At 70.2% G+C, this 57,671-nt stretch carries 42 protein-coding genes (1 of these 42 running past the window's edge); 19 read left to right on the top strand and 23 right to left on the bottom strand.

Translation table 11 applies throughout. The annotated features are described in order from the left end of the window. On the top strand, nt 1-1,061 hold the final stretch of the coding sequence (glyS, locus tag MKK63_RS01390) for a glycine--tRNA ligase subunit beta (RefSeq protein WP_243997999.1). It extends 1,189 nt beyond the left edge of the window; 1,061 of the gene's 2,250 nt are visible here — the last part of the coding sequence; its start codon lies off the left edge, out of view; its stop codon occupies nt 1,059-1,061. 561 nt (nt 1,062-1,622) lie between these two features. Here glyS and MKK63_RS01385 read toward each other — a convergent pair. Together MKK63_RS01385 and MKK63_RS01380 are read right to left on the bottom strand one after the other, a co-directional pair. After that, nucleotides 1,623-2,297, bottom strand: a complete 675-nt coding sequence (locus tag MKK63_RS01385) for an aldolase (protein WP_243997997.1) — start codon at nt 2,295-2,297, stop codon at nt 1,623-1,625. Then, nucleotides 2,294-3,301 (bottom strand): LacI family DNA-binding transcriptional regulator, encoded by a 1,008-nt coding sequence (locus tag MKK63_RS01380; protein WP_243997995.1) that lies wholly within the window; start codon nt 3,299-3,301, stop codon nt 2,294-2,296. Before MKK63_RS01380 ends, MKK63_RS01385 begins: the two co-directional genes overlap by 4 nt. A gap of 378 nt (nt 3,302-3,679) precedes the next feature. On the opposite strand from MKK63_RS01380, the gene MKK63_RS01375 reads away from it, so the two are divergent. The 5 genes from MKK63_RS01375 (at nt 3,680) to denD (ending at nt 9,328) form a co-directional block, all read left to right on the top strand. Continuing rightward, nucleotides 3,680-5,002: an MFS transporter gene (locus MKK63_RS01375; RefSeq protein WP_243997993.1), complete on the top strand. Its 1,323-nt coding sequence runs from the start codon at nt 3,680-3,682 to the stop codon at nt 5,000-5,002. A 184-nt stretch (nt 5,003-5,186) separates the two neighbouring features. Next, a complete protein-coding gene (gene ltnD / locus MKK63_RS01370) occupies nt 5,187-6,095 on the top strand; it encodes an L-threonate dehydrogenase (RefSeq protein ID WP_243997992.1) in 909 nt (302 codons plus the stop codon). 29 nt (nt 6,096-6,124) lie between these two features. Next, the gene (gene otnI, locus MKK63_RS01365; protein WP_243997990.1) at nt 6,125-6,907 is read left to right on the top strand and encodes a 2-oxo-tetronate isomerase; all 783 of its coding nucleotides are present in this window, start codon (nt 6,125-6,127) and stop codon (nt 6,905-6,907) included. Then, nucleotides 6,904-8,178, top strand: a complete 1,275-nt coding sequence (otnK, locus tag MKK63_RS01360; protein WP_243997988.1) for a 3-oxo-tetronate kinase — start codon at nt 6,904-6,906, stop codon at nt 8,176-8,178. Before otnI ends, otnK begins: the two co-directional genes overlap by 4 nt. 172 nt (nt 8,179-8,350) lie before the next feature. Further along, complete coding sequence (gene denD / locus MKK63_RS01355; RefSeq protein WP_243997986.1) at nt 8,351-9,328, top strand: D-erythronate dehydrogenase; 978 nt, start codon at nt 8,351-8,353, stop codon at nt 9,326-9,328. 28 nt (nt 9,329-9,356) lie between these two features. Here the strand turns inward: denD and rlmN are convergent, their stop codons facing one another. Beyond that, nucleotides 9,357-10,631, bottom strand: a complete 1,275-nt coding sequence (rlmN, locus tag MKK63_RS01350; protein WP_243997984.1) for a 23S rRNA (adenine(2503)-C(2))-methyltransferase RlmN — start codon at nt 10,629-10,631, stop codon at nt 9,357-9,359. A 98-nt stretch (nt 10,632-10,729) separates the two neighbouring features. On the opposite strand from rlmN, the gene MKK63_RS01345 reads away from it, so the two are divergent. Further along, entirely contained in the window at nt 10,730-11,386 is a 657-nt protein-coding gene (locus MKK63_RS01345; protein WP_243997982.1) for a class I SAM-dependent methyltransferase, read from the top strand. 153 nt (nt 11,387-11,539) lie between these two features. On the opposite strand, the gene grxD is transcribed toward MKK63_RS01345, so the two are convergent. The 6 genes from grxD to recQ all read right to left on the bottom strand — a co-directional run bounded on the left by grxD (nt 11,540) and on the right by recQ (nt 18,771). Beyond that, nucleotides 11,540-11,878: a Grx4 family monothiol glutaredoxin gene (grxD, locus tag MKK63_RS01340; protein WP_243997980.1), complete on the bottom strand. Its 339-nt coding sequence runs from the start codon at nt 11,876-11,878 to the stop codon at nt 11,540-11,542. 14 nt (nt 11,879-11,892) lie between these two features. Next, a complete protein-coding gene (locus MKK63_RS01335; RefSeq protein WP_279574450.1) occupies nt 11,893-12,768 on the bottom strand; it encodes a DUF29 family protein in 876 nt (291 codons plus the stop codon). Nucleotides 12,769-12,791: 23 nt separating this feature from the next. After that, on the bottom strand, nt 12,792-13,028 hold the full coding sequence (locus MKK63_RS01330; RefSeq protein ID WP_007568343.1) for a BolA family protein: 237 nt from the start codon (nt 13,026-13,028) through the stop codon (nt 12,792-12,794). 23 nt (nt 13,029-13,051) lie between these two features. Further along, nucleotides 13,052-15,277, bottom strand: coding sequence for a phosphoribosylformylglycinamidine synthase subunit PurL (purL, locus tag MKK63_RS01325; protein WP_243997976.1), 2,226 nt, complete (start codon nt 15,275-15,277; stop codon nt 13,052-13,054). A 309-nt stretch (nt 15,278-15,586) separates the two neighbouring features. After that, nucleotides 15,587-16,747: a hydrolase gene (locus MKK63_RS01320; RefSeq protein WP_243997974.1), complete on the bottom strand. Its 1,161-nt coding sequence runs from the start codon at nt 16,745-16,747 to the stop codon at nt 15,587-15,589. A 182-nt stretch (nt 16,748-16,929) separates the two neighbouring features. Beyond that, nucleotides 16,930-18,771, bottom strand: a complete 1,842-nt coding sequence (recQ, locus tag MKK63_RS01315) for a DNA helicase RecQ (RefSeq protein ID WP_243997972.1) — start codon at nt 18,769-18,771, stop codon at nt 16,930-16,932. An 81-nt stretch (nt 18,772-18,852) separates the two neighbouring features. Here recQ and MKK63_RS31875 point away from each other — a divergent pair, with 81 nt between their 5' ends. From MKK63_RS31875 to MKK63_RS01305, 3 genes are read left to right on the top strand one after another with little or no spacing between them, the layout of a single operon-like run. Then, on the top strand, nt 18,853-18,960 hold the full coding sequence (locus MKK63_RS31875) for a type II toxin-antitoxin system VapB family antitoxin (RefSeq protein ID WP_313901732.1): 108 nt from the start codon (nt 18,853-18,855) through the stop codon (nt 18,958-18,960). Further along, on the top strand, nt 18,961-19,092 hold the full coding sequence (locus MKK63_RS31870; RefSeq protein WP_313901731.1) for a hypothetical protein: 132 nt from the start codon (nt 18,961-18,963) through the stop codon (nt 19,090-19,092). Further along, nucleotides 19,092-19,505, top strand: coding sequence for a type II toxin-antitoxin system VapC family toxin (locus MKK63_RS01305; RefSeq protein ID WP_243997970.1), 414 nt, complete (start codon nt 19,092-19,094; stop codon nt 19,503-19,505). The genes MKK63_RS31870 and MKK63_RS01305 overlap by 1 nt, the downstream gene beginning before the upstream one ends. A gap of 42 nt (nt 19,506-19,547) precedes the next feature. Here the strand turns inward: MKK63_RS01305 and MKK63_RS01300 are convergent, their stop codons facing one another. The 3 genes from MKK63_RS01300 to MKK63_RS01290 all read right to left on the bottom strand — a co-directional run bounded on the left by MKK63_RS01300 (nt 19,548) and on the right by MKK63_RS01290 (nt 26,139). Continuing rightward, nucleotides 19,548-24,842: an alpha-2-macroglobulin family protein gene (locus MKK63_RS01300; protein ID WP_243997968.1), complete on the bottom strand. Its 5,295-nt coding sequence runs from the start codon at nt 24,840-24,842 to the stop codon at nt 19,548-19,550. A 120-nt stretch (nt 24,843-24,962) separates the two neighbouring features. Further along, nucleotides 24,963-25,262 (bottom strand): antibiotic biosynthesis monooxygenase family protein, encoded by a 300-nt coding sequence (locus tag MKK63_RS01295; protein ID WP_243997966.1) that lies wholly within the window; start codon nt 25,260-25,262, stop codon nt 24,963-24,965. 16 nt (nt 25,263-25,278) lie between these two features. Continuing rightward, complete coding sequence (locus MKK63_RS01290) at nt 25,279-26,139, bottom strand: Kdo hydroxylase family protein (protein ID WP_243997964.1); 861 nt, start codon at nt 26,137-26,139, stop codon at nt 25,279-25,281. A gap of 197 nt (nt 26,140-26,336) precedes the next feature. Here MKK63_RS01290 and MKK63_RS01285 point away from each other — a divergent pair, with 197 nt between their 5' ends. Further along, nucleotides 26,337-26,786 (top strand): RNA polymerase subunit sigma-70, encoded by a 450-nt coding sequence (locus tag MKK63_RS01285; RefSeq protein WP_243997963.1) that lies wholly within the window; start codon nt 26,337-26,339, stop codon nt 26,784-26,786. Nucleotides 26,787-26,982: 196 nt separating this feature from the next. Here MKK63_RS01285 and MKK63_RS01280 read toward each other — a convergent pair whose 3' ends face one another. After that, on the bottom strand, nt 26,983-27,984 hold the full coding sequence (locus MKK63_RS01280) for a GNAT family N-acetyltransferase (protein WP_243997961.1): 1,002 nt from the start codon (nt 27,982-27,984) through the stop codon (nt 26,983-26,985). Between the two features lie 144 nt (nt 27,985-28,128). After that, nucleotides 28,129-28,611, bottom strand: coding sequence for an Hsp20 family protein (locus MKK63_RS01275; protein ID WP_243997959.1), 483 nt, complete (start codon nt 28,609-28,611; stop codon nt 28,129-28,131). 184 nt (nt 28,612-28,795) lie between these two features. Between MKK63_RS01275 and MKK63_RS01270 the strand changes: the two genes are divergently transcribed. Next, a complete protein-coding gene (locus MKK63_RS01270) occupies nt 28,796-29,827 on the top strand; it encodes an alpha/beta fold hydrolase (protein ID WP_243997957.1) in 1,032 nt (343 codons plus the stop codon). A gap of 135 nt (nt 29,828-29,962) precedes the next feature. On the opposite strand, the gene MKK63_RS01265 is transcribed toward MKK63_RS01270, so the two are convergent. From MKK63_RS01265 to MKK63_RS01250, 4 genes are all read right to left on the bottom strand, one after another. After that, a complete protein-coding gene (locus tag MKK63_RS01265; protein WP_243997955.1) occupies nt 29,963-30,487 on the bottom strand; it encodes a SixA phosphatase family protein in 525 nt (174 codons plus the stop codon). A 75-nt stretch (nt 30,488-30,562) separates the two neighbouring features. After that, complete coding sequence (locus MKK63_RS01260) at nt 30,563-31,414, bottom strand: AAA family ATPase (RefSeq protein WP_243997953.1); 852 nt, start codon at nt 31,412-31,414, stop codon at nt 30,563-30,565. A gap of 246 nt (nt 31,415-31,660) precedes the next feature. Continuing rightward, nucleotides 31,661-32,305, bottom strand: a complete 645-nt coding sequence (locus tag MKK63_RS01255; RefSeq protein ID WP_243997951.1) for a hypothetical protein — start codon at nt 32,303-32,305, stop codon at nt 31,661-31,663. Beyond that, entirely contained in the window at nt 32,302-33,561 is a 1,260-nt protein-coding gene (locus MKK63_RS01250; RefSeq protein WP_243997949.1) for an ATPase, read from the bottom strand. Before MKK63_RS01250 ends, MKK63_RS01255 begins: the two co-directional genes overlap by 4 nt. A gap of 287 nt (nt 33,562-33,848) precedes the next feature. On the opposite strand from MKK63_RS01250, the gene MKK63_RS01245 reads away from it, so the two are divergent. After that, entirely contained in the window at nt 33,849-35,714 is a 1,866-nt protein-coding gene (locus MKK63_RS01245) for a cation:proton antiporter (RefSeq protein WP_243997947.1), read from the top strand. 714 nt (nt 35,715-36,428) lie between these two features. Continuing rightward, nucleotides 36,429-37,481: a helix-turn-helix domain-containing protein gene (locus tag MKK63_RS01240; protein WP_243997945.1), complete on the top strand. Its 1,053-nt coding sequence runs from the start codon at nt 36,429-36,431 to the stop codon at nt 37,479-37,481. Between the two features lie 30 nt (nt 37,482-37,511). On the opposite strand, the gene MKK63_RS01235 is transcribed toward MKK63_RS01240, so the two are convergent. Next, nucleotides 37,512-37,919: a hypothetical protein gene (locus MKK63_RS01235; RefSeq protein ID WP_243997943.1), complete on the bottom strand. Its 408-nt coding sequence runs from the start codon at nt 37,917-37,919 to the stop codon at nt 37,512-37,514. Between the two features lie 335 nt (nt 37,920-38,254). On the opposite strand from MKK63_RS01235, the gene MKK63_RS01230 reads away from it, so the two are divergent. Beyond that, nucleotides 38,255-39,430 carry a vWA domain-containing protein gene (locus MKK63_RS01230; protein ID WP_243997941.1) on the top strand — a complete coding sequence of 392 codons (1,176 nt, stop codon included), beginning with the start codon at nt 38,255-38,257 and terminating at the stop codon, nt 39,428-39,430. 915 nt (nt 39,431-40,345) lie between these two features. On the opposite strand, the gene MKK63_RS01225 is transcribed toward MKK63_RS01230, so the two are convergent. Further along, a complete protein-coding gene (locus MKK63_RS01225; protein ID WP_243997939.1) occupies nt 40,346-40,666 on the bottom strand; it encodes a 2Fe-2S iron-sulfur cluster-binding protein in 321 nt (106 codons plus the stop codon). 175 nt (nt 40,667-40,841) lie between these two features. Further along, nucleotides 40,842-41,177 carry an Hpt domain-containing protein gene (locus tag MKK63_RS01220; RefSeq protein WP_243998038.1) on the bottom strand — a complete coding sequence of 112 codons (336 nt, stop codon included), beginning with the start codon at nt 41,175-41,177 and terminating at the stop codon, nt 40,842-40,844. Between the two features lie 321 nt (nt 41,178-41,498). Here MKK63_RS01220 and MKK63_RS01215 point away from each other — a divergent pair, with 321 nt between their 5' ends. Next, entirely contained in the window at nt 41,499-48,797 is a 7,299-nt protein-coding gene (locus MKK63_RS01215) for a hypothetical protein (RefSeq protein ID WP_243997937.1), read from the top strand. Nucleotides 48,798-50,039: 1,242 nt separating this feature from the next. On the opposite strand, the gene MKK63_RS01210 is transcribed toward MKK63_RS01215, so the two are convergent. Next, nucleotides 50,040-51,683 (bottom strand): GMC family oxidoreductase, encoded by a 1,644-nt coding sequence (locus MKK63_RS01210; RefSeq protein WP_243997935.1) that lies wholly within the window; start codon nt 51,681-51,683, stop codon nt 50,040-50,042. A gap of 195 nt (nt 51,684-51,878) precedes the next feature. Here MKK63_RS01210 and MKK63_RS01205 point away from each other — a divergent pair, with 195 nt between their 5' ends. The 3 genes from MKK63_RS01205 (at nt 51,879) to gluQRS (ending at nt 55,146) form a co-directional block, all read left to right on the top strand. Then, on the top strand, nt 51,879-53,909 hold the full coding sequence (locus MKK63_RS01205; RefSeq protein ID WP_243997933.1) for a PAS domain-containing hybrid sensor histidine kinase/response regulator: 2,031 nt from the start codon (nt 51,879-51,881) through the stop codon (nt 53,907-53,909). A gap of 95 nt (nt 53,910-54,004) precedes the next feature. Beyond that, nucleotides 54,005-54,286: a hypothetical protein gene (locus MKK63_RS01200; RefSeq protein WP_243997931.1), complete on the top strand. Its 282-nt coding sequence runs from the start codon at nt 54,005-54,007 to the stop codon at nt 54,284-54,286. After that, the gene (gene gluQRS, locus MKK63_RS01195) at nt 54,283-55,146 is read left to right on the top strand and encodes a tRNA glutamyl-Q(34) synthetase GluQRS (protein WP_243997929.1); all 864 of its coding nucleotides are present in this window, start codon (nt 54,283-54,285) and stop codon (nt 55,144-55,146) included. Before MKK63_RS01200 ends, gluQRS begins: the two co-directional genes overlap by 4 nt. A gap of 15 nt (nt 55,147-55,161) precedes the next feature. Here gluQRS and MKK63_RS01190 read toward each other — a convergent pair whose 3' ends face one another. Beyond that, nucleotides 55,162-57,189 carry a M23 family metallopeptidase gene (locus tag MKK63_RS01190; protein WP_243997927.1) on the bottom strand — a complete coding sequence of 676 codons (2,028 nt, stop codon included), beginning with the start codon at nt 57,187-57,189 and terminating at the stop codon, nt 55,162-55,164. Nucleotides 57,190-57,671: the final 482 nt, after the last annotated feature.

Here is a 57,671-nt window from a genome sequence, read left to right as displayed (position 1 = left end):
CCAAGGCCGACCTCGTCACCGAGATGGTCGGCGAGTTCCCCGAGTTGCAGGGGCTGATGGGGCGCAAGTATGCGACGCTTCAGGGCGAGCATCCGAGCGTCTGCGCGGCCATTGAGGAGCATTACAAGCCGGTCGGCCCCTCCGACCGGGTGCCGAGCGATCCGGTGTCCGTCGCGGTGGCGCTGGCCGACAAGTTCGATACGCTGGTTGGTTTTTGGGTGATCGAGGAGAAGCCGACCGGGAGCAAGGACCCGTTCGCGCTGCGGCGGGCGGCGCTAGGGGTGACTCGATTGATTCTGGAAAATAGTATTAGAATTAATATTCTGGAAACGCTGCATATATCGGGCGAGATGTATCTTGATCGCCGCGCCCTCTCTGACCTCAGAAGGGTCGAAAAGCAGGCGCAAGAATTTGGCATTCAAGGTTTTGGTGCGGCGGATGCGGAACGTAACTTGCGCGCTCTGGAGAAGCAAAACGAATTTGGCGCCGATAGGGCAGGAGATTTCATCGCCAAATTGGTCGCAATGGAAATCGATCTTCTCGCCTTTTTCGCCGACCGCCTCAAAGTCTACCTCCGCGATCAGGGCGCTCGCCACGATCTGATCGACGCCGTCTTCGCCCTGCCCGGTCAGGACGATCTGCTGATGGTGGTCCGCCGGGTCGAGGCCCTCGGGCAATTCCTCGACACCGAGGACGGAAAAAACCTGCTCGCGGGCTACAAGCGCGCGGCCAACATCCTGCGGATCGAGGAGAAGAAGGATAACCGCGCCTACGACGCCGCACCCGACGCCGCCCTCGCGGCAGCGGGCGAGTCGGCCGAGCGGGCGCTGGCCGAGGCCCTGGCCAAGGTGCGGGAGACCGCCTCGGCGGCCGTCGCGCGCGAGGATTTTTCAGGCGCCATGCAGGCGCTCTCGACGCTCCGCGCGCCGGTGGACGCGTTCTTCCAGGACGTGACCGTCAACGCCCCCGATCCGAAACTGCGCGAGAACCGTCTGCTGCTGCTCAACGCCCTCCGCGCCGCGACGCGGGAGGTGGCGGAGTTCGCGAAGATCGAGGGGTGAAACGCGCCGCTCTCCCTCCCCCCTCTGTGGGCTTGCGGATTCACGGATCGGCATCGGCCATATGGCCTCAAGACAGGGCGCGGGTCCCCTCTCCCGTGCGGGAGAGGTCTGCTTTCGCAGAAGGCCGGGTGAGGGATGAGAACTGTCCGGACGAGGCGCGCCGTGAACGCGCGTCGATGGCGTGCCTCGTCCTGAGCCTCCTCGTCCCTCACCCCAACCCTCTCCCGCACGGGAGAGGGGGCTCTCGCGCTCGGCCGATGGCATCGGTGTCCAAGCCAGATGTGTGCATCCGGTAGCCTCTGCGGGGGAGGGTGGCCCCCGAAGGGGGTCGGGCCGGGACGTAGTCCCGCAAGAAGGGAGCGACGGTGCAGAAATCAGCGCGCTGCTCACCGCCGCCATGCCCCTTCCGGAAGCCGGGTTCCCCTCTCCCGACCCGGCCTGACGGCCGGCCCACCCTCCCCCGCAGAGGGGGGAGGGAGAGATGCGGCGCCGTTCGTGCCTATTTTCCGACCGAGATGTGTGAATCCGCAAGCCCGCAGAGGGGCGAGGGAGACGCGCGCCTTATCCGTGATCGTGAGGCCCGTCGGGCTCCGGCAGGGTCAGCCCGAAATGGCTCACCAGATCGGCCACCTGCCCGGGGCTGAGCTGCCGCGGATTGAGGTTGCGCAGGAGCAAATACAGCTTGGCGGTCTCCTCCAGCTCCTCGGTGGCGAAGACCGCGCCCTCCAGGCTGTCGCCGGCCACCACCGGGCCGTGATTGGCGAGCAGAACCGAACTGTACTTCCCCGCTAGGCCCCGGATCGCGTCCGCCACCGCCGGGTCGCCGGGGCGGTAATAGGGCACGAGCGCCGTACCGCCGGTGCGCATCAGGTAGTAGGGCGTCAGCGGCGGCAGCACCTGCCGTGGGTCGATCTCCGGCAGCATCGAGACCGCGACCGCGTGGGTCGAGTGCAGGTGGACGATGGCCTTTGCCTCGCTCCGGCTCTCGTAGAGCGCGCTGTGCAGCGGGATTTCTTTCGTCGGTTTGTCCCCTGAGATCAGGCGGCCGTCCTGATCCAGCCGGGAGATCCGCGCCGGGTCGAGGAAGCCGAGCGAGGCGTTGGTCGGCGTCACCAGCCAGCCGCCGTCGGGCAGGCGCAGCGAGATGTTGCCCGACGAGCCCGGCGTCAGGCCGCGCTCGAACAGCGAGCGGCCGTAGCGGCAGATATCCTCACGCAGCCGGCTCTCGTCGCTCATGCGGTCGCTCCCTCGATCAGCTCGAACCCGAGATCGATTGTTTTCGGACCTGCGCTCGTCAGGCAGGCGGCGGCTTGCCGGCCGATCTCCAGGCGCGGCGTGCGCACCGTCGACAGGGGCTGGGGCATCGCGGCCGCGAAGTCGAGCCCGTTGAAGCCGAACAGCGCCAGCCGTCCAGGAACCGCCAACCCCGCCGCCAGACAGGCGAAATAGCCGCCGAGCGCCATGTCGTCGTTTGAGAAGTAGACCGCGTCGAGGTCGGAAACGCGCGTCAGCAGCGCCTCCAGCCCCGCCCGGCCCGCGGCCGGCGAGGACGGCCCCGGCCGGATTTCCTTGTCGGAGAGCGCCAGACCCGCCTCCCCCAGGGCGTGCTCGAACCCGGCCAGGCGCTTGCCCGCGCGCAGGTCGACGCGCAGGTCGTGGCCGAGATAGGCGATCCGCCGGTAGCCCCGCGTGATGAGGTGCCGGGCGCTCGCTGCCCCCACGGCCCGGTTGGAGAAGCCGACGACCGCGTCGATCCCCGCCCCGTCCGTGTCGATCATCTCGACCACGCGCACGCCGCTCGCCTGTGCCAGGGCGACGGTCCCGGGATTGTGCTCCAGCCCGGTGAGCAGCAGCGCCGCCGGGCGCCAGGACAGGAGCGCGGCAACCAGCGCCTCCTCCCGGTCCGGATCGTAATCGCTGACCCCGATCACGCAGGGGATGCCCTCGGCGTCGAGCGCCGATGTCAGCCCGCGCAGCAGATCGGGGAAGACCACGTTGGCCAGCGACGGGATGACCACGCCGACGAGCCGCGCGCTCGCCCCCTGCCCGGCCAGGCTGCCGGCCAGCCGGTTCGGCACGTAGCCCAGGCGGGCGACGGCTTCGGCCACCCGCTCGCCGGCGCGCTTGGAATAGGAGCCGTGATTGCGCAGGACCCGCGAGACCGTGCTCTCGCCGACGCCCGCCGTGCGGGCGACATCGGTGAGGGTCACGAGCCGCCCCGGCAGCTGGGTTTCGTCCATGGCCCCGCTTCTCCCGGCGCGGTTTTCTTATGCGATGACAGCGCCCATTGGCCGGACGGATCCGGTCGGGCGCCGGCCCCTCCCCCGAGCGGGCTTCGATGTTCACACAACTGCGCCGACACTCTCCCCTCCCCGCAAGGGGGAGGGAAAAGCGCTTTCTCCTGAGAGCTTTCAGCCTCGGAGCGAGACGTGTGAATTCGTAAGCCCCCAAGGGAGGGAGGGCGCGTCGCGACACCTGACATAGCGGCGTGCATTATTTCGCACAACCGGATTGGCAGCGCTGCCAAACTGCGATATCGCTCCGCGCAACGTCGTCGTCGAGCGGCGAAGACCACTATTCGTCCGGACGCGGGATCGTACGGATCAGGGAGAACGCCCATGCCGGTCCAAGCCGCCCCGCTGGGGGGTGCTACCGCACAAGCGGACGACAAGACCTTCGCCGACCGCACCTACGCGAAGGTGTTCTGGCGCCTCGTGCCGTTCCTGATGCTCTGCTACGTGGTGGCGTATCTCGACCGGGTGAATGTCGGCTTCGCCAAGCTCCAGATGTCCCAGGAGCTCAAGTTCTCCGAGACGGTCTATGGGCTGGGCGCCGGGATCTTCTTCCTCGGCTATTTCCTGTTCGAGGTGCCCTCGAACGTGATCCTGCACCGGGTCGGCGCCCGGGTCTGGATCGCCCGGATCATGATCACCTGGGGGATCATCTCCGGCGCCTTCGTGTTCGTGAACTCCGCGTGGAGCTTCTACGGGATGCGCTTCCTGCTCGGGCTGGCCGAAGCCGGTTTCTATCCGGGGGTGATCCTCTACACGACCGCGTGGTTCCCCGCCCATCGCCGGGCCAAGGTGATCGCGGTGTTCATGGCGGCGATCCCGATCTCCGGGATCTTCGGCAACCCGCTCTCCGGCTGGATCATGGACGCGCTCAACGGCACCCACGGCCTGTCCGGCTGGCAGTGGATGTTCCTGATCGAGGCGGTGCCGGCGGTGCTGATCGGCGTCGCCGTGTTCCTCTACCTCGACAACCGCCCGTCCGAGGCGAAGTGGCTGACCGACGCCGAGAAACAGCTTCTCGAGCGCGACATCGCGGCCGACAACCAGGGCAAGGAATCGAGCCCGCACTCGATCGCCACCGTGTTCCGCAACGGCCGCGTGTGGTTCATGAGCCTGATCTACTTCGCCTTCGTCACCGGCCAGTACGGGCTGACCTTCTGGATGCCGACGATCGTCAAGGCGTCGGGCGTGCAGGGCAACTTCAACATCGGCCTGATCAGCGCGATCCCGTTCCTGTGCGCGGCGGTTGTGATGGTCCTGCTGGGCCTCTCCGCCGACCGGATGCGCGAGCGGCGCTGGCACCTGATCATCCCGGCGCTGATCGGGGCGGTGGGCTTCGTGGTCTCGGCCAATGCCGGCTCGACCACGGTGGCGGTGGCGGCGCTCTCGGTTGCGGCGGCCGGGGTGCTGACCTGCTCACCCCTGTTCTGGTCGCTGCCGACGGCGTTCCTGAGCGGCGCGGGCGCGGCGGCCGGGATCGCGCTGATCAACTCGGTGGGAAATCTGGCGGGTTTCGTCAGCCCCTACGTGATCGGGGCCCTGCGCGACGCCACCGGCAGCACCGCCACTGGCCTCTACGCGCTCGCCGCGATGCTGGTGGTCGGCTCGGTCTGCGTGTTCGTGACGCCGGCGCGGATGGTGAATCGCTGAAGCGCTGCCCCTTCCGCCGGCGCGACGCGCCCCCTCTCCCGTGCGGGAGGGGGTTGGGGTGAGGGATCAGGTCCCTCCGGAAAGTTCTCCTCCCTCACCCTGTCCCTCTCCCGCACGGGAGAGGGAACCCGCGCCTCACGCGGTAATGCAGAGGTGCTCTCCCCTTCATGCAGGAGCCGCCCCGATGACCAATCCAACCAACCGCGCCGCGGTGATCGGCCTCGGCTCCATGGGCTCCGGCATGGCTGGCTCGCTCCTGCGGGCGGGATTTTCCGTCGCCGCCTGCGACGTGAACCCGGAGGCGGTGTCGCGCCTCGCCGCTGCCGGCGGGCGGGGCGTTTCCACCCCCGCCGAGGCGGCGCGGGACGTCGACGTGGTGGTGAGCGTGGTGGTCAACGCCGCCCAGACCGAGGCGGTGCTGTTCGGCGAGGCCGGGGCCGCCGCCGCGATGCCGGAGGGCGCGGTGTTCGTCTCCTCCGCCACCATGGACCCAGCCATCGCGCGTGCGCTCGCTGCCCGGCTGGAGGCCACCGGCCGCCACTATCTCGACGCCCCGATGAGCGGCGGCGCCGCCCGCGCGGCCGACGGCGGCCTGACCTTCCTGGCCTCGGGCTCGGCGGCGGCCTTCGCGAAGGCCCGGCCCGCCCTCGATGCCATGGCGGGCACGCTCTACGAACTCGGCGACGCGGCCGGCCAGGGCGCGGCCTTCAAGATGATCAACCAGCTGCTCGCGGGCGTCCACATCGCCGCTGCCTGCGAGGCGATGGCGTTCGCGGCCAAGCAGGGCCTCGACTTGCGGCGCGTCTACGAGGTGATCACGAAATCCGCCGGCAATTCCTGGATGTTCGAGAACCGGGTGCCCCACATCCTCGATGCGGATTACGCCCCGAAGAGCGCGGTCGATATCTTCGTCAAGGATCTCGGCATCGTGCAGGACATGGCCCGGGCGGAGAAATACCCGGTGCCGGTGGCGGCCGCGGCCTTGCAGATGTTCCTGATGGCGTCGGGCGCCGGCATGGGCCGGGACGACGACGCCTCCGTGGCGCGGCTCTACGCACAGGTCTCGGGCGCGACGCTGCCGGGCCAGAAATAACTGGATCGCGCGTAGGGAGACCCAAAAGCATGCCGCGCTTTGCCGCCAACCTGAGCCTGATGTTCAACGAGGTGCCGTTCCTCGACCGGTTCGACGCCGCGGCCCGAGCCGGGTTCGACGCCGTCGAGTTCCTGTTCCCCTACGAACACCCGCCCGAAGCCATCGGCGAGCGGCTCCGGGCCAACGGCCTGACCCAGGCGCTGTTCAACCTGCCGCCGGGCGATTTCGCCAAGGGCGAGCGCGGCTTGGCGGCGTTTCCTGAGCGGTTCGATGAGCTGAAGGCGGGCGTCGACACCGCGCTCCGGTACGCCGAGGCGACCGGCGTCGGCCGCCTCCACCTGATGGCGGGCCTCGCCCCGCACGACGACCCCCGCGCCGTCAAATCCTATCGGCGGGCGGTCACCTGGACGGCGGAGCGGCTGGCGCCGGCCGGCCTCGACCTCGTTCTGGAGCCGATCAACGGCCGGAACATGCCGGGCTACTTCCTCAACGATTTCGGCCGGGCCGCCGACCTGATCCGCGACTTGGCATTGCCCAACCTGAAGCTGCAGTTCGACCTCTACCATTGCCAGATCCTGCACGGCGACGTGACCATGCGTCTGCGCGCCCTGTTGCCGATCATCGGCCACGTCCAGACCGCGAGCGTCCCCGAGCGGCACGAGCCCGGCACCGGCGAGATGGCCGACTTCTTCCTGTTCGACGAGTTGGACCGGCTCGGCTACGCCGGCTTCGTCGGCTGCGAGTACATCCCGGCCGCCGACACCGTCGCGGGTCTCGGCTGGCTCAGCGCCTACAGAGGGAATGCCCGATGAGCCTCGCCCTGGGATGCGTCGCCGACGATTACACCGGCGCCTCGGACCTCGCCAACACCCTGACCAAGGCGGGCCTGCGCACGATCCAGACCATCGGCGTGCCCGAGGAGGGTCGGGCCCTGCCGGAGGCCGACGCGGTGGTGGTGGCGCTGAAAAGCCGTTCGATCCCGGCCGATCAGGCCGTCGCCCGTTCGCGTGAGGCGGAAGCCTGGTTGCGGGCAAGGGGCGCCGCCCACGTCATGTTCAAGATCTGCTCGACCTTCGACTCCACCGATGCGGGCAACATCGGGCCCGTGATGGACGCCCTGCGGGGTGATGCCGGCGAGGCCATCGCGCTGGTCACCCCTGCCTTCCCGGAGACGGGCCGGAGCGTCTACCAGGGCAACCTGTTCGTCGGTTCGGTGCCGCTGAACGAGAGCCCGCTCAAGGACCACCCGCTCAACCCGATGCGCGACGCCAACCTCGTGCGCGTGCTCGGGCGCCAGAGCGGCAGTCCGGTCGGTCTGATCGACACCGCGACCGTCGCCCGGGGCGTGGGGGCCGTGGCGTCGCGTCTTGATGCACTCGCCGCCGAGGGCAAGGGCGCGGCCATCGCGGACGCGATCTTCGACAGCGACCTCGAAACCCTCGGCCGGGCGATCGTCACCAAAAGGTTCTCGGTGGGCGCCTCCGGGCTCGGCCTCGGCCTCGCCCGCGCGTTGGCCGCCGACGGGCGCGGCACGACGGACGCCGCCGGGGCGGCCATCGGCGAGCCGGTCGGCGGCACCTCCGCGTGCCTCGCGGGCAGCTGCTCCCAGGCTACCCTCCAGCAGGTCGCCGCCGCGGAGGCGATCATGCCGGTGCTGCGCCTCGATCCGGCGCGGCTCTTGGCCGGCGCCGACGTGGTGGCCGAAGCCCTGGCCTTCGCGGAGGAACGTCTCGCGTCCGGACCGGTGCTGATCGCCACCTCGGCGCCTGCCGACGCGGTGCGCGCGCTTCAGGCCCAGCACGGCGTCGATGCGGCGGGCCACGCCATCGAGGCCGCCCTGGCCGCCATCGCCGAAGGCCTCGTCGCCCGCGGGGTACGCCGGCTCGTGGTGGCCGGCGGCGAGACCTCGGGAGCGGTGGTCGACCGGTTGGGCCTCACCGCCTTCCTGCTCGGTCCCGAGATCGCGGCGGGCGTGCCCGTCCTGCGCACCGCTGGCCGGCCGGAGCCGATGCTGCTCGCGCTGAAATCGGGCAATTTCGGCGGTGCGAATTTCTTCGGCCGCGCCCTGGACATGATGCGATGAAGGGGTTCCCAAAGGGACCAAGTCCCTGTGGTGGGGTTTCCGGGGTGAAACCCCCGGCATACGGATCCTGGTCCCCCGAAAGAGGATCCAGGATCCGTACAGCAGGGCTCTGCCCTGCACCCGCCAAAGGACCCGTCCTTTGGAAACCCATGACGTTTTTCGGGAGGTTTTCATGCACGCCCTGATCCTTGGCGCCGCCGGCATGATCGGCCGCCGCCTCGTCGATGCCCTGGTGACGGCGGGTGATGTCGGCGGCCAGCCGCTCGCCGCGCTGACCCTGCTGGATGTCGTGCCACCCTCCGCACCCGAGGGCTTTTCAGGCCCGGTCCGGGCCGAGGCCGCCGACCTCACGGCGACCGGTGCTGCCGAGGCCGCCATCGCCGAGCGGCCGGGGGTGATCTTCCACCTCGCCGCCGTGGTCTCGGGCGAGGCGGAGGCGAATCTCGAACTCGGCTACCGGGTCAACCTCGACGGCACCCGCCTGCTTCTCGACGCGATCCGCGCGGCCAACGCGGCGGATGGCTACCGGCCGAAGCTGGTCTTCACCTCCTCGCTCGCGGTGTTCGGGCCGCCCTTCCCCAAAGTCATTCCCGACGACCATATCCTGCGCCCGGCCTCCTCGTACGGGGTGCAGAAGGCGATGGGCGAGCTGATGCTGGCCGACTACGCGCGGCGTGGCTTCCTCGACGGGATCGGCCTGCGGCTGCCGACCATCTGCGTGCGGCCGGGCAAGCCCAACAGAGCGGCCTCGGGCTTCTTCTCCGGGATCATCCGCGAACCGCTGGCCGGTCAGGAGGCGATCCTGCCGGTGCCCGATACGGTCCGGCACTGGTTCGCCAGCCCCGCGGCGGCGGTGGGCTTCCTCATCCATGCGGCCGGGCTCGACCTCGCGGCGATCGGACCGCGGATCAGCCTGACCATGCCGGGCGTCTCGGCAACGGTGGCGGACGAGATCGAGGCCCTGCGCCGCGCGGCGGGCGACAAGGCCGTGGCGCTGATCCGGCGCGAACCCGACGCCACCATCGTGCGGATCGTCGGCTCCTGGCCTGAGGCGTTCGAGCCGGAGGCGGCGCTGGCTTTGGGCTTCCGGGCGGATGCGTCCTTCGACGCGATCGTAACCCAGCACGTGGCCGAGTTCCACGGCGGCTGAGCCTCAGGGGCGGTTTTCGGCCGCCCGCTCAGTCGTCGGCGCCGGCGTAGAAGCCCTCCACGCCGATGCCCTCTTCCTGCATCATCCGGGCGCGGGCACGCAGCTTCTCGGTCTCGCTCTTGAGCTGGCCGCAGGCCGCCAGGATATCCCGGCCGCGGGGCGTACGCACCGGCGAGGCGTAGCCGGCGTTGAACACGATCTCGGAGAAGCGCTCGATCCGGTCCCAGTCGGAGCATGCGTAGCGGCTGCCCGGCCAGGGGTTGAACGGGATCAGGTTGATCTTGGCCGGGATCCCCTTGAGCAGGCGGACCAGTTCCCGCGCATCCGCGTCCGAATCGTTGACGCCCTTCAGCATCACGTACTCGAAGGTGATCCGGCGGGCGTTGCTCAGGCCGGGATAGGCGCGGCAGGCGGCGAGCAATTCGGCGATCGGGTACTTGCGGTTGAGCGGCACCAGCTCGTTGCGCAGATCGTTGCGCACGGCGTGCAGCGAGATCGCCAGCATGGCGTTGGCCTGCTCGCCGAGCCGGTGGATCTGCGGCACGACCCCGGAGGTCGAGACCGTGATCCGCCGCCGGGACAGGGCGAGCCCCTCCTGATCAGACATCACCCCCACCGCGTCGACCACGGCGTCGAGGTTGTAGAGGGGCTCGCCCATGCCCATGAACACGATGTTGGTCACGAGCCGGCCGACCTCGCCGGAGCCGCCCGCGTCGCGGCTCGGCATCTGGCCGGGCCAGTCGCCGAGTTCGTCCCGGGCGACCACCAGTTGCTGCACGATCTCGGCGGCCGAGAGGTTGCGCACGAGGCGCTGCGTGCCGGTGTGGCAGAACGAGCAGGTCAGGGTACAGCCGACCTGGCTCGACACGCAGAGCGTGCCCCGGTCCGGCCCCGGAATGTAGACGCACTCGATCTCGGCGCCGCGATTGTGCTCCTGCGGGTTGGTCGGCGCCATGCGCAGGAGCCACTTGCGGGTGCCGTCCCGGGAGACTTGGCGGCTCGCCACCTCGGGCCGCTCAAGCGTGAAGTGCGCGGCGAGCTGCGCCTTCAGCGCCTTGCCGACATTGGTCATCTCGGCGAAGTCGGTCGCCCCGCGGAAGTTGACCCAGTGCCAGATCTGGCCGGCGCGCATCCGGCTCTCGCGCTCGGGCACGCCCATGCCGACGAGTTGCGCCTTGAGGGCGTCGCGGGTCAGGCCGACCAGCGACGGCGGCCGGCCGGGCAGCGGCGCGGGCTGGAAATCGGGCGCCTTCTCGATCGCGGCATCGGCCGCGCGGGCGCTGTCGAGCGACGGGCTCGCCATGGCGTTCAAACAATCCATCCCCTTGGAAAGGTTTGATATAGGCGATCGCGGCGGCGAATGCGAATGCGCGCCGCCCACGGCTGACCCCACGGAGAGCGATGGCGACCGACACGCAAGCCGGGCAGGCGATCTACAATCCGCGCACCCTGCAGATCTACGAGCTCGTCGTGCTGCGCCTGTCGAACCCGCTGATCTGGCGCTGCCCCACGGCGCGGATCCTGGATCTCTACGACCGGCATGTGGGCTTGGCCCATTGCGATGTCGGGATCGGGACCGGCTGGTATCTCGACCGATGCCGCTTCCCCACACCTCGGCCGCGGGTCGGCCTGATGGACCTCAACGCCGACAGCCTCGCGTTCGCGGCCCGCCGGATCGAACGCTACCGGCCCGAGACCCACCGGGTTGACGTGCTGGGCAAGCCGGCCATCGGAATCGCACCGTTTGACTCGATCGGGATGACCTACCTGCTGCACTGCCTGCCGGGCGACATCACCGAGAAAGCCAAGGCCTTCGATACGGTGAGGCCCTGCCTGCGCGACGACGGCGTGGTGTTCGGCGCCACGATCCTGTCGGGCGGTGTCCCGACCACGGGTGCGGCGCGGGCATTGATGCGGGTCTACAACCGGAAGGGGGTGTTCTCGAACGCCGCCGATACCCTGCCGGACCTGCGTGCGGCGTTGGACCAGCGCTTCCGGTCGGTAGAGATCACGGTCGTCGGCTGCGTGGCGCTGTTCGTGGCGCGCGAGCCGCGCTGATCCGGTCATCGTCTTTGCGAGCGGAGCAGTTCAGCCGCGCCACGCTTCCCGATGGCGCGCTGCCCTGGGTTGCTTCGCTGCGCTCGCAATGACGGGCGCACGAAAAAGGGCGCCCGCAGGCGCCCTCATCCATCGTGAACGGTCTCAAGAAAATCAGGCGGCGGCGGTCTTCACCGGGATGCCCTTCTCGGCCAGGAAGGTCTGCAGCTCGCCGGACTGGAACATCTCGCGGGTGATGTCGCAGCCGCCGACGAACTCGCCCTTCACGTAGATCTGCGGGATGGTCGGCCAGTTCGAGAAGGCCTTGATGCCCTCGCGGATGCCTTGGTCGGCCAGGACGTTCACGCCCTTGAACGGCACTTCGAGGTAATTGAGGATCTGCACCACCTGCCCGGAGAAACCGCATTGCGGCATCTGCGGCGTGCCCTTCATGAACACCACCACGTCCTGGGAGGTGATCTCGTTCTGGATGGTCGTGTTGGCGTCGGTCATCGGGTACCTCGGGTTTATTCGATTGGCTTCATATCGCCGGTCCCGGCCAGCTTCTCAAGGAGGCCGGCGACGGGCAGCCTGCCCGCGGTCAGATCCTCGTAGCTGAACGGACAATCCTGCGGCAGATCGCGCGGCACGCGGATCGCGTAGTCGGCCAGACTCGTCGCGGCATCGGAAACGCCGCGCCGCCAAGCCGCGTTCAGGTCGATCAGCCGACGCATGGACGGCTTCGCCTCGCGGGTGATCCGGAGCAGAAACGCGTCGATCTCGATCCGCCAACGATCGCGGCTGGGCGCGTTCGGATCGGACAGAAGCTTCACGAGGTGCTCGAAAACCAGCTCCATCTTGCGGACCACGCCGCTGACTTGCGAGCGGCCCACGTAGAGGAGCTCCTCGATGATGCACTGCCAGTCGATCTGTCGGGACAGGGGGTCGGATCGCTCCGCGAGCCGCGCGAGCAGGGCGACCTGTTGATGGCACCACGCGACGGTGTCGCTGTCGATCAGTTCAGGCTGTTCGCGACGCAGTTCGGCGGTCTCGTGGATATCACGCGCGCGCTGCGTCGCGGCAGCGGCATCAGCGCGCCCGGCGAGCAACCGATCCAGCCAAGCCTCGACACCGCCTTCTGCATCCCACGCATAATTCCCGAGGGCGGCCGGGACCGCGTTGCGATCGATCGAATCGTCCGACCCGGCTATCTTCGGCATGGCCTCGAACAGGCGCTCATGGAGGCCGATCGAGAAGTCTTCGGACGCGACGAGATGGCGAACACTCTCGAAGAGGGACGGGTCGTCCAGCAAGGCGCCGAGCAGTTCGCGTTCCCAGGCGAAGGTCTCCCCCCAGGTCGGCGGCCGTACGCGTTCGATGAAGACGGACGGTTTGAGACTCATCGCAAAGCTCGAGGGTCGTCGCCTCAATCCTGCGGCACGCCCGTGGTCAGCGCAAGGGCGTGGAGCACCCCGCCCATCCGGCCCTGGAGGGCGCCGTAGACCATCTGGTGCTGGGCCACCCGGGTCTTGCCCTTGAAGGCCGCCGACAGGACCGTGGCGGCGTAATGGTCGCCGTCGCCCGCGAGGTCACGGATCTCCACCTGCGCGTCCGGCAGGGCCTCGCGGATCATGCGCTCGATCTCGCCCGCATCCATCGGCATCGGGTCACTCCTGGGAGAAGGGGTCAGGCGGCGGGCGCGGCGGGCTGGCTCGCCATGTAGGCGGGCAGCCAGCCCTCGTGCGCGGCGGTCAGGTCGGTGAGCGATATGGTCTCGCCGCCCGGCAGGGTCAAACGGTCGGCGCCGGTGACGCCCACCGAGGCCGCCGCGACCCCTTGCGCCGCGGCAGCCGAAAGGATCTCGGTGGCCGCCTCCGGCCGCACGGCCAGCAGGTAGCGGGCCTGATCCTCGCCGAACAGGTAGGCGTGGGGCGCCAGATCCACCGGAACGTCGGGCAGCGCCGCGCCGATACCGCCCGCCATCGCCATCTCGGCCAAAGCCACCGCGAGGCCGCCATCCGCGAGGTCGTGGACCGTGTCGACGGTGCCGGCCTGGATCAACCCGCGGACGAAGTCGCCGTTGCGGCGCTCCAGGGCAAGGTCGACGGGCGGCGGCGCGCCATCCTCGCGGCCTTCGATCACCGACAGGTAGGACGACTGGCCGAGCCAGCCCTCGCTCACCCCGATCAGCACCAGCACGTCGCCCTCGCGCTTGAGGGCGATGGTCGCGTGGCGCGCCACGTCGTCGAGCACGCCGACGCCGCCGATGGTCGGGGTCGGCAGGATGCCGACGCCGTTGGTCTCGTTGTAGAGCGAGACGTTGCCGGACACGACCGGGAAGTCCAGCGCCCGGCAGGCCTCGCCGATGCCCTGGAGGCAGCCGACGAGCTGGCCCATCACCTCGGGTTTTTCCGGGTTGCCGAAGTTCAGGTTGTCGGTGATGGCGAGCGGCTTGGCCCCCACCGCCGTGATGTTGCGCCACGCCTCGGCCACGGCCTGACGGCCGCCCTCGACCGGGTCGGCCTCGCAGTAGCGCGGGGTGACGTCGCAGGTCAGCGCGAGGCCCTTCGGCCCGTCCTCGACCCGGACGATGGCGGCGTCGCCGCCGGGCTTCTGCACCGTGTTGCCCAGAATGAAGTGGTCGTACTGCTCGAACACCCAACGCTTCGAGGCGAGGTCGGGGGAGCCGACCAAGCGCTTCAGTGCGTCGGTGAGCGAGGCCGGGGCCGGCACCTCGGAGGCCGCGATCACCGGCTGGTGGGTGTTGGCCAGATGCGGCCGGTCATAGAGCGGCGCCTTGTCGCCCAGCTCCTTGATCGGCAGGTCGGCGACGGTCTCGCCGTGCCACTTGACGACGAAGCGTAGCGTGTCGGTGGTCCGCCCGATCACCGCGAAGTCGAGGCCCCACTTCACGAAGATGGCCTCGGCCTCCGCCTCCATGCCGGGCTTGAGCACCATGAGCATCCGCTCCTGGCTCTCGGACAGCATCATCTCGTAGGGGGTCATGCCGGCTTCGCGAGCCGGAACCTTCTCGATGTCCAGTTCGACGCCGAGGTCGCCCTTGGCGCCCATCTCCACCGCCGAGCAGGTCAGCCCGGCCGCGCCCATGTCCTGGATGGCGATCACGGCGCCGGAGGCCATCAGTTCCAGGCAGGCCTCCAGCAGCAGCTTCTCGGCGAAGGGATCGCCGACCTGCACGGTCGGGCGCTTCGACTCGGTGGCCTCGTCGAACTCGGCCGACGCCATGGTGGCGCCGTGGATGCCGTCGCGGCCGGTCTTGGAGCCGAGATAGACGATCGGATTCCCGACCCCGGTGGCGGCGGCGTAGAAGATCGCATCGGTGCGGGCGAGGCCCACCGCCATGGCGTTGACCAGGATGTTGCCGTCGTAGCGCTTGTGGAAGCCGGTCAGCCCGCCGACGGTCGGCACGCCGAAGGAATTGCCGTAGCCGCCGACCCCCGCCACGACCCCTGAGACCAGGGCGCGGGTCCGCGGATGGTCGGGCGAGCCGAACCGCAGGGCGTTGAGCGCCGCGATCGGCCGCGCGCCCATGGTGAAGACGTCGCGCAGGATGCCGCCCACGCCGGTCGCCGCGCCCTGGTAGGGCTCGATGTAGCTCGGGTGGTTGTGGCTCTCCATCTTGAACACGCAGGCGTGGCCGTCGCCGATATCGATGACGCCCGCGTTCTCGCCCGGCCCCTGGATCACCCACGGCGCCGAGGTCGGCAGCCCGCGCAGGTGCTTGCGGGAGGATTTGTAGGAACAATGCTCGTTCCACATCGCCGACACGATGCCGAGTTCGGTCAGCGTCGGATCGCGCCCGATCAGGCCGCGGAAGCGCGTGTACTCGTCCGGCGTCAGGCCGTGCTGGGCCACGAGTTCGGGGGTGATCGGAACGTCGTTGCGGAACATGCGAAGGGTCTCGGCAGAGAGCGGCCCGTTCCGGGAGACACGGGCCGCGGCGAGCCCGGACCGGGCGGGCATCATCTAGGCTGCCCCGGCTCTAGAGCGGAAGCGCCCGCCCTGGCAACATCCGTGGGTATTCCGGCGCGGGGGCGTGGCCTTGCGGGTTCATGGATCTCTTGGAATCACAGGAACGTCCGCATCCGCAATTTCTCGCTTCCTCCTTTGCCGCGGAAGGGTCTGCGCGTGTCGGTTTCGGATCAGAATTCGGTCGAAGCCGACTGCTCTCAGGGATCAGACCTGTGAACAAGCTCGCGCTCAAGCCGGTCGACGACCGGCGTCGCCATCCGGCTCATTCTCTCGGCATCGTGCGATCAGAGCATGCACCGGCTCCGGCCCGGTCATCAGGTCGAGATAATCGAAGCCGTCCACGCTCTGGCTCGCCATGAGCAACTGGAAATGCATCTGGAACAGGTTCCACTGGCGCCGGCGGACATCGCTGCCCGTGATCAGGTCGTTGATCATCACCCCGAGCACGGCCGGGCGCTCCGGGTCCGGCGGGGTGAGCGCGCAGGCGGCCAGGGGGTTCTGGGCGTGGATCGACAGCCAGTCCCAGGGGGCACGCACATCGATCCAGCCGATCTGCCGTGCCCGCCCGAAGCGCAGGAGCGCGTCGCGGAAGCCCAGTGCGGCCGGGTCGAGGCCGAGCCACGGGATGACGCTGCCGATGCTCACGAAGGTGACCGGCGTGCCGCGGGTGCCGAAGCCGGGATCGTGGGCGAGCACCCGGTCCAGCACCTCGATCCCGAGGAAGCTCGACGAGGAATGGCCCACCACCACCACCTCGTCGGCCTCGCCCTCGGCGGCGCGGATGCGGGCCGCGAAGGCGTCGAGGCGGGGCGCCATTTCGGGCGCCGCGCCGGCCGCGTAGGCGTGGGTGAAGGCGGTGTCGTCCACGAGGTGGGAGACGTAGAGGGGCTTGCCGCGGGTCACCCGCATCAGTCCGGCCAGGATCGCGTAGGCCAGGGGCGGAACCGCCAGCAGGGACCAGGGGCGCAGCGCGTCCGGCGCCAGGGCGACGAGCCCCCCCGCCAGGGCGAGGCTGAGGCCGACCAGAGCCAGATAGATGAGATGCACGCCGAAGATCACCGTGGAGAAGCGCCAGCCCTCCCGGCGCAGATCGGTCGCGTAGCCCGAGCGCCACAGCCGCCAGAGCAGTGCCGGGACGCCCCGGAGGCGGGCCCAGCCGGATTGCGGGAAGCGCGCGCGGACGATGTCCTCCCAGCGCAGCAGGACAGTGCGGGTGTCGACACCGCGCGACTGCACGCTCCAGGCAAGAGCGAGCCCGTCGGCCGAGCGGACCGGATCGCCCACTGCGATCGCGGCACCGCGCCGGGACGCGGTGAGGCGGGCCTCGCGGCGGAAGAGGCCCCAGTAGACCTCGGGCTCCCGCGGGTCGAAGCCCGGCAGGTAGAACACGGTCCGGGAGGTCAGAATCGGAGAACGCGGCGGTCCTGATCGGGCGGCGGCTTCATCCGGGGCAGTCCGGGGCGGCGTATCGGTCACGGGTGCGGAAACGGAAATGACGGGTCCGATCGATTCGGTTGGGGGCGCCCTGCCTACACCAACCGCCCCAGCGCGTTGAGACGGCGGGCCTCATCTCATGCCGCTGGGGGATGGGACAGGAAGTCGGCGATCGCCGCCACGAACCGCTCGCCATAGGCCTCGCGCTTGCGCTCGCCGACCCCGTGTACGGTGCGCAGGGCCCAGAGATCGACGGGTTTCTGGCGGGCCATCTCGATCAGCGTGCGGTCGGGAAAGACCATGAAGGCCGCGATCCCCTCGGCCCGGGCCAGCGTTGCGCGCAGGCCGCGCAGGTGCTGGAACAGCGCCTCGTCGGTCTCCGACAGCGCGATCTCCCCGTCCTCGCGGGGCGCAGCGCGGCGGCGCTCGCGGGAGTCCGCCTTCGGTTCCGGGTCGGGGCGGAGCTGGACGGGCTCCCGTCCGTACAGGATCGCCTCGCCCTTCGCGGTCATCGACAGGCCGCCATAGCCGTCGGTATTCTCGGCGATGGCCCCGGCCGCGAAGAGCTGGCGCAGGATCGCCCGCCATGCCGCCACCGGCTTGTCGGCGCCGACCCCGAAGGTCTTCAGGCCCGCGTGGCCGTTGCGGCGGATCGGCTCGCTCTCCTTGCCGTGGACCACGTCGCAGATATAGGCCGCGCCGAAGCGCTGCCCGGTGCGCACGATCGCCGAGAGGATCTTCTGGGCCGAGACCGTGCCGTCCACCAGGGTGACGCCGCCCCGGCACAGGTCGCAGCGGCCGCAGGGCTCGCTCGCCTCGCCGAAATAGCCGAGCAGCGATTGCCGCCGGCAGGTGGCGCCCTCGCACAGGGTGATCATCGCCTCGAGCTTGCGCCGCTCGACCCGGCGGCGCTCGTCGGAGATCTCCTTCTCGTCGATCTGGCGGCGGCGGAGCGCCATATCGTCGAGACCGTAGAGGGTGAGCGTATCGGCCGGCAGTCCGTCGCGCCCTGCGCGGCCGATCTCCTGATAGTAGCCCTCGACGTTGTTGGGCATGTCGGCGTGGCAGACGAAGCGCACGTCCGGCTTGTTGATGCCCATGCCGAAGGCGATCGTGGCGGTCATCACCACCCCGTCCTCCTGCAGGAACCGGTCCTGGTTGCGCATGCGCGTGCCCTGGTCGAGGCCGGCATGATAGGGCAGCGCGTCGAACCCGTCCTTCTTGAGGGTCTCGGCGAGCTGTTCGACGCGCTTGCGCGACGAGCAATAGATGATCCCGCTCTCAGACCGCCGGTGCTTCAGGAAGCGCTCGATCTGCCGGGCCGGGTTGTCCTTCGGCTGGAAGGTCAGCCGGATGTTCGGCCGGTCGAAGGAGTGGACGAAGATCTTTGGCGGCCGCCCCTGCGGGAACAGCCGCTCGGCGATCTCGGCGCGGGTCGCAGCATCGGCGGTGGCGGTCAGCGCCAGGGTCTGGATGTTGCCGAGCGCCGTGCGGGCGCGGGCGATCTCGCGGTATTCCGGCCGGAAATCGTGGCCCCATTGCGAGACGCAATGCGCTTCGTCGACGGCCAGCCGCCTTACGCCGGCCCCGCGCAGGGCCTCGATGCAGCCCTCCATCAGCAGGCGCTCGGGCGAGACGAACAGCAGCCGGAGTTCCCCCGAGCGCAGCATCCGCCAGGTCTCGCGCGAGTCGGATTCCGTCACGCTCGAGTTGAGGGTCGCGGCCTCGACACCGACGCTCTTCATCTGCTGCACCTGATCGTGCATCAGCGCGATCAGCGGCGAGACCACCACGGTCAGCCCCGGATCGACCAACGCCGGGAGCTGGTAGGTCATGGACTTGCCAGAGCCCGTGGGCATCACGGCGAACACGTCGTCGCCATCCAGCACCGCGCCGATCACCTCGTCCTGGCCGGGCCGGAAATCCTCGTAGCCGAAGGTTTTTTTAAGCGCGGCGCGGGCCTCGTCGAGGCGGGTCATCGGGATCCTTGGTCGGGGTACGGGCCGCTTGCGGCGTCTGCGTGTAGACACTAACCTTTCTGTGTCTACACGGAGGTCACCATGCCGCTCAACATCCGCAGCGAAGAGGTGAATCGACTCGCCGAGACGCTGGCATCGAAGGCCGGCGTGAGCAAGACCGAGGCGGTGCGAATCGCGCTCGTGAACTAGTTGGGTCGCCGCGAGGAGTCGCTGGCTGATTTCCTCGCGAAGATCAAACCGCTCCAAGATAAGCTGGCAGCCTACCCGGCGACGGGGCTCAAGGCCGACAAGGCGTTCTACAGCAGCCTCTACGAAGACTGATGTTTATCGATGCCTCGGCGATCGTCGCGATCCTGTGCCGCGAGGAGGGGTACAAACAGGTGGCGGATCGTCTTCGCCAAGCCCCACAGCGTTTGACGAGCGCCCTTGCCCTGTTCGAGGCCATCCTGGCGGTGGCCTGCATTCATTCGGTGTCACCCGAAACTGCCGAGGGCATCGTGAACGGCTTCCGCGAGAAGGTCGATATCGCGTTGGTTTCCCTTGGCATCGCCGAAATCCGCATCGCCGTTGCTGCGCACGCCCGCTACGGCAAGGGCCGCCACCCGGCCCGCCTGAACCTCGGCGACTGCTTCGCCTATGCCTGTGCGCAGATGCACGGCGTCCCCCTGCTCTACGTCGGCAACGATTTTCCGAAGATCGATATCCGCCCGGCCCTCCCCCGGCCGGTCGGCTGAGCAGGATACCCCGTCCGCAGTCACATCCGGACCCGCCGCCTCCTACTTCGCCGCCCCGACCGTGACGCTCCCGGTTGCGGTCCGCCCGAAGCGCGCCGGGCGGTACATGTCCTCCACGGTGGCGCCCGGATGCACGTAGGTTCCCGGCGAGACCGCCCGCACCGTGTAGGCGACGGTGAAGAAGGCCGACTGGCTCGGGTCGCGGTCGTAGGCCGCCACGAACCGGTCGTCGCGGAACTCGGTATGGACCGGCTGCACCTCCGACTTGGCGAAGGCCAGCCCCTGGAGCACGTCGGCGTCCAGCAGCTTCGGGTTGTCGATCTCGAGCCCCGCCGGCAGGGGATCGACCAGCAGGAGGCGCGCGGCCTCCGCCTTGGCCTCGCTCACCTTCAGTACCACCACGAGCCGGTCGTTCTGGCGCAGGCCCGCCGCCGGATCGACCAGGCTGCCGTCGAGGCGATGATAGCTCCGCTCCACCGCGTAGCCCTGCGCGGCCGCCGGTTCCGGCGCCAGGGGATTGCCGTTGACGGTCACGGCCACCTGCACGGGGCCACGGCCGGTATTGACCAGCTGCACGCCCCGCACCGCCAAGCGCGCCTCCCGGTAGACCCGCGCGAGAATCCCGGTCTGCGGTGCGCCGTCGAGGCTGAACGACAGGGCGTCCGCTTCCTTGGACAGGCTCTCGGCGGCGAGCACCATCCAGGCATTCTCCTGCGTGCTCGTCGACCGCTCGGTCTGCTGCTCCTCGCCGAACACAGCGGCGACCGGGCCGAGGGCGCTCTGCGTCAGCCCGCTCTCGGCCGCCAGCGTGATCAGCCCGGCGCCGTCGCGCAGGCGGGAGCCGTAATCGGCCCGGTACTGGCCCTTGTCGCGCTCAGCCCGCAGCGCGGTGAGCGCCGATTCCATCGCCCGGGCGGCCCGGCCGCGGTCGCCCAGCAGCGCCAGGGCGGCGGCGAGCTGCGCCCGCCCGAGCGCGGAGGAGAAGTCGGTGAGCTTGGTGTCGGCGAGGTAGCGCAGGTCGCCCATCACCGGGCGGCCGTTCCGGGCGAGCACGTAGGCCGCGTAGGCGAGATCGGCGCCGCCGTTGCGCACCTCGGAGGCGTTGGCCACCGCGTTGCGCAGGTAGTCGAGCGCCTGGGCGAAGGCCTTCTGCGGCACCGCGAAGCCGCGCTCCCGGGCCCGCGTCAGGAAATCGGTCACGTAGGCGTCGAGCCACAGGTCGCTCGACCCCTGCGCCGACCACAGGCCGAAATCGCCGCTCGAATCCTGGCGGGCGAGCAGCCGCTCGATCGCGTCGCGCACCCGCTCGTCCGCGCCCGCGTCGAGGGCGAGTTTGTCCAGCGTGGCGAGCTTGTTGACGTAGAGCAGCGGCATCGCCCGGCTGACCACCTGCTCGGAGCAGCCATACGGGTAGCGGTCGAGCGCCTGCAGCAGGGCCGCCACGTCGAGGCCCGGCAGCGGCGTGACCGAGAGCGAGACGCTGCCGGTGCCGGGAAGCAGGTCGGCCAGCAGGTCCGGCGTGAGCGTCAGTGCCGCCCCGGGGGCGAGGCTGCGCACGGAGCGGCGCAGCAGGGCGCCGGTCCCGGGCGCGATCCCGAGGACGAAGCTCTGGGTCAGCGCAGTCGGAAGGCCGGGGCCCGACAAGGCGAGGTCGAGCCGCGCCGTGCCCGGCCCCGCCGCGGTCAGCGGGATCGCGAACTGGCCCTTGGCGCCGGCCTCCAGCCGGAACGTCTGGCGCAGCGCAGAGGCGCCGACCACGACCGGCCCGCTCGGGCTCAGATCGACCGTGTAGTCGCCCGCCTGCCCCTCGACGTTGTCGAGGGCCACGAACAGGCGCGAGCGGTCGCCGGTATCGAGGAAGCGCGGCAGCGTGGCGGTGAGCACGACGGGATCGCGGATGATCACGTCGGCCTGGGCTTGGCCCACACGGCCGCCGCTCCAGGCAGTGACCATCACGCGGCCCGTGCCGTTGAAGGCGGGGATCGGGAAGGTGACGCTGGCGGTGCCGTCCGGCCCCACGGTCACGATTCCGGAATAGAGGGCGAGCGGCGCCTGGGTCGGCGGAGAATCGGCGAGTTCGCCGCCGCCCGCATCGCCGCCGGAGCGGATCGCGCCCACGGAGCCCTGCATGCCGTCGATCAGGTAGCCGTAGAGGTCGCGAAATTCCGGCCCGAGCGCCCTCTGGCCGAGGAAATACTGGGTCGGGTCCGGCGCGGCGTAGCGCGTGAGACTCAGGATCCCGACATCGACCAGCGCCACGGTAATCCGCGCCGCCTCGCCGGGTTTCAGGCCGGTGAGCTGGATCGGCAGGGTCAGGTCCTGGCGCGGGCGCGCCCGCTCGGGCGCCTTCACGGCGACGCCGAGGTTGCGCGTCTCGCGGTCCACCGAGAACCATGCCAGACCCAGCGCCCGGCCCGGCAGGCGCTTGGCTGCCTGATCGAGGGGCCGGTAGGCGGTGGCGATCAGATAGGCGCCGGCCCCCCATTCGGCCTTCACCGGAACGCTCACCGTGGTGCCGCCCTCCGGCACGCTGACCTCCAGGGTCTCGTGCACCCGGTCGCTGACCACCATCAGGCTGGCCTGCCCCTTGAACTTCGGGCTGAGCTTGGCCCGGAGCGTGTCGCCGGCCGCGTAGCCGGGTTTGTCGAGGGTCAGGTCGAGGAGATCCGGCGCGTCAGCGGTCTGGGATCCACCCCAGCCGACCTCGAAGCCGAGGCTGGCACTCGCCTCCGGGGCGCCCGGAGCCGAGACATCCAGCCGGTAGCGGCCGAGCCCCACCGGGGCCTCGATCCGGCTGGAACCGCCGGCCCGGAGATCGACCGTACCGCTGGCCACGCGCTTGGTGGTCTTGACCGGCTCGAACGACCAGCGCCCGTCCGCCCGATACCATTGATAGGATTGATCGACCCGCGACAGGGTCCAGCTCACCCCCGGCCGGGCGAGGAGCGCGCCTTCAGGCGTCGCCAGCACCACGTCGAAACCCGCGATTCCGCCGTCGTTCAGCTCCGTGAAACCCTTGCGCAGGGCCAGCACCGGGCCGGCCGGGAGGATCGGCAGCGTCAGGCTGCGCGACAGCGCCCTGCCGCCCGGCTCGCCGACCGCCAGGGTGATCTTGGCCTCCAGCGCCCGCAGCGCCGCCACCTGGGGTACCAGGACCGTCACGACGGCGCTGCCCTGCGCGCCCGTGGTCGCGTGCTCCTGAAGCTCCTGCGTGGCCGACTCCACGGCCTCGTCGTCGAGGCCGATGCTGTAGCCGTCCAGCCCCTTGATGCCGCTCGTGGCCGCCGCCTGCACGGTGACGCTGCCCGAGACGTCGAGATCCGCCCCCGGCGCGCCGTACAGATAGCGCGCGGCGACATCGACCTGCGCGGCCTCGCCCCGGTGGAGCGCCGCCTGCCGGGCCTTGAGGGTGACCTCCAGCCGCTCGGGGACGTAATCCTCCACGAGGAAGCTGGTCTCGCCGATCGGCGGCGCCTTCGGATCGGTATAGGCCGAGACGCGCCACGTGCCGTGCATCGCGCCCGACAGGAGCGGCAAGGGCAGCGCCCGTCCGCCGAGCCCCTGATCGGGCACCGAGACCCGCCGGTACTCGACGCCGTCCGGCCGCTTCACCACGAGGGTCAGCGGCAGGTCCGGCACCGCCGCGCCGACCGCATCGCGCAGCAATGCGGTGAGCTGGACGGTCTCGCCCGAGCGGTAGACCCCGCGCTCCGGGAACAGGTAGGCATCGAGCCCGCCGGTCTCGGGCCGTCCCTTCACGCCGCGGTCGGTGAGATCGAAGGCCCCGAGGTTGAGGTCGAGGAAGCCGTAATCGGTGCCCGCCTGGGCCACCACGAGGCTCGGCGCCAGACCGCCCTCCCCGCGGGCGAGGCCGGGATCGAAGGCGGCGTGGCCCTGTGCATCGGTGGTGCGCGTGCCCAGAACCTCGTTGTTGCGGGCGATCAGCCGGATCTCGGCGCCCGGCATCACCTGCGCGGAGGCGAGCGAGCGCAGGACCACGTGGACCCCGTCCCGCCCCTTCGTGGCGGTCAGCCCCAGGTCCGAGACCACGAACCACTGGGTCGCCTGGGTGTCGTAGCCCTCGTCGTCCGCGGCGTCCGTGCCGGAGGGCCGGGCCAGCATCACGTAGATCCCGGGCTCCAGCTTTCCGACCGCCTGCAGAACCGGGAAGGCGGTGACCGCCTCCTGGTTGAGCTCGGCCTTGGCGGTATCGAGGGTGCCCTTCCAGACGCGCACGCCCTTCTCGGCCGCGATCGACCGGGCGGTGGCGCCGCTGAGCTGGCCCAAAAAGTCCTCGGAGCGCAGGGTCGGCAGCAGGCCGCGGTCGCCGATCCGCAGCACCTCGACATCGAGCTTGGCCGCGTTCACCGAGACCAGGGGCACGCCCGCCTGTCCGGTGCGGGGCAGGACGTAGTTGCGCCCGGTGACGCGCACCTGCGGGGCGCGATCGCGCACGTAGATCTCGTAATCGGCGGATTTGAGCAGGCTCTCGCCGACCGTGGAGGGCAGGCCCTGGCGCAGGACGATCGCGTAGCGCCCGCCGTGCTTGAGCCCGTCGACGCAGATCTGCGTGTCCTCGGCGGTCACGGCGGCCGCGCTCGTGCCCGACACGGCCACGTAGGGCGCGTAATCGGTCTTGGGCACCACGGCGTCCGAGAGGGTGAAGCAGGCCCGCGGGGCGGCCGCGTCGGAATCGACCTTGTAGCCGAGGATGCGGAAGCCGTGCTCGGCCCGCAGCCTGTCGTAGGTCTCCCGCACCGCGCCGTCGTCGGCCAGGGCGAGGCTCGCCGCGTAGGCCTCGAGGGCCGGGCGCCAGGATTCCCGCTCGGCCTCCGCGGCGCCGACCAGGGCCAGGGATGCCGCGGCGTCGAGGGCCGTACCGGAGCGCTCGTAGGCACGGTAGGCGGCTGCGATCGCCCGCTCGCGCAGCCGGGTCCGGCCTTTGTAATCGTTCTCGTCCAGGGTCTCGAACGCCGCGGCGGCCGCGCGGGCATAGGCCTGCCAGTTGCGGATGTCGGCCGGGTCGGCCGCGGCCGCGGCGGCGAGCGGGGTGAGGGCCTGATCCGGCTTGCCGGCGGCGATCAGCGCCTGCCCGGCGGTGCGGGACTGGGCCGCCGGCCGGAGCGCCGTGCCGGCCTCGGCCTTGAGCGCCGCTTCGAGCCGCAGGGCCGTGCTGGCGAGATCGTCTCGAACGAAGGTTTTGGCGAACGGAGCGGGGGCGGTTGTGGCCAGCCGCGGGGCGGCGCGGGGCACGGCCGCATTCTGCGCCAGCGCCGGGCCGCCCGCCACCCATCCGAGCAGCGCCAGGGCACCCGCGAGCCGTCCGAGCCGCGCCATCAGCCTGTTCCCCACCTGCCGCGTTCCCGACGATTCGCGTCGGGATCGGTCGTGCGGGAGCCTAGCACCGGCGGCCCCCGCCGCAACGCTCGGACCGTCACCGGTTGGCAGTGACTCCGCTCAGAATGCCTTCAGCGCCTGCTCGGTGTGCTCGACGGAGACGGGCCCGGCGAAGCAGTGCGAAACCAGGGCGCGGTAATCCTGCCAGGGCTGCGAGCCGGTGAAGTCCTTGGTGTGGGCTTCCAGCGTGTCCCAGTGGATCAGCAGCCGGTAGCGCTGCGGGTGCTCGATCGAGCGCCGCACCTCGAAATGCCGGCAGCCCTTGGCCTCCTTGAAGATCGCCGAAGCCTTCGTGATGCCGGCCTCGAAGTCGGCTTCCATCCCGGGCTTGATCTCGATCTGCGCGATCTCGAGGATCATGGGTGACGTCCCTCTCTCAGGTTCGAAGGGGGCGGCCGAGCTTGGCCGCCAGGATGCGCTGTGGACTTAAACTGGGGTCGGCCTGGGCGGTGACCGGCAGGTAGGCGGTCTGCTCCAGCATGTAGCGGCCGCCCATGGCCCCGTGCATCACGAGGTCCGAGAAGGTCACCCAGGTCGCGCCGGGGCGGAACTCCACGTCGGCCTGGGGGGCCGAGGCCTGATAGGCTTCGTCCTGCTTGAGCGCGTCGTGCAGGTGCAGCATCAGGTGGTCGTATTCGGAGCGCTTGGCCTTGGTGACGCGCAACGTCGCCAGAAGACGCGCCGAGAGCGCCGAATAACCGGGGAGCCGCGGCAGGAATTTCTCCGCCATCGACCCGAAATCCTCGCCGACCCGCCAGCGGCGCGGCTCCCCGGCCGGGTTGATGTTGCGAAACACCCGCAGGATCCGCTTCTCGCCGATCGGGTTCGACGGGAAGGCGTCGACGTGCAGCCGCGTGTCGTCGCGCCGCCAGCTCAGCTTGCGTCGGTCCACGTCGAAGGGGCGATACGAGGTACCGGCGAGGCTCACCCGATCGGCATAGTCGGGCAGATAGGTGCCGATCAGGTCCCGGGCGAAGGCGCGGTAGCGGATCAGGAGCTGGCGCAGGGCCTCCTGCTCCTCCGGGGTGCCGGCCGCCCCGCGCAAATGCGCCGCCTCGCCGCGGATGTTGACGTTCTTGGCCGTGCCGTCCGCGAAGGGGCGCTCCGTGAAGCGGCGCTCGAACTCCGTGAACGGGAACGGCAGGTCGGGAAACAGCAGCACCGCCCCGGCCTCCAACTCGCGAGCCAGGGAGCCGGGCGTCTCGCCGGGGGCGATTGTGCGGATCGGACTGATCATCGTGCCGGGCTGGCCCTGCCGTCTCGGATGCCGGCCCCCTGTAACCGAGCGCCCGCGGCGAGGCCAGAGCCTGCATTTCCGGTGGATGACCGCACGGCATCCGGTAGGCCGGCCCGGCGCGGCTTGCGCAACCCGGTCGTTCCCGGCACGTTCTCCACAACATGACCGGCCCAAGTGCCCGGCGGAGGATGGCGCCGATGGCGACCCTGAAGGAATTCGAGGAAGCCCTGCGCGAGCATGGCATGAACATGGCGCTGGCGCTGCTGGAGCGCCTGCGCGAGCGCGACCGCGCGACCCGGACGGTCAAGCCCGCCCGGCGGCTCACGGGCCAGAAGATGACCCCGGAACTCGCCCGGGCGATCCTGGACCTGCACGCCAGCACCGGCATGACCCAGCAGGAGATCGCCTTCAAGGTCGGGGTGAATCAGGGCCGGGTGAACGAGGTGATCAAGCGCGGCAAGTGGCTGTCCGACGATCCGAGCGCCCCCGAGGCGGTGGCCCGCGACAAGGCGGTGGCGCGGATGCGCGGCGATCCGAAGCCGAGGAAGCCGCCCGTGGCACGAGCTGCCGCCAGCCGTCCGAAGGAGCGCAAGGCGGCGCCGCCGAAGGCGCGCAACCAGGGGCAGCTGGCGCTGGGGGATTTGTAAGGGTCCGCTGCGGGACCTGTCCCGTCTTTGCGAGCGGAGCGAAGCAATCCAGCCGCGCCACGCTCACCGATGTCGCGCTGCCCTGGGTGGCTTCGCGCCGCTCGCAAAGACGCAGAGGCATCGTGCAGGTGGCGGCCCTTCCCGAAGCGAAGGTCTCCGAGCGGTGGAGACCCTCCCGGATCCCCGATCCGCGCCCTCACCCCGCCGGGGCGAAATGCCCCCGGTAGCGGGCGCCGATCGTCTCCACCGGCAGCGTCACGAACACGTCGGTCGTGCCGAACTGGCGGTCGATCACCGCGCCGTCGCCGAAGGTCGCGCCGAGGCGCAGGTAGCCCTTGATCAGCGGCGGCAGGCTCTGCAGGGCGGCCTTCGGATCCACCGCCTCCTTCGGCAGCCGGTCCATCGCCACCGCGCGCTCCGGCAGCGGGCGGACCCGCCAGCCTTCCGGGGCGCGGGCATGGTGGTGCAGGAAGGCGAGCGGCAGGGCCAGCCGGTCCGGATCGGTGCCCTCCAGGCTGGCGCAGCCGATCAGCGCGTCGATCCGGTGGTGCAGGACGTAGGCGTAGATCCCCTGCCACAGCAGTTCGACGGTGCGCTTGCCCCGGTAGGGCTTGAGCACGCAGGAACGGCCCAATTCCAGGATCCGCCGGTGCCCCTGGGCGGCGAGCAGCGGCGCGAGGTCGTACTCGCTCTCGGAATAGAAGCCCGCATGGCGCTCGGCCACCTCGCTGCGCAGCAGGCGGTAGGTCCCGACCACCTTCGGCCGGGGCTTGGCGAAGGGCTTCTTCCGCTTCGGCGGGGTGTGGTCGAGGACGAGGAGATGGTCGCAGAGCGCGTCGTAGCCGTCGGCGTCCCGACGCGACAGGGTGGCGAGCCCGGAGGGCACCGCCGACATCTCCTCGTAGAACACCTTGAAGCGCAGGCGCTGCGCCCGGCGGATCTCGGACTTCTTCGTCGCCAGCCGCACTTCCAGATTGCCGATCCGGCCGAGGCTGCGCCCCTCGAACGGCTCGGGCAGCCGGATCGCCTGCTCGGCCGAGAGCACGTCGGCGATGCCGGTCGGGCCGCCCGCAGGGGCCCGGAGATGCGCGTGGCGGCGGCGCAGCTTCGCGATCGGCGCGCCGACGCCCCATTGCACGCCCTTGTGCCACCCGGCACCGAGCGCGCTGTAGGCTCCGCGGGCGAGATTGGCGACCATGATCCGGTTTGCTCCCGGTGCGCGTCGTGCGCCGCTCCTCTGGAAGCAGAGCACGGCGTGGATACGCCATTATGACAGCCGCCATACGAAAGCGCCCCGGCGGGGGACCGGGGCGCTCTTACAAAGCCGCGCGTTCGGGCGCGGTCAGGCGGCTTGCTGGACCGCGTCCGGCCGGACGTCACCCTCGATCACCGGGGCGCTGGCGCGGCCCGCCGTGGCGATCTGGATGCGACGCGGCTTCTTCGCCTCCGGAACCTCGCGGACGAGGTCGATGTGGAGAAGGCCGTTCTCCAGCGCCGCACCCGTCACCTGGACGTGGTCGGCGAGTTGGAAGCGGCGCTCGAAGGTGCGGGCCGCGATGCCCTGGTGCAGGAATTCCGACTTGGTCTCGGACTTGCGCTCGCCCTTCAGCGTGAGCGCGTTCTCCCGCACCTCGATCGACAGGTCGGCCTCGGTGAAGCCGGCGACCGCGACGGTGATGCGGTAGGCGTTCTCGCCGGTCCGCTCGATGTTGTAGGGCGGGTAGGTGGGCGCAGCCTCGGCGCTGGCGAACTGGTCGAGCGCGGAAAACAGCCGGTCGAAGCCGACGGTCGAACGGTAGAGGGGCGCGAGATCGAACTGACGCATGACATATCCTCGTGTGAGCAACATGCAATTCCGGTCCGCCCCGAGGGGCCGGACCCGTCTTCCGTGCCGCCGAATGGCCGGCACAGACGAGATATCGGAGGGGGAAAATCGCGGTTCAAGACCCCGGGACGTAGGGAAAATCGAGATTTTTTCGCTACGCTCCGGCGGTGCATGAGGAGGGGCGATGAAGCGGTTCGAGCGAAAGGCCGGAGGTGAGCCGCTGCTCACCCTGCGCGACACGCCCGACAATCCGGTCCCGCCTGGCGGCACCCTGATCGCGGTGGGCACGCGCGACGATTGCACCCTGCGGGCGGCCTACTGGCCATCCGGCACGCGCACCTGCCGGGGCACGGTCTGCCTGCTCCAGGGGCGGGCCGAGTTCATCGAGAAGTATTACGAGACGATCCGCGATCTGCGCACCCGCGGCTTCGCGGTGGTCGCCTTCGACTGGCGCGGACAGGGCGAGTCGGACCGGCGGGTGGACGACCCCCACAAGGGCCACGTCGCCCGGTTCGACGATTACCGGCTCGACCTGCGGGCCGTTGCCGAAACCGTGCTGATGCCGCTGATGCCGGAGCCCCATGTCGGGCTGGCCCACTCGATGGGCGGATGCGTCGCGCTGCTCGGGGCGCTCGACGGCTGGCTGCCGTTCCGGCGTCTCGTGACGGTGGCGCCGATGCTGTCGATCCGGATGATCCGCTGGCCGGCCGGGGCATCCCTGCTGTCCCAGGGCCTGCACCGGCTCGGGCTCGGGAGCCGCTACATCCCGTTCGGCAAGCCGGTCTCGATCGCCACCAACCCCTATCCCGGCAACCGCCTGACGCGGGATCCCGTCCGCTACGCCCGCAACGCCGCGGCGGCCCGGCAGGTCGGTGCCGGCGCGGTCGGCGATCCGACGATCGCGTGGCTCGCCGAGTCGTTCCGGGCGATGGCGCGCCTGCGCGATCCGCGCGCCGCGCCGCGCATCACCCTGCCGACCCTGATCGTCGCCGCAGGCGCCGACCCGGTCTGCGGAACCCCCGACACCGAGCGCTTCGCCGCGCGGCTCAAGGCCGGCCACATCCTGGTCCTGCCGGATTCGCGGCACGAGATCCTGTCCGAGCGCGACGCGATCCGGCAGGATTTCTGGGCGGCCTTCGAGGCGTTCGTGCCGGGCTCGCCCCTGCCCTCCCACGCGGAGGTCGCCACGCACGCCAATGCGGTGCCGGTGGCCTGACGGGTCAGGGTTTCAAAAGGGCAAGCCCTTTTGCGGGTGCAGGGCGGAGCCCTGATGGGCTCGGGCGAAGCCCGACATCGGGGTTTCACCCCGATACCCCACCAAAGGGCTGAGCCCTTTGGGATCCCAGACGCTTCAGCCGCCGAGATCCGGGTCGATGTCGCGGGGGCGGACGAACCGGTCCAGACGCCCCTGGCCGGAGGCGATCTCGGCCCAGTGATCCGTATCGAAATCGATCACCACGTAGGCGGCGGTGGGAAATTCGAGCGCCAAGCGGTTGCGCACGGCGCGCGGGCCCTCCCCGGCGAGGTCCGAAGCCAGATCGCCCAGGCCCGGATTGTGGCCCACGACGATCACCGTGGCGGCGCTGTCGGGCGCCGACTGGATCACCGTCAGAATTTGATGCGCGGTGGCCTCGTAGATCTCGCGCTGCCAGCGGATCTCGGGATCGCCGAGCGTGGCCGCCATCGCCTCCCAGGTCTCCCGGGTGCGCTGGGCCGTCGAGACCAGGGCAAGGTCCGGCCGCACACCCTCCTCGGCGAGACGGGTCCCCACGGCCGGCGCGGCCCGCCGACCCCGGTCGTTGAGCGGTCGGCCGTGATCGGCGACGCCCGCCGGGCGGTCCGACTTGGCGTGCCGCAACAGGATCAGCCTGCGCATGACGTCAGCCCCTGCAAGAATTTCGGACCGGCTTCGCGGTCTCGTGATGCCGGTTAGCCGAAAGCGTGGCGCGCGTCAGCCGCCGCGCTGGTCGCGCCGCATCATGAAGGCGAGCTTCTCGAACAGGCTGACATCCTGCTCGTTCTTCAGGAGCGCCCCGTGGAGCGGCGGGATCAGCTTGCGGCCGTCCTGCTCGCGCAGGGTCTCGGGGGCGATGTCCTCGGAGACGAGGAGCTTCAGCCAGTCGAGCAGCTCGGAGGTCGAAGGCTTCTTCTTGAGGCCCGGCACCTCGCGCATCGCCAGGAAGGTCCGCAGGGCCTCCTCGACGAGGCGGTGCTTGATGCCCGGATAATGCACGTCGACGATCCGCTGCAGCGTCTCGGCGTCGGGGAACGTGATGTAGTGGAAGAAACAGCGGCGCAGGAACGCGTCCGGCAATTCCTTCTCGTTGTTCGACGTGATGATCACGATCGGCCGCCGCACGGCTTTGACGGTCTCGCCGGTCTCGTAGACGTGGAACTCCATCCGATCGAGTTCGGTGAGCAAGTCGTTGGGGAACTCGATATCGGCCTTGTCGATCTCGTCGATCAGCAGGACCGGGCGCTCGGGCGCCGTGAACGCCTCCCAGAGCTTGCCGCGCCGGATGTAGTTGGCGATGTCCGAGACCTTTGGGTCGCCGAGCTGGGAGTCCCGCAGCCGCGAGACCGCATCGTACTCGTAGAGCCCCTGCTGCGCCTTGGTGGTGGACTTGATGTTCCAGACGATCAGCTGCGCGTTCAACCCCTTGGCGATCTCTTCGGCCAGCACGGTCTTGCCGGTGCCGGGCTCGCCCTTCACGAGGAGCGGCCGTTCGAGCACCACTGCGGCGTTGACCGCTGCCGTGAGGTCGGGGGTCGCGACGTAGGACTCGGTGCCGGAAAAGCGCATCGCGGTCTCGGTGAAGTGGGTTTAGGAGAACGGGTAACGCGGGGTGCGGGCCGGCCGCAAGCGCCACCCCTTTCCCGGGCGCGTGGAGCGCCAGCGGAACGCGACCCGGAATCCAGCGCAGGACGTCGCGCAGCGTCCCTCCGGATCGAACGGAGCCGCTGGCGTGGGGCTTTTCGTGCTGGATCCCGGATCACCCTCCGCTGCGTTCCAGGCGTCCGGGAAAGGGGTGCGGTTGACTGGCCCGCCTCAGCCCTTCTCGTGCCAGACGCAGTTCCGGGCCAGGATCTCCAGGTTCACGTCCGACTTCTGCGGCTGCGGCAGGGTCTTGCCGTCCATGGCGAGGTCGATCTTGATCTCGACCTGACCCTTCGCCTCGGCCGTGCGGCGGGAGAAGTAGCAGTATTGCTGGTAGGGCTGGTCGGCGTTGTCCTTGAAGTTCCAGCCGGTCACGATCTGCCCGTCGAGATAGGGGACCTGCTTGAACACCGTGAAGGTCGTGTTCACCGCAGCCTTCGAGGCCGGGGCGGCGTCACTGCCGAGCTGCGCCCGGGTGGGGGTCGGCGTGCCGGTGGCGGCCTTGGGCAGACCTTCGAGCTTGAGCGTGTTGTCGGTGAGCGTGACCTCGCCCTTCGTCTTGAGCGTCACGTCCGAGAGCGCGGCCTGCATGGCGGAGGCGATCTTCTCCGCCGCCGTGTCGAACTGGTTGAGCGTGGCCCAGCCATAGGCCGCCGCGCCGACGCCGATGCCCGCGAGGCACAGGAAGGCGCCGAAGCCCAAGGCCCGGAACAGGAAGGCCCGGGCCGCGACGTAGCTCGAATCCGCCCGCAGGCGGGAGTTCACCTGCTGGGCGAGGGCGACGTTCTCGGGGGTTCCGCCGGCGACGTAGTTCATGCGCCCGCTCCCGCGGCTGGCAGGGTCTGGCCCGGACCGTTCTGTCCGGGCAGGGCCTGCTGGCCCGGAACCGGCCGGTTCATCGGGATGACCGCCCCGGAGGCATTGGCCGCCCGGGGCAGGATCGGCTCAGGGTTCGAGCGCAGGGCGTCGGCGATCGCGTCCAGCATGTAGGGGGCGGCCTCCGGGTTCACGGCGGCGCCGAGGTCGTCCTCGTCCATGAAGGTCCGGCGGGTCGAGACCGCGCAGAGCGCCAGGATCGTCGACGCGAAGGCGGCGCAGACGGCCGGCACGAACACGAAGATCCGCAGGAAGGCGTGGACCTGGCTCTCGGTCACGTCGATCGGATCGACGCCGTACACCATGGCGGTGAAGGAGTGCAGCTGCGAGCGGTTGACCGCGTTGCGGTAGCCCTGCTCGGCATCGGCCACCCGCCGGTCGGCGGCACCCGGATCGAGCTCCGTCCGTGCCTTGCGGGCGTCCTCGAGGTTCTTGACCAGGGCGGCGCGGTCGGCCGACGCCTTGGTGACCCCAGCCGACAGGGCGGCGACCCGCGGGTCGGCGAGGCATTTCAGGTTCTGGTACTTCCGGCCCTTGCTGTTGGTGCCGAAGACCCGCTCGCAGCGCTGGGCCGGCAGGCCGGCGAGTTGCTGGGCGTTGTCGGCGGCGCGCTTCTCGATCTGGTCGAGTTCGGCCGTGTACTGGGCGACGCGCTCGTCCGCCGCCTTGATCCGGTCGCCGATCGTGGCGCGGTCGGCCTGGGCGTCCTTGAGCGCGGTCTTGGCCTTGGCGGCCTCCATCAGCCGGGGATGGAACATCATCTCGCCGAGCTGGGACACCGACTTGGTGGTCACGCCGGCTGCGAAGATGATGCCGAGCACCGCCAGCCCGCGCACGAAATGCGAGCGCTGTGTGCGGGCCAGGATGCCCAGCGGCACCCGGCACAGCTCCACGGCGGCGTAGACCATGGGGGCCAGCAGCATGAAGTAGAAGGCGTGCCAGTCGCCGTCGCTGTAGACGCCCGCGAACAGCCACGCGCCCCAGAGCGAGGCGCCGATCACCATGAACTCGACGAGGTACGCGATCGCCACGTAGCCCCATTTGACGCGGTAGCCCCGATCGACGTGACGCTGATGGCGCCAGCGGTCCGATTCGAGCCTCCATTCGCGCTCCTCGCGCTTGCGGTCGCGGTTGGGGGGCGCTTTGGGACCGGCAAAGATCGATTTGATGGAGATCATCGGCCTCAACACATCCATCGGGTCCGGTCCCGGGCACAGCCAGCCGAGTTTAACCCCGGTTTAACTCCTGCGTGTATGCGCGCATTGTGCCGATTTTAGGCCGCCGCGCACGCCTGCACTGTACGATACCGGGCCCGCCGCCCGGGTGGCGGAAATGTCTCACCCGGTTCATGTATCCGCCTTGTGTCGCAGCACACCTGGCCCGGGCCGGAATTCGTTTGCTCCCCGTCGGTCAGGGACCCATGATCGCGAAGCCGTGATCGGCACCCCCGCCGCCGCCAGAGACGAGGTTCGATCCGACGCCGATGCCAGAGGTCCATCCGGGTTCCTACAAGGAAGCGATTCTGTTCCTCGTCACAGCGGGGATCGTGGTGCCGCTGTTCCACCGCCTGCGGATCTCGCCGGTGCTCGGATTCATCGGCGCCGGCGCCCTGCTCGGACCCTACGGCCTCGGCCGTCTGGCGGAGGCCTATCCCTTCGTCCACCTGTTCACCATCGGCAACCGGGCCGAGATCTCCCACCTCGCCGAGTTCGGCGTGATCTTCCTGATGTTCATGATCGGGATCGAGCTGTCCTGGGAGCGCCTGAGGACCCTGCGGCGGCTGGTCTTCGGCCTGGGGTCGCTGCAGGTCGGCTGCTCCACGCTGATCCTGGCGATGATCCTCTACGGGCTCAATGTGCCGCTGGTCGGCGCCGCGATCGTGGGGATCGGGCTCGCGCTCTCCTCCACCGCGGTGGTGCTGCCGGTCCTGGCCGAGCAGAAGCGGCTCAACGCGCCCACCGGGCGCACGAGCTTCGCGGTGCTGCTGTTCCAGGATCTGGCGGTGGCGCCGGCCCTGTTCGCCATCGCGGTGCTCGGCCGCGACGACGGGGGCGACAAGGGCTGGGCGCTGGCCATGGCGCTGGGCCAGGCGGCGGTCGCGCTGGTGCTGATCGTGATCGCGGGCCGCCTCGCCCTGCGCCCGCTGTTCCAACTCGTGGCACGCACGCGCTCGACCGAGCTGTTCATGGCGGCCTGCCTGCTGGTGATCGTCGGCACGGCGCTGACTGCGGCGGCGAGCGGGTTGTCGATGACGCTCGGCGCCTTCGTGGCCGGCCTGCTGCTGGCCGAGACCGAGTACCGCCGGGCGATCGAGGCGACGATCGACCCGTTCAAAGGCCTGCTGCTCGGCGTGTTCTTCGTCTCGGTGGGGATGAACCTCGATCCGGCCCAGCTCATGGCGACGCCGGGCGCGATCCTGGGTCTCGCCCTGGCGCTGGTCGCCATCAAGGGGGCCGTGGTGGTGATGGCGGCGCCGGTGATGAAGATCCCCCGGCCGGTGGCGATCGAGACGGCGTTGCTGCTCGGGCCGGGCGGGGAATTCGCCTACGTGCTGATCGGCGGCGCCATGGCCACCGGGCTGGTCCCCGAGGAGGTCGGGGCCGCCGCCCTGGTGGTGACCACCGTCACGATGATCATGATCCCGGCGCTCGCGGCGGTCGGCCGGCGGCTCAAGCAGCGGGCGACCGCCCAGGCCCAGGCCGCCGCGGGCGCGCAGACGCCGCTGCCCGAGCGCGTCGAGAACCGGGTGATCGTCGCGGGCTTCGGCCGTGTCGGCCGGCAGGTCGGCGAGATGCTGGAGAAGCACAAGATCCCGTATCTCGCCCTCGATTCGGACCCCGCCCGGGTCGCCGAGCAGCGCCGCACCGGGAAGCCGGTCTATTTCGGCGATTCCGGCAACACCGAGATCCTGCGCCACTGCGACATCGCCTCGGCGCGCGCCCTGGTGGTGACGCTCGACAGCCCCCGGGCGGTCGAGGCGGCGGTGACGGCGGCCCGCGCCGAGCGGCCGGACCTGACCATCGTGGCCCGGGCCCGCGACGCCCGCCACGCCACTGCGCTCTACGAACTCGGCGTCGACGACGCGGTGCCGGAGACGATCGAGGCCTCGCTGCAATTGTCCGAGGCGGTGCTGGTCGATGTCGGCGTGCCGATGGGGCTCGTCATCGCGTCGATCCACGAGCGGCGGGACGAGTACCGCGCCCTGCTCAAGAAGCGCGAGAACGAGGCCAAGCCGATCTTCCGGGCCCGGCGTACCGTGGGCAAGACCCTGGGCAAGCCGCCGGTCAAGCGGGAGCCGGAGCCCCAGGCGGCGGCTCGTCAAGAGGCCGCGGCCGGCCAGGAGGCATGAGCCGCATCCGGTAAACCGCGACCGGGACGGCGCGATAAGAAGTCACTGCGGGGGCTTCGTCTCCTTCGCGACGGTCGAACGCCACCGCTCGGATCCACGTTTGAAATTCGGCGCCATGTCCCGCGGCGGATCGGCGTCCCGCGGCGGATCGGCGTCCCGAGGCGGATCGGTGTCCCGCGGCGGATCGGTGTCCCGCGGCGGGACCGATACGCTGCCTCCGGTCCGTCAATGGACTGGTTCCCTTCCGTCTGCGCGTTTCCGGCGTAGCGCGGGCGCAGGTGAGCGATTCAGGTGAGCGATTCAGGTGCACGATCGAAGGACGTGCCGCCGCGATCGGACGGATCCGTCGGCGCGCCGTACCGTATCGTTCCCAGAAAATAATAATCGCGCCTCAAATTTTATTGCCGATGTATATTGATATTGAGATATTTTTGGCTGATCGAGCGAAAATATTTCGACATCCTGGCGATCGTCTGTTGTGTTTGCGCAGCAATACGACCGTCCGGCTGCTCGATTGCTGACGCGAGTTGTTAAATAGTTTTAACCATCATAAGGTGTCGCCAATGGGTACGGCTCTGTATCGCCGGGCGAAACCCGTGATGGGTAGACCGGATTTCGTGATGGTGATGACTGCGCATCGCGTTCGACCGATCGCGACGGAAGTCCGGCAATCGCACCGGAGGCTCGAACCGTGCGGCATCGGGCGCGGTCGCGATGTATGAGGGAGACGGCCGGTTCCCCCGGGTCGGCGGCAAGCGCGATATCTCCGCCTACGCGACGTTGACGATGAGCACCGACGAAGTGCCGCCCGGCGCGCGCTTCGATTACTGGATCGAGGCCTGCCGATCGGTGTTCGGTGGATTCGAGTTCGTGGATCTGCAGCCGAAGGGGTTTCAGGCCGCCGTGAGCGCGCTGACGGTCGACAACCTCACGATCAGCCATTACCTCGGCCCGCCCCATGCCATGAGCCGGACGAAGTCGCATATCCGCTCCTCGGATAACGATTTCTACCTCGTCATCCTGGCGTCGGAGCGGACGTTCAGGATGGAACATGGCCGACACTGCCGGTCCGGCCCGGGTGGAATCGCGCTCATGGACAACACCCAGCCGTTCCTGGGCGCGCATCCGGAAGGCCTGGACATCATCAATGTCTTCATCCCGCGGGCCGTGCTGGAGCGGGCCGTCGGGCCGGCCCGGTCCCTGACGGGACTGACGATCGATGCGACGCAGACGAGCTTTCCCATCATCACGTCGTACCTGTCGACGCTGATCAAGCACGGCGCGGGCCTCGATGCGGAACGCCAGACGCGGATGGCCGCGGTCGCCGTCGAGCTGATCGCGGCGGGTTTCTCGGAGAAGCTGCAGACCGACCCGCCCCGGTCCTTGAGCGGCGCCGCGATCGTCAGCCGGGCGCAGGCCTTCATCGTCGATCACCTCGGTGTCGAGGGCCTGTCGATCAACGACGTCGCGGCTGCGCTCAACATCTCGGTCCGCCGGCTTCAGGAGGTGGCGAGCGCGGAGAACATCGCTCTGATGGACTGGATGTGGGAGCGGCGTATGCAGCTGGCGCGCACGAAGCTCGCCGATCCGACCCATATCACCGTTCCGGTCGGGCTCATCGCCTATCAAAGCGGGTTCACCAGCCAGGCCCATTTCTCCCGCCGCTTCAAGGAGCGGTTCGGGCAGACGCCGACGGAGTACAGGGCTGCGTCAAGCTTCATGCGGGCCGCGCAGACGACGCCACCTGCCCTGTCCGCTTTGCGGTGAAGGGCGCGGCGCCCGGATGCCGCGGTTTCCTCAGACGAAGGCGGGCTGCGCCTCTGCGACCTTGGGGCGCCGCACCACCCGGCTGCGCGTCGCCGGCTCGAACCCCTCGGCGAAGCTGCATCGGTAGACCAACGCGTCGGCGGGCCCCAGGCCGGTGACCAGCGGCACCGTCACGCTGTCGCCGGAGAAGCGCCAGCCGCGCGCGCCCTTGTCCCAGTAGAGCCAGACCGTGCCGGGATGGCCCCGCAGGGTGAACACCGCGGCCTTGCGCGACAGGGCCTGCACGGCCCGAGGCGCATACATGCCCTTGTCACGATAGGCCTCCCGGGTCGCCGCGGGCTGACGATCCATGAAGGTGTTGCGCACCAACTGAATCGTCGCCCCCGGCTTCCCGAGAAACCGCTTGAATTCCGTCAGATTCCGCAGGATGACCGCCATTGCAGGTCTCCTCGCTTGTCCCGTACGGACCGCGTCGCCGCGTCCGTACCCACTCGATCCATCGAGTTGAGCGATTCCCATGACGGATTGCGTGACTGCACGAGGGGTGCGGCGGCACATATCAACAGATTCGACGACTTATACCCAGATTCTGCGGATCGAGAGCCCAAGAAGACTCTCGGCGGTGCGGGAATCGACTCGGGCCATGGCGCTGAATCTTGTCGACCATTCGCGAAGACCCGCGTTCGCTGACGGAAAGTCCAGCACAGCTTGGGGCCGGTGGTTTCGATTCGCCTGGACTTGACCCGCATCGCCAACTGGCGCGTTTGTCTCGGATGCTGCTGCAGTTCTTCACGGCCCTGCGAGACGCCAAGATCCCCGTCTCCCTGAGGGAGTACCTCACGCTGCTGGGCGGCCTCGATCAAGGGCTGGCCGGGCACGAGGTCGAAGCCTTTTACTTCCTGTCGCGCACGGCGCTGGTGAAGGACGAGGCGCATCTCGACCGGTTCGACCGGGTGTTCGGTACGGTGTTCAAGGGGCTGGAGACTCTCGGGGAGGCGGTCGATCCGACGCCCATTCCCGAAGAGTGGCTGCGCAAGCTCGCGGAAAAATACCTGACCGAGGCCGAGAAGGCGGAGCTCAAGGCGCTCGGCTGGGACAAGCTGTTCGAGACTCTCAAGGAGCGGCTGGCCGAGCAGAAGGAACGCCACCAGGGCGGCTCCAAGTGGATCGGTACCGGCGGGACCTCGCCGTTCGGCGCCTACGGCTACAACCCTGAAGGGATCCGCATCGGCCAGGATGGGAACCGCAACTTCCGCGCCGTGAAGGTTTGGGACAAGCGCACGTTCAAGGATCTCGACGACGACCGCGAGATCGGCGCGCGCACCATGCGCCTCGCGCTGCGGCGCCTGCGCCGCTTCGCCCGGGCGGGGGCGGCCGAGGAACTCGACCTCGACGGCACGATCCGCGCGAGCGCCCGCCAGGGCTATATCGATGTGAAGCTGCGGCCGGAGCGGCGCAACGCCGTGAAGGTGCTGCTGTTCCTCGATGTCGGCGGCTCGATGGACTGGCATATCGAGCAGGCCGAGGCGTTGTTCTCGGCGGCGCGCTCGGAGTTCAAGCACCTCGCGCATTACTACTTCCACAACTGCCCCTACGAGGCGGTCTGGACCGAGAACCGGCGGCGCCACGAGGCGCAGACGCCGCTGCTCGACGTGATCCGCACCTATGGCAGCGACTACCGGCTGATCTTCGTGGGCGACGCCTCGATGAGCCCCTACGAGATCGCCACGCCCGGCGGCGCGGTCGAGCATTGGAACGCGGAGGCCGGCGCCGTCTGGATGCAGCGGCTCCTCGACCATTTCCCGAAGGCGGCGTGGCTCAACCCGGTGCCGGAGACGCAGTGGGGCTACACGCAGTCGATCGGCATGGTGCAGCGGCTGGTCTCGGGCCGGATGTTCCCGCTGACCCTGGAGGGGCTCGACGCGGCGGCACGGGCGCTGGTGCGGTAGGGATCGCGGTTGGGCTGTTCGTAGTGGCTCGGGTGACCGGGCCTTGAAGGTCGACCGCTGTCATAGGTCGGGCATAAGCAGGGTGAGTTTTGCCAGGATAACGCTGGCGCCGTCTTTCACGGAGGCGGCGGTTTCACGCGCCGCGGGTGAAGAATGAGCAACCGGCTCCGCGTGTCGCTCTCTGAGGGCTACGATTTACATATGCCGGGTCGGACGCTCATGCGCGCGGCGGAGCGCGACAGGCCCCCTCTCCTGTGCGGGCTCTCCGGTGCGGGCTTGCGGATTCACACATCCGGTCTGGCAAGGCTGGTTCAGGGTCGAGCGCGGGTCCCCTCTCCCGTGCGGGAGAGGGACAGGGTGAGGGAAGAGAACTACCCGGAAGAAGTGCCCCCTATCGGCGCATCGATCACGTGCTCTGTTCTGAGCGTTCTCGTCCCTCACCCCAACCCTCTCCCGCTCGGGAGAGGGGGCCCGTCGCGCCCTGCCGCGAGCCTCGGTGTTCTACCAGGCTATGTGAATATCGAAGTCCGCACGGGAGAGGGCCCCCGCGCCTCTTCAAGCTGGCGGCCGAGACTGCCGAGACCTCAAACCTCTGTATCCTGTAGCTCTGAGGGGACGAAGAGCGCGTCGAGCTTTGGCGCTTGAGTCAACGGGCCGAGGCCTCAGGAAGCGCGACAGCATCCCCCTTCTCCCAGGCCTCAAGCCAGGCATCCACATCGGTGTCCGCTATGAAACGACCGCTCTCGATGTCCGCCCTCGCGATTGCCAGAAGGCCCGCTTCGACTTCGAGGCGCACGTCGCGCTGCCGGGTCAGCTCTCCAGGGGGCGCCGGCTTCCGGTTCTGCCGAAATCCGCCCGTCGTCACGCGCGCTCATCTTGAATCGCGGCGTTCCGCTTCACCACGAGAGGCGAACCTTACCCCTGCTGCGTGGGCGTCGTCACCACGAGCCCGTCGAGCGCCGGGGTGATCTTGATCTGGCAGGACAGGCGGGAATTCTCACGCACGTCGCTGGCGAAATCGAGCATGTCCTGCTCCATGTCCTGGGCCTTGCCGACCACCTCGATCCACGCGTCGGCGACGTAGACGTGGCAGGTGGCGCAGGCGCAGGCGCCGCCGCATTCCGCGTCGATGCCCGGCACGTTGTTGCGCAGAGCCGTCTCCATCACGGTCGCGCCGACACTGCCTTCGACGGTCCTCTCCGTCCCGGCGTGGTCGACGTAGGTGATCTTGGGCATGCTGGGGCTCCGGGCTCGCGTCGGGCGAAATCAGTCCAACGGGCGGCGTGACTGATTGGCGGTTGAACCCACGGAATGCAAGCGCGGCGATTGACACCCGTCCCGGATCGATCGCCGCATCGCTGCACCCCTGTTTCCGGAACGGCCCGCGACCTTACGGATGGCGGCGTTGCCCTCAGGCGCGGCCTTCCGCGATCGCGCGGAGGGCCGCGTCGACCGCGTCCGCGAGGTCGTCGACACCCCCATATCCCTCTCCCCGCAGTCCCTCCCCCCGCAGGCGCGTCTCCGCGGCATCCGCCAGCGCATGGACCCGCGTGGCTCCGACGCCCGCGGCCGAGCCTTTCAGGGTATGGGCGAGGTCGGCGCGTTCAGGCCGGGACAGGTCCGGATCGGCCAGCCGTGGCAGGATCGACCGGCACTGGCCGGCGAACAGCGCCAGGACCTCGCGGGCGAGATCGGCGTCGCCTCCGGTCTGGGCGTCGAGGGCCGCCCGGTCGATCGCAGCATCGATCGCAGGATCGATCGAACGATCGATCGGCGGCGGGCCGGAGCCGTTGGATTCGGTGTTCTCTGGGGATTGCGGATCTGATCCACACAATTCACCCCCTGATTCGCCGGTCGGGGATCGCGCCGGACCCCGTCCCTGCGGCACGATGCGGGCGCGGTGAGCGGCAGGGTCGGTAACCATTCGGTTAACGTTTTCTGGGGCTGGCCGGGACTCGGGTATCGGCAATCGCTGCTCAGGTCTAATCTTGTAATGGTAAACGGGGCGTTGCGTCTCCGGCATCAGCCTCCCCCGAGGTGCCGGTGAACCCGTGTCACGAGGCGTTGAATGGCGACCGAGAAGAAGCTGAAGGACCCGGCCGAGGCCGCGCTCTCTGCGATCGAGCAGGCGCTGAACCTCGACGCCCTGACGCCGACCGGCCTCGAAGGCCGCGCCGAGCCGCGCCTGCCCGATGTCGGCGACACCGAACCCCTGCGCGACGGGGGGATGGACGTGGCCGGCCGGACCATGCCGCCGCGCCTGGACCTCGACCCGCCGCTCGCCTCCGATCTGCCCCCGCCCGGCCTTGAGCGCCCGCGGCGGGAAGGCGGTCTTCTGCCCCCCGACCGCTCGCTTGTCGCCAACGACGACCGGCGCAACATCGGCATCCTGCAACAGACTCTGCGGGTGCGCTCCTCGCCCAAGCCGTATCTCGTCGCGCTCGCGGCCGGCCTCGCCTGGATCGGCCTCCTCGTGCTGGTCGCCTGGATCAAGTCCGAGGGCAATCTGCGCGGCGTCGTGGCGGGGCTCACAGCGCTCCAGGCGAGCGTGGGCGCCGCGGCGCTGCTCGGCCCGGTCGTGCTGTTCGTGATCGCCGCCATGCTGGCGGTCCGCGCGCAGGAGATGCGCCTCGTCGCCCGGGCGGTGGGCGAGGTCGCGGTCCGGCTCGCCGAGCCCGAGAGCTTCTCGACCGATGCGGTTCTGACCATGTCGCAGACCGTGCGCCGCGAGGTGGCCGCCGTGGGCGACGGCGTCGAGCGGGCGCTGGCCCGCGCGGGCGAATTGGAGACCCTGGTGCGCGGTGAGATCGCCACCCTGGAGCGCGCCTATTCCGACAACGAGATCCGGATCCGCTCCCTCGTGGAGGAGCTGGTGGCGCAGCGCGAGGCGATCGTCACCAACGCCGACCGGGTGCGCAACGCCATCACCGGCTCGCACCAGAGCCTGAGCCAGGAGCTGGAGGGCGCCTCCGATCGGATCGTGACGGCCCTGACCGGTGCGGGCGAGCGCGTGACCGGGGCCCTCGAGACCCGCGGCGCCGCCATCACGGACTCCCTCGGCGAGGCCGGCGACCGGGTGGTCGGCCTGATGACCGCCCGCGGCAGCGACCTGATCGACACGTTGACCGCCACCAGCGAGGCGGTGCGCGGCACCCTTCAGGAGGTCGGCGCGGGCCTGACCCACGCCTTCGAGAGCCGCGCCGGCGAGGCGACCGGCGCCTTCGAGGCCGCCGGCACCGCCCTGGCGGGCCGTCTCACCGAGAATGCCGGCACCCTGGCCCGGAGCCTGGAGGAGACCGGCGCGCAGGTCGGGGCGGCGTTGGAGCGCCAGGCCGGTGCGGTGCGCGAGACCTTCGAGCGCTCGGCAACCGGGCTGGAGAGCGTGTTCCTGTCGCGCGGCTCCGAGCTGACCAACCGCTTCGGTGCCATGGGCGCCGAGATCACGGCGCGCTTTGCCGAGACCGGCTCGGTCCTCGCACAGGACATTGCCGGCCGCGGTACGGCGCTGCGCGCCGAGATCGAGACCACGGGCCTGTCGGTCGCCGAGGCGATCGAGGGCCGCGGACGCGACGCGCAGGCTGCCCTGGCGCTCGCCGCCGGCGGCGCCGGCGACGCCCTGTCGGCCCGGGCCGGTATCGTCCGCGACGAGCTGATCGGCGCCGCCGAGCGGATCGCCGACGCGCTGACGGAACGCGGCGGCGCCGTCGCCGAACGCATGGATGGCGTCGCGGCGCGGCTCGACGAGACCGTGACGGTGCGGGCGGCCGATCTGGAGACGCGGGTCGCCGCCGCGGCGGAGCGTGCCGGGAGCGGCATCGCGCAGCGGACCGACACGGTCGCGGCCAGCCTGGAGGCCGCCTTCGCGGCGCTCGGCCGGGGCTTCGAGACCGGCGCGGCCGGCGCGGTCCAGTCCCTGCGCGGCACGGTCGAGGGCCTGTCGGTCGAGATCGGCGACCGTACCGCCGAGGCGGTCGCGGCGTTCCGGCGTGGCGCCGAGGCGGCCACCACCGCCCTGCACGGGACCACCGAAGCCGCTACCGGTGCGGTCGAGGCCCGGACTCTCGAAGCTGTCCGGGTCATGGAGCGGCGGGTCGCCGAGTCCGCCGCCGCCCTGGCGACGCGGACCGAGGAAGCCGCCGAGGCGCTGCGCGCCGCCGCCGAGCAGACCGGCACCGCCGCCGAGGCGCAGACCCGGGACGCCGCCGGGCGTCTCGCCGCCACCCTGGAGACCCTGCGCACCGCCTCGACCGAGGTCGCGAGCACTGTGGAGGCCGAGACCGCCGCCCTCATGGCCCGGTTCCTCGAAGCCGCGGACCGCGCCGGCACCGATCTCGGGGCCCGCGGTACGGAGGCGGTCTCCGCCGTCCGCGCCGCCCTCGACGACCTCGACCGCGAGCTCGCCGCCCGCACCGGCGACGCCACCGGCAGCCTCGCCGAGGCGGCCCGCGCGATCTCGGCCGACCTCGCCGCCCGGATCGGCGAGATGGAGGCGGCCTTCGGCGAACACGGACGGAGCGTCGCCGAACTGCTCGCCGGCCACGCCGACGAGACCCAGACCCGGATCAGCGGCACGGGCCGCGACATCGTGCTCGCCGTGGCGAGCCAGGGCGCGCGCATCGCCGACACCCTCAGCCAGACCGGTGCGAGCTTCGCCGAGACCGCCGACGGCCGCGTCCGGGCGATCGACGAGACCCTGGGCAACCGCCTCGCCGCCCTGCAGGAGACCATCGCCCGCGGCGACATCCTGGCCGACCGGATCGGCCGCGACACCGCGACGCTCGGCGAGACCGTCGGCGCCCGGTTGGAGGAGATGGACCGCCTGCTGACCGGCAAGGGGCAGGCCGTCGCCGAGACGATCACCGCCCGCGCCCACGAGGCCGGCAGCCTGATCGAGACCCATCTCGGCAGCCTGGAGGAGCGCTCCGCCAAGCGGGCCGCCGAGATCGGCGCGGCCGTGGCGGAACTCGTCGGCCACATCGACAGCCACCTCGGCAACCGCGCCACCGCGGTGGACGAGACCCTGCGCGCCCGCACCGACGAGATGGCGCGCATCATGGCCGAGGGGCATCGCGGCCTCATGGAGATGCTGGAGGGCCGCACCTCCGGGCTCGGGCAGGACATCGCCCGGCATACGGGCGAGATCGCCAGCCGGATCGAGGAGAGTGCCGGCCAGTTCGATACCGGCGTGGTCAGCCGCCTCCAGGCGATCGCCGACGCGCTGGACGAGCGTGCCCGCCTCGTGGACGAGAGTTTCGGCGTCCAGGCCTTCGAGACGATCCGCGTCATCGAGGCCCGCACCCGCGCGGTGGACGAGGAACTGGCCGGCCGGACCCGCGACCTCGTCGCGACGATCACCGACCGGACCGGCGGCCTCGACGGCGCCATGGCGGAGCGCGTCCGCGCCCTCACGGCGACGATCGAGGAGGCCACGGGCGGCCTCGAGACCGCCCTGTCGACCCGCGGCGAGGCGCTCGTCCGTCTGGTCGACGAGCGCACCGAGAGCGCCGACGCGACGCTCGCCGCCCGCGCCGAGGCGGTTCGTGCCGCCTTCGCGGAGCGCGCCGATCAGCTCGCGCGCGAGATCGACCAGCGCATCGCGGCCCTATCAGGCGAGTTCGACGAGAAGGGCCGGGCGGTGTTCGGGGCGATCGGCGGCCGGATCACCGAGCTCGCCCGTCTTTTCGACCGTGGCGGCACGTCGCTGGCCGAGCTGATCGACCAGCGCGGCGAGAGCGTGCTGGCCAAGCTCCAGCAGACCATCGCGGATGCCGAGCGGATGCTCAACGACGGCGAGGGCCGCCTGGGTCACACCCTGTCGAGCCGCACCGCCGACATCAGCGGCCTGCTCGACGACGGCGTGCGCACGGTCCACACCCTCTTGGACGACCGCACCAACCAGATCCGCGTGATGCTGGACGGCCATGCCGGTACCCTGGCCGCCACCCTCGACGGCCGGATGGGCCCGATCAACGAGGCGCTGGACGGCCGCGGCCAGGCGCTGATCGCCGCGCTCGACGGCGCCTTCGGCACAGCGACCGGCGCCCTGGACGACAAGACCCGTCAGCTCGGCAGCCTGTTCGACGAGCGGCTCGGCCACCTCGAGTCCCTGGTCGAGGGGCGCGGCAACCGCCTCGCCGACACGCTCACCGCCCGGGCTCAGGCCCTGCGCACCCTGTTCGAAGAGGCCCAAACGGCCCTCGATGCCCTGGTCGAGGGCGGCGGCGGTCGCTTCGCCGCCACGGTCGATGCCCGCATCCAGTCCCTGCGCACGGTGCTGGAGGAGGCCCCGGCCGCCGTCTCGGCCCTGGTCGAGACCCGCGAGCGCCAGCTCGCCGCCACCCTCGACACGCGCACGCAGCGTCTTCAGACCCTGTTCGAGGAGGCCCAGGCCGGCCTGCGCGACCTCGTGGACGGGCGTGGCCAGCAGGTCGCCGACGCCATCGTGGCCCGGACCGACAGCCTGCGCACGACCCTCGACGCGGCGCCCGCCCAGATGGCGGACGTGCTCGACAACCGCCTGTCCGATCTGCAGGGCCTGTTCGAGCGGGCGCAGGGCGAGATCGACCGCCTCGTGGACACCCGCGGCCGCCAGATCGCCGGCACGATCGAGCACCGGACCCAGGCACTCCAGGCCACCATCGACAGGGCGCATCCCGCGATCGCGGGCCTGCTGGAGAGCCGCGAGACTCAGCTCGCCGAGACCCTCCGCGAGCGGACGGGCGAATTGCAGGCCCTGTTCGACCGGGTGCAGAACCGCCTCGGGGCGATCGTAGAGGGGAGTGGCCGCGACGTGTCCGAGCGGGTCGATGCCCGGGTTGCGGCTCTCCGGACCACGTTCGAGGAGGCCCGCGCGGCGATCGAGGGGCTGATCGACGACCGCAGCCAGGCCCTGCTCGACACCGCCCAGGGCCGCACCGGCGCGCTGGTCGAGGTCTTCGACACCCGCCTGCGCGCCCTCGACGGCGTCGTGCAGGACCGCACGGCGTCCCTGGCGCAGGCCGTGTCGGCGCATAGCGAGGCCCTGGCCCAGGGCGTCGATGCCCGTGCCGATGCCTTCACCCAGCGCATCGACAGCCGGATGCGGCTGTTCGCGACCCTGGTGGCGCAGCGTGCCGACACCCTGGCCAATGCCTTCGACGACCGTCACGACGCCTTCGCGAGCCTCGTGGACGAGCGCACCGCGACCCTCGTGGCCGCCCTCGACGAGCGGGCGCGCGCCCATGCCGAGCAGGTCGACGTCCACAACGCGGCTCTGGCCGAGACGCTTCGTCGGCGCGAGGACGCCCTGGCCGGCCTGATCGACGAGCGCGTCGAGGCGCTGGGGGCCGCGTTCGAGCGGCGTACCGACGCCCTGGGTGCCCTGGTGGATTCCAGGGGCGAGGCCCTGTCGCGCCGCCTCGCAGAGAGCGCCGAGGCGCTGGTGCGTGCCATCGAGGACCGGGGCGGCGCGCTGCTCACCGGCCTCGACCAGAGCGGGCGCACCGTCGGCGACGCGCTGGAAGGCCATGTCGAGCGTCTGCGCGGCGCCATCGACGGGCCGATGCTCGACCTCGCGCGTGCCCTGGCCGATCGGGCCGAGGCGATCGAGCGGGTGCTGTCCGAGACCGGCATGCCCCTGGCCGACAGCCTGCGGGAGCGGACCGAGGAGCTGGCCGTGCAGTCGCGCGCCTCGGCCGAGCTGCTGCGCGCCGCCATCGAGGACGGGGCCGGCCGCACCCTCTCGGAACTGTTCGACACCAATGACCGGATGGGCCGCGAACTCGGCAGCCTGCTCCAGCGGATCGAGGCCGCCAACACGGCGCTCAGCGACCTCGTGGCCGGGGCCGACACCAATCTCGGCGCGATCGAGCGGGGCCTCGCCGGCCGCATCGAGCAGGTCCAGGCGGCCCTGGAGCGCATCGCGGCCGAGACCGGCCGGGCGAGCGCCGGCGTCTCGTCCCAGGTCGAGGCCCTGCGCGGGGCCGCCGACGGGGCGCTGACCGAGGCCTCCCGGCTGGCCGAGACCCTCGACGGCCGCGGCCGCTCGCTCGCGGAGCAGACCGGTGCGCACGTCGCGGCCCTCGATCGGGCCGCCGTGTCGCTCGCCGCCATCGAGGAGCGGCTGGGCGCGACCCTTTCGGGCCGCGAGACGGCGCTGACCGAGGCGTTGGCCGCCTTCGAGACCCGCGCCGCCGCCCTGGAGGAGAACGGCAAGGCCCTGGAGCGGACGATCGAGCAGACCCTGCGCGCCGCCGAGGAGCGGGCCCGCAGCGTCGGCGAGACCCTGACCCGGACCGCGGAGGGCGCCGGCGCCTCGGTGACGAGCGCCTTCGCCGACCTGAAGGACAGCGCCAGCGCCGAGGGCGAGAAGGCCGCCCAGGGCGTGCGGCAGGCGATCGAGGAAGCGGCGCGCGACATGCGCACCGGCTTCCAGGAGGCCCAGGCCAGCTTCGGCGACTCCTTCTCGGCCCTGCGCGATATGGCGGGCTCGATCCGCGGCGAACTCGACGCGACCCGCGCCGAACTCGCCAAGGGCGTGCTCGACCTGCCCCGCGAGACCCAGGACGCCACCGGCGAGATGCGCCGGGTGGTCTCCGACCAGATCAAGGCGCTCAACGAGCTCTCGTCCCTGGTCTCCCGTTCCGGCCGCTCGGTCGACGTCGCCCAGCCGCAGGCGCAGCGGCGGGTCGCGGAGGGCGGCGCGCGTGCGGTCGCGGCGCCGGCTGCTTCCCAGGCTGCTGCCAAGCCTGCTCCCCTCGCCGCCTTCGCGTCGGCGGCACCCGCCGCCGCACCGGCACCCGCGCTGCCCGCGCCTCCGGCGGTGTCGCGGCCGGCCACGGGCAGCGCGACCCGGGGCGAGGCGCCCCGCCCGGCCTCACCGGCCCGCGCGGCCGCACCGGCGCGGACCGGCGACAAGCGGGGTTGGCTGTCCGACCTGCTGACCCGCGCCTCGCTGGACGACGACGAGGAGGTGCCGGCGACGGACGTGCCGGCCCCCGCAGCATCGGCCCGCCGGCCCGCCGTGGCGGCCGCCGAGACCGGGCGGATCGCCCTCGACACGATCTCGACCGATATCGCCAAGATGATCGAGCACCAGACCGCGGTCGACCTGTGGGAACGCTACCGCCGCGGCGAGCCGAACCTGTTCGACCCGCGGATCTACACGGCGCAGGGGCGGACGACCTTCACGGAGATCCAGCGCCGCTACCGGGCGGATGCGGAGTTCCGCCGCAGCGTCGACCGCTACGTCAGCGAGTTCGAGCGCCTGCTCGGAGACGTGGTCAAGAACGACAGCGACGCCAAGCGGACCGACGCCTATCTCACCTCGGAGACCGGCAAGGTCTACACGATGCTGGCCCATGCCAGCGGGCGGTTCGACGGGGCGTAGGGCGCCCTGCGGGTTAGGGGCGGGGGTTCGGGTCCCCGTCCCCGCCCGCCACAAGCGAGACGTTCGACACAGAGTGGGCCGGGACGCGTTCCTCCCCCCTTGTAACGACGGGCTACGCCGGTTTGAGGCAGGAGGCTGGTGACGGAGCGCGACAGGCCCCCTCTTCCGTGCGGGCTACCGGATTCACACGTCGCTGCCGGACACCAAAGGCTTCAGAAACAAGCGCGTTTCCCCTCCCCGCAAGCTCGAGCGATCCTGGGCAAGCCCAGGGTCGCCAGGGGAGGAGAGCGCGTCTGTGCCCGCGATGCGTGAACATCGTAGCCCGCAGAGGGGAGTGAGACGTTCGGCTGCGGATCGCGCGCGCTCTTGACAATGTTCCTATTCTGTGCTTATTAGCCGCCACCTGTCAACGGCGCTTCCGGGGTGACCCAGCGGCGTCCTTTACGGGGCCCGCCCGGTGGCTGCCCGGGCGGGTCCGTGGACGGGGCGGCGCCCGCGTCGGTGGCTCTCAGCCGCCCTCGCCCCGGGCGACGGACCGGTCCGGGCCGTGCCTCGGCTGCGGGCGTGAGGCCGGGCGACAGTTTGCCCGGCGTGGGGGGGGAATGCAACGCGCGCGCCGGCTGTTGGACTTGCTCGTTAGCTGTCTCGATTCGCAGCCACGTTCCCACGGAGCTGCCGGGGTGACGCCTGGGCGTGCTTGACGGCGCGCGCCCGGTGGCTGACCGGGCGGGTGCGTGGACGGGGCGGCGCCCGCGTCGGTGGCTCTCTGCCGCCATCGCCGCGCGCGACGGACCGGTTCCGGGCGTGCCACGGATGCGGACGTGAGACCGGGCGGCAGTTTGCCCGGCGGGGGGAGGAAATGCCCCCCGCGCCGACCCGCGTCTGGGCCGACCCTGAGCGACCTGCGGACCCGCGCACAACGAGGCGGGGGACGGCTGGAGGGCCACGGCGCCGAGGCGGGTTCCGGGGGGGGCGTGCACCTCGCCCGAGACCGCGAACGGGGAGTCGCAGGACCGGGACGTCGACAAGACGCCGCGACGAGAAAGACGGCACCGGCCGGGGACCATGCCCGGTCGATGCCGCGGGCGCCGCGGGGACCGGATCCCGCGCGTATTTGGCCGACACCTGGGTTCCCGCGGCGTCCCGCGTCCCGCATGTTGCTTCTTGGGCCATGCCCCCGGCGCCGGAAGGCGCGCGGGGACGATGAGGCGCGTCCGAGAGCAACCCAACCTGCCTGCCGGGTCACGCCGGCATCGGCTCGCGCGGCTCGGTGTAGTCGTAGAGGCGCGGCGCAGGGATCTCGTCCTTGGCACCCATCCGCGCCACGAGATGGTCGGCGACCCGGAGGGCATTGGCGATGATCGTCAGGGTCGGGTTCACGGCGCCGATCGACGGGAAGAAGCTCGCGTCGGTCACGTACAGGTTGTCGAGCTGATGGGCCTTGCAATTCCGGTCCAGGACCGAGGTCGCCGGATCGTCGCCGAACCGCAGCGTGCCGGCCTGATGGGCGGTACCACCGATCGGCACGTTCTTGCCGAGATAGAGCGAGCGGTCGAACAGGTGGGGGTGGATGTCGGTGAAGCTGCAGATCTGCTGGAGCTTGTGCCGCAGCCGCTTGTGCGCCTCGCTGTTCGTCTCGGTGAGGTCGAGATGGACCTTCCCATCCTTGTAGAAGATCCGGTTCTGCGCCAGCGGGATATCCTCGGAGGTCAGCCAGAAATCGACGGAATGCTTGGCGATCCAGTCGAACGGCTTGTTGGGGAACCATTGCAGGAAGCCGGGCAGGCCCTCGCCGTGGATCTGCGCGCCGTCGGACTTGCCGACCATCTGGATGTGGCCAAGGGGGAAATCCCAGCCGTCCTTCGGGTCCGGATCGCCGAAATAGAAATCGTTGAGGCCGAGCGTCTTCTGAAACCGGGTGGGATTCGGCGTCTTCGAGATCGCCAGGATGGTCGAGTTGTTGTGGCGCATGTAGTTGCGGCCGACCTGATCGGAGCCGTTGGCGAGACCGGTCGGGTGCCGGTCGCTCGCCGAACGCAGCATCAGCAGGGCTGACGACAGCGCCCCGCAGGCCACCACCACGAGGTCGGCCGAGGCCTCGAACGGCACGCCGTCGCGGTCCCCCACCACACCGGTCACGGTCCGTCCGGCCGGATCGGTGACGAGACGCTCGACCATGGTGCGGGTGAGCAGCGTCAGGTTCGGGCAGTCCCGCAGGGCCGGGTCCACCACCATGGTCTGCGCGTCGGACTTGCCGTTTGTGGGGCAGGGGAAGCCGTCGAAGGATTCACATTTGATGCAGGGCGAGGTCGGCACCGCCCGGCCGTCCTTCTCCACGAGGCGCACGCCGACGGGGAGGTGGAACGGCTGGTGGCCCGCCTGCTTCAGGTTGTCGAACAGTTCCTGGATCCGCGGTTCGTTCGCCACCGGCGGATGGGCGTAGGGCTTCCTCGACCACGGCTCGGTCGGATCCTCGCCGCGCAGGCCGTGGACGTGGAACAGCTCCTCGGCGGCTTGGTAATAGGGCTCGAATTCGTCGTAGCCGACTGGCCACGCCGGTGCGATCCCGTCCTCGTGGCGGATCTCGGAGAAGTCCTTCTCGCGGAGGCGGAACAGGATCGACCCGTAGAATTTGGAGTTTCCGCCGACGTAGTAGTGCAGGCCGGGATGGAAGCTCCTGCCGTCCGAGGAGTACCACGTCTCCTTGGCCTGATAGTAACCGTCGACGATCACCGCCTGGCTGTCCCAATTGCGGGGCTCGCGCAGGAGATAGTCGCCGCGTTCGATCAGCAGGATGCGCTTGCCGGTCTGGGCCAGACGCCACGCCATCGTCCCGCCTCCCGGGCCGGATCCGACGATGATGACGTCATAGTGCTCACCGGGCATGGGATGTCTCCGTCCGGGCCGAATGTCCTGGGCCCATCGTCCTGGCAGGCAACTCGCGAGCGGCCAATCGGATCGCTCCGCGGCGTCGTATCCGACGACACGCGCTGCAACCGCCGGTTAAGCGCATTTCCCAACACGGCCTTCAGCTTCACCTGCGATCCTGCGGCGGACCGGCCTCCTGCCGGGGAGGCATCGATGGTCGTCGAGGACATTGCGCTGGTTCTGGCGCTCGTGGTCGCCGCCGCGCTTGCGGTCGATCGATGGCGGGTGCGCCGGGCCGGGCCGGACGACGGCGAGGCCGAACGGATGCACGACCGCCTGTGGCGGATCAGCGAGAGCGAGGACCGCTACCGGGCCCTCGTGGCCGCGACCACCGAGGTGATCGTCCAGCGCGACGCCCGGGGCCGCATCACCTACGCCAACGAGGCGTATGCCCATCTCCTCGGGCGCGAGCCGATCGAACTGCTCGGCGCACAGACCGACCTGGAGATCCTGGATCGCAACGCCGTCGAGATCGGCGGCGACGGGGTGCGCCGCATGGAGGCGCAGGTCCGCACGGTCGATGGCCGCGTGCGCTGGTTCGCCTTCGTCGAGATGCCGGTGGCGCATGGCGACGCGATGCACTGGCTGCGCGCGGGCCGGGACGTGACCGCCCGGGTCGAGGCGATCCGCAGCCGTGACGCCGCGCTGGAGCGGGCGGAATCGGCGAGCGTCGCGAAGTCCCGGTTCCTGGCGACCGTCAGCCACGAGATGCGCACGCCGCTCAACGGTATCCTGGGGATGGCCGAACTCGTCCTGGGGACCGAACTCAATCCGGAGCAGCGCACCTATGTGGAAGCGGTGCGCACCAGCGGCCAGGCGCTGCTCGGCCTGATCGACGGCGTCCTCGATTTCTCGCGGATCGAGGCCGGCCGTCTCGACCTCGCCGCCGAGCCGTTCAGCCTGCCGTCGGTGGCGGAGGGCGTGGTCGAGCTGCTGGCGCCGCGGGCGCAGGACAAGGGAATCGAGATCGCCCTCGACGTGGCCGAAGGCTTTCCAACGGGCCTCATGGGTGATGCCGACCGGGTGCGGCAGATCCTGATCAACCTGGCGGGCAACGCCATCAAGTTCACCGAACGGGGCGGCGTCGGTGTCAGCCTCACGTTCGCGCCGACCGAGACCGGCCCGAACGAGGTGGTGCTCACCGTCGCGGATACAGGGCCAGGAATCCCGGAGGATCGTCTGCCGATCCTGTTCGAGGAGTTCGAGCAGGGGGACGGCAGCGCCAGCCGGAGCCACGAGGGCACCGGGCTCGGCCTCGCCATCACCCGACGACTCGTGACCCGGATGGGCGGACGGATCGAGGCGACCTCCAGTGTCGGGCGGGGATCCACCTTTCGGGTCGTGCTGCCGCTGCCGGAGGTCGTCGCGAGCGAGCGCACCGATCCGCTGCCACGCCTCGACGGGCGGCGCTGCCTGATCGTGGCTGATTCGCCGTTCCAGGCGCCCTACCTCGCCCGTGGCCTGTCCCGGGGCGGCGCGGCGACCGTGATCGTGGACACCCTCGAATCCGGGCTCGACGCCCTGTCGGGCGCCGCCTTCGACGTCATGCTGGCGGATCGGGCCCTGGGGGATGCGGCGGTGCGGCAGCTCGCCGATGCGGCCCGGGCCTGCGGCGTCAGCTGCAGCCTGGTGCTGCTCTCACCGTTCGACCGGCGCGGCTTCGGTGCCGCGGGGGCGGCCGGGTTCGACGGCTATCTGATCAAGCCCGTCCGGGAGCGGTCCCTGTTCGAGCGCCTGGTGGCGCCCCCCGGCCCGACCGAGATTCCGGCCACTCCGCCCGCCGCCCTGCCGCGGGCCGGCGCCGGGATGCGCGTCCTTCTCGCCGAGGACAACCCGATCAACGCCCTGCTGGCGACGCGCGCCCTGGAACGCCTCGGCGCCGAGGTCGTCCATGCCGTCGATGGCATTGCGGCGCTGGAACAGCTCGACACGAACGGCCCGTTCGACCTCGCGCTGATCGACGTGCGCATGCCGCGCCTCGACGGGCACGAAACCGCCCGCCGGATCCGCTCCGCCGAATCGGACGGTTCCGGCCATCTCCATCTCGTCGCGCTCACCGCCAATGTCAGCCGCGAGGACGAGGCCGCCGCGCGGGCGGCCGGCTTCGACGGGTTCCTGGCCAAGCCGCTCAACCTGAAGCTCCTTCCGGCCTTGCTGGAGCGCCGCTCGGCGCAGGCGGCGTAGAGCGCTCTCCGCCGACGTGGCCGGTTCGCCCACACGAACGGCTTGGAGCCGCGCCCGCGTTGACAGGTCGGCTCCTCCCACGCCAACAGGATCCCATGTCGTCAACCGCTCATCCGTCGCCCGGACCGCGCTCATCGAGCGACGCGCTCGCCGTCTGGGGCATCGCCGCCCTGGTGATCGCCACGGTCCTTCTCGGTGCGCTTCTGCCGGCGCGTCACCCGGCGCCGGCACGCTCCGTCGCCGAGGATCCGGCCTGCCTCGAATGGACCGACGGCTGCCAGGTCTGCCAGCGCCTCGCCGAGGGACCGGCCTGCTCGCTCCCGGGCATCGCCTGCCAGCCCGTCGCGCCGCACTGCCTGCGCCGCGCCGACGGGTGAGCCTGGGCGCGCCGGTTCTCCGCTTCGCGCCGAGTCCGAACGGACGGCTCCATCTCGGACACGCTTACTCCGCCCTGCTCAACGCCGATCTCGCGGCCCGAATGGGCGGGGTCTGCCGCCTGCGGATCGAGGATATCGACCCGCAGCGCTCCAAACCCGCGCTGATCGACGCGATCTTCGCCGATCTCGCCTGGCTCGGCCTGCACTATCCCGAGCCCGTCCGGCGCCAATCCGACCACATGGGGGACTACCGGGCCGCCCGGGATGACCTCATCGACCGGCGGCTCGCCTATCCGTGCTTCTGCTCGCGCGGCCAGATCCGCGCCTTGGCCGAGGCAGGCAAAGCCACGGCGTGCGATCCGGACGGCGCGCCGCTCTATCCCGGCACCTGCCGGAGCCTCGACCCGGCCCGCGTCGCCGAGAACCTCGCCCGGGGCGAGCCGCATACCTGGCGCCTCGATATGACAGCCGCGCTCCGCTGCACTGGGCCGGACCAGGGCTACGTCGCCTTCGACGCGACCGGCGCGCAGCGGATCGCCGCCGATCCCGCCCGCTGGGGTGACGCGGTGATCGCCCGCCGGGACGTCCCGACGAGCTATCATCTGGCCGTGGTGCACGATGACGCGGCGGAGGGGATCAGCCACGTGGTGCGCGGCCGCGACCTGGAGGCGGCCAGCGACCTCCACGTTCTGCTCCAGAAACTCCTCGGACTTCCGACGCCGCATTATCGGCATCACCCGCTCCTGCTCGACGCGGGAGGTGAAAAACTCGCCAAGTCGCGGGGCTCGCAATCGCTCGCCGATCTCCGGGAGGCCGGCGTTACGCCCAGGCGGATTCGCATGCAGCTTGGGTTCGTCTGAACGGACGGAACCGGCTCAGCGCACGATCGCGTCGCGTTGAGCGAGGGCGGTTGCGCTCTTCGACTTCTGCATCGTGGCGTCGATCTGCTCGCGCTGCCGTCTGAACTCGGCGAGCAGGCGCCCGTCGAGCTCGCGACCGCGGGGGACGCGGATCTTCATCGGGTCCACGAAGTGGCCGTTGATGATCACCTCGTAGTGGAGGTGAGGTCCGGTCGAGAGGCCCGTCGAGCCGAGATAGCCGATCACCTGCCCCTGCCGGACCTTCACGCCCTCCCGGATGCCGCGGCCGAACCGCTGCATGTGGTTGTAGGTCGTCACGTAGCCGTTGATGTGCTGGATCTCGACCCGGTTGCCGTAGCCGCCCGACGTCATCTCGGCCCGGATCACCACGCCATTCCCCGTGGCCATGATCGGCGTGCCGATCGGGTTTGCCCAATCGACGCCCGTGTGAAGGCGCGCGTAGCCCAGGACCGGATGGCGCCGGTAGCCGAAGCCGGAGCGCATGATCCCATCGGCGATGGCTTTGCGCAGCAGGAATTTCTTGAGTGATCGCCCCTGCTCGTCGAAATAGTCGATGGTGCCGTCGTCGGGGGATTGGAACCGGTAGACCTTGTGGGTCTCGCCGCCGACCGTCAGCGCCGCGTAGAGCAGGTCTGGCCGGTCCGCACTCGCCTCGTCGTCGTAGCTATAGAAGACATCGACGTCGTCACCGCTGCCGATCCGGCCCTGGAAGTCGAGGTCGTAGCTGAAGATGCGGACGATATCCTCCACGGTCGATCGCGGCAGGCTGTGCCGCGCGGCCGTTTCGTAAAGGCTTTGGTAGAGCCGGGGACCAGAGCCCGTATCCGAGTCCTCATCGTCGCCGGCATCCGCCTGCTGCTGCGGCTTGGCGGAGGGGGCCTCCTCGGCAGGGGGAGCCACCGAGACGAAAGCGCCGCGATCGTTCAGGGCGGCGATCCCCTCAATGCCGGCCTCGCCGTACAGCACGACGCGTGTGACCTGGCGCGGGTCGCCGGGGCGCGGGCCCGGCGCGATCTGCACCCGCAACGGCTGGCCTTCGGCGAGAGCAGCAAGACGCGCCTTGCCGCCGAGGGCCGCGACAATGCCCCGGATCACATCGTCGCCCGCGAATCCAGTGGCCTTGAGCGTGCTCTCGATGGTCTCTCCGCGCTTGAGCGCGAGATCGCGCTCCTCGACCAACGGTGCCTCGTTGGGCTTCAGTTCGACCTTGGCGACCTTCGTGACGTTCTCGGGGACGACAAGAACCTCGATGGATTTGAACGGATTCGCATCCTTGGGTCCGGCGCCGTCCGTGTCGCCGGCGGAGCCTTGCCGAAGGGTCCGCGACAGCATGATCTGCGGCGCGATCGGAATCGTGGCCCGGCGGCCGGCCTCGGCGGCGATGCGCCGTTCTTCCTCGACCTGCGCGGTGACGTCGTCGTCGGTGAGCCCTGGGGCATTGGTCGCGTCGGCGACATCGGCAAGGTCACGCTTGACGACTGTGACCTCGGCCCCGGGGGCGTCGGCCGCGGCATCGGGCGCACGCTCGAGAGGTTCGTCGGACACGAACTTCATGGGATCGAAGCGCGGCGGCTCGGTCGTATAGACCCCTGTCGTCATCGAGAGGGGCGTGCTGAGCCGCACGAACGCCTTGGCCTTGATGATTTCTCGATCGCCCAGCCTGACCGTCACAGGAGCCCGGAAGCTCTGCTTGGCCGACGCGATCATCAGGTTGCGCACCAGCCGGTCGCCCTTGCGGGCAAGATTGGCGCCGCTCTCGCTCGGCTGCGGACGGGCAGGAACGGTGATGCGCTCGGGGATGGCAGCGAAGGAGACGTCGCCTTGAAGAGAGACATGAAGAGCCGCCGCGATCAGGCAGGCTCCGGTCAGGCCGGTGAGTGTACTGGCGCAGAGCCAACGCAAATTGACTGACCGTCGATCGATCTGGCTCGCGGTTGCGCCGAGCTCATCGAGCGGCGCCTGGAGCCCGCGCCCGAAACTAGAGGCGGCCACATCACCGATCTTAAGTCGCGCGCGCTTCACTCGATGGCCCTGGAGACGACGATGGCGAACGGAGCGTCAAGCGGGATTCTCTGAGAACCCGCGGCCGGGTCCCGCCGCACCGGAGCGGGTGGGCGCCACCGGCCCGACCATCTCACGACGCAGCGTGTCCAGATTGAGGCGCATCGCGCGCACCGGCAAGTCGGCATCGGCCTTCAAAGGCATAGACCCGGGGGGAAGGGGGTTCCAGATTTTCGCGACAAGCCTGTTGACGGCCCGGATTGGTGGATCTATACGCCGGTTTATCGGCGCCGGTCGCGGAAGTGGCCCGGGCGCTGAAGCATCTTATGACAATCGGCGGGACTGGCCGGGTGAGTAGGCGGGCGGCATTCTGTTTGCCTCTGATGGCCTGGGCGACTGGGCGGATCTTGGACAAGTTAGGAGTGATGAATGGAGACGCGGGGGGCGTTTGTCTTTGCGGTCGGGTCGAGAGGCCTGACGTGAGATACGTTTGCTTATCTGTT

The sequence above is a fragment of the Methylobacterium sp. J-088 genome (genome assembly GCF_022829295.1).
Lineage (GTDB): Bacteria > Pseudomonadota > Alphaproteobacteria > Rhizobiales > Beijerinckiaceae > Methylobacterium.
The sequence above is the reverse complement of the archived record's forward strand: the minus strand, read 5'-3'. Positions and strand labels throughout refer to the sequence as shown.

Excerpts from the sequence above, each read along its gene's own strand:
- MKK63_RS01230 (WP_243997941.1), top strand. The coding sequence starts at position 38,255 with ATGCTGCTGCAGTTCTTCACGGCCCTGCGAGACGCCAAGATCCCCGTC.
- MKK63_RS01275 (WP_243997959.1), bottom strand. The coding sequence starts at position 28,611 with ATGCGTCAGTTCGATCTCGCGCCCCTCTACCGTTCGACCGTCGGCTTC.
- MKK63_RS01300 (WP_243997968.1), bottom strand. The coding sequence starts at position 24,842 with ATGGCGCGGCTCGGACGGCTCGCGGGTGCCCTGGCGCTGCTCGGATGG.
- MKK63_RS01295 (WP_243997966.1), bottom strand. The coding sequence starts at position 25,262 with ATGATCCTCGAGATCGCGCAGATCGAGATCAAGCCCGGGATGGAAGCC.
- MKK63_RS01210 (WP_243997935.1), bottom strand. The coding sequence starts at position 51,683 with ATGCCCGGTGAGCACTATGACGTCATCATCGTCGGATCCGGCCCGGGA.
- MKK63_RS01255 (WP_243997951.1), bottom strand. The coding sequence starts at position 32,305 with ATGAACTACGTCGCCGGCGGAACCCCCGAGAACGTCGCCCTCGCCCAG.
- MKK63_RS01290 (WP_243997964.1), bottom strand. The coding sequence starts at position 26,139 with ATGATCAGTCCGATCCGCACAATCGCCCCCGGCGAGACGCCCGGCTCC.
- MKK63_RS01345 (WP_243997982.1), top strand. The coding sequence starts at position 10,730 with ATGGCGACCGACACGCAAGCCGGGCAGGCGATCTACAATCCGCGCACC.
- MKK63_RS01240 (WP_243997945.1), top strand. The coding sequence starts at position 36,429 with ATGTATGAGGGAGACGGCCGGTTCCCCCGGGTCGGCGGCAAGCGCGAT.
- MKK63_RS01265 (WP_243997955.1), bottom strand. The coding sequence starts at position 30,487 with ATGCGCAGGCTGATCCTGTTGCGGCACGCCAAGTCGGACCGCCCGGCG.
- otnK (WP_243997988.1), top strand. The coding sequence starts at position 6,904 with ATGAGCCTCGCCCTGGGATGCGTCGCCGACGATTACACCGGCGCCTCG.
- MKK63_RS01330 (WP_007568343.1), bottom strand. The coding sequence starts at position 13,028 with ATGCCGATGGATGCGGGCGAGATCGAGCGCATGATCCGCGAGGCCCTG.
- MKK63_RS31875 (WP_313901732.1), top strand. The coding sequence starts at position 18,853 with ATGCCGCTCAACATCCGCAGCGAAGAGGTGAATCGACTCGCCGAGACG.
- MKK63_RS01225 (WP_243997939.1), bottom strand. The coding sequence starts at position 40,666 with ATGCCCAAGATCACCTACGTCGACCACGCCGGGACGGAGAGGACCGTC.
- MKK63_RS01250 (WP_243997949.1), bottom strand. The coding sequence starts at position 33,561 with ATGGATGTGTTGAGGCCGATGATCTCCATCAAATCGATCTTTGCCGGT.
- MKK63_RS01200 (WP_243997931.1), top strand. The coding sequence starts at position 54,005 with ATGTCGTCAACCGCTCATCCGTCGCCCGGACCGCGCTCATCGAGCGAC.
- otnI (WP_243997990.1), top strand. The coding sequence starts at position 6,125 with ATGCCGCGCTTTGCCGCCAACCTGAGCCTGATGTTCAACGAGGTGCCG.
- denD (WP_243997986.1), top strand. The coding sequence starts at position 8,351 with ATGCACGCCCTGATCCTTGGCGCCGCCGGCATGATCGGCCGCCGCCTC.
- grxD (WP_243997980.1), bottom strand. The coding sequence starts at position 11,878 with ATGACCGACGCCAACACGACCATCCAGAACGAGATCACCTCCCAGGAC.
- ltnD (WP_243997992.1), top strand. The coding sequence starts at position 5,187 with ATGACCAATCCAACCAACCGCGCCGCGGTGATCGGCCTCGGCTCCATG.
- MKK63_RS01375 (WP_243997993.1), top strand. The coding sequence starts at position 3,680 with ATGCCGGTCCAAGCCGCCCCGCTGGGGGGTGCTACCGCACAAGCGGAC.
- purL (WP_243997976.1), bottom strand. The coding sequence starts at position 15,277 with ATGTTCCGCAACGACGTTCCGATCACCCCCGAACTCGTGGCCCAGCAC.
- MKK63_RS01385 (WP_243997997.1), bottom strand. The coding sequence starts at position 2,297 with ATGAGCGACGAGAGCCGGCTGCGTGAGGATATCTGCCGCTACGGCCGC.
- MKK63_RS01305 (WP_243997970.1), top strand. The coding sequence starts at position 19,092 with ATGTTTATCGATGCCTCGGCGATCGTCGCGATCCTGTGCCGCGAGGAG.
- MKK63_RS01280 (WP_243997961.1), bottom strand. The coding sequence starts at position 27,984 with ATGGTCGCCAATCTCGCCCGCGGAGCCTACAGCGCGCTCGGTGCCGGG.
- MKK63_RS01270 (WP_243997957.1), top strand. The coding sequence starts at position 28,796 with ATGAAGCGGTTCGAGCGAAAGGCCGGAGGTGAGCCGCTGCTCACCCTG.
- rlmN (WP_243997984.1), bottom strand. The coding sequence starts at position 10,631 with ATGGCGAGCCCGTCGCTCGACAGCGCCCGCGCGGCCGATGCCGCGATC.
- MKK63_RS01380 (WP_243997995.1), bottom strand. The coding sequence starts at position 3,301 with ATGGACGAAACCCAGCTGCCGGGGCGGCTCGTGACCCTCACCGATGTC.
- MKK63_RS01335 (WP_279574450.1), bottom strand. The coding sequence starts at position 12,768 with ATGAGTCTCAAACCGTCCGTCTTCATCGAACGCGTACGGCCGCCGACC.
- MKK63_RS01245 (WP_243997947.1), top strand. The coding sequence starts at position 33,849 with ATGCCAGAGGTCCATCCGGGTTCCTACAAGGAAGCGATTCTGTTCCTC.
- MKK63_RS01215 (WP_243997937.1), top strand. The coding sequence starts at position 41,499 with ATGGCGACCGAGAAGAAGCTGAAGGACCCGGCCGAGGCCGCGCTCTCT.
- recQ (WP_243997972.1), bottom strand. The coding sequence starts at position 18,771 with ATGACCCGCCTCGACGAGGCCCGCGCCGCGCTTAAAAAAACCTTCGGC.
- MKK63_RS01205 (WP_243997933.1), top strand. The coding sequence starts at position 51,879 with ATGGTCGTCGAGGACATTGCGCTGGTTCTGGCGCTCGTGGTCGCCGCC.
- MKK63_RS01235 (WP_243997943.1), bottom strand. The coding sequence starts at position 37,919 with ATGGCGGTCATCCTGCGGAATCTGACGGAATTCAAGCGGTTTCTCGGG.
- MKK63_RS01285 (WP_243997963.1), top strand. The coding sequence starts at position 26,337 with ATGGCGACCCTGAAGGAATTCGAGGAAGCCCTGCGCGAGCATGGCATG.
- MKK63_RS01260 (WP_243997953.1), bottom strand. The coding sequence starts at position 31,414 with ATGCGCTTTTCCGGCACCGAGTCCTACGTCGCGACCCCCGACCTCACG.